This window comes from Variovorax sp. P4_B10 (genome assembly GCF_056402375.1).
Map to the genome: position 1 here is coordinate 1 of NZ_JBFUHN010000044.1, position 54,579 is coordinate 54,579.

Sequence of the window (54,579 nt, forward strand, 5' to 3'; positions counted from 1 at the left end):
GTGGGCTGCGCCTTCCCGCGCGAGACGGTGGCGCTGTACGACCTGATGAAGGCGGGCAAATTCGCCGAGGCGCTGAAGCTCTACCAGTGGATGACGCCGATGCTGCACCTGGACGTGTCGACCAAGCTGGTGCAGAACCTGAAGCTCATCGACGTGCTGGTCGGCGTGGGCTCCGAGCACATGCGCCGCCCGCGCCTGCCGCTGATCGGCGAAGAGCGCGCCTTCATCGAAGCGGTGGTCAGGAAGGCGCTCGCCACGCGGCCTGCGCAGTACCAGTCGGTCGCCTGACCCGCGCTTCTCCTCACTGCAGGGCCAACAACACCATGGAAGAAAACGCCTTGAAACGCGGGGGCCTGTCCCGCCGGATGCTCGATGTGTCGGACTTCGTCCTCCGCTGCGAGCGCCATCTGCTCTCCAGCCTGATGGGCCTGCTCATCGCGCTGGTCCTGCTGAACGTGGTCACCCGCTACGGGGGCTTTCCGCTCTACTGGGTGGACGAGGCCTCGGTGTACTGCGTGGTCTGGCTCACCTTCATCGGTGCGTCGGCCATGACGCGGCTGCGGCTCGACTTCGCGGTCACGCTGCTCACCGACAAGCTCGGCGCGAAAGCCGCGCGCATCGCCAAGGCCAGTGCCTCCGGCGGTGTGCTGCTGCTCGGCCTGGCCCTGCTGGCGATGTGCTGGCTGTGGATGGACCCGGTCGGCATCGTGCGCCACGGCTTCGATGCCAGGGAGTTCGCCGCGGAGACCTTCAACTTCCTCTACACCGAGAAAACGCAGACGCTCGACTGGCCGACCTGGCTCGTGCAGCTCATCCTGCCGATCTTCTCGCTCACCCTCAGCGTGCATGCGCTGTCCAACCTCATCGAAGACCTCGGCCTGCAGCCCAAGCGCGTGCACGACGAGTTCCACGTCGTCAACGCGGATGCAGTGAACTGAAATGAAACCTTGCTTTTCGAATCGTCGCGTTGTTTGTGAGGTGCTTGGTTCAGGACGCGATTCAGGGCGCGATCACGCCGACGGTGTGCGCAGCGAAGCGAATGTCCCCCGGCGCGGCCTAGGGCCGCATGCCTCCTCCTTTATTTCGCTGCGCAGAGCACACCGCCAGCGTGATCGTTCAGAGCAGTGGTTGATCGGCCGCAAACCGGCAGCGTGCCCCGTGCGCAGGGCACCGGGTGCTCCCCGCAGCGAAATAAAGGAGCGAAGCGGGGGACATTCGCGGAGGGGAGTACCCGGTGTCCTGTGCACACACCCCAAAGCCGATCCAGCAGCCTTCCCGAAACAACCTCTCCCGGACCAGACGACATGCTGACCTCCGCATTCTTTCTCCTGATCATGCTGGTCGGCGTGCCGATCGGCGCCTGCCTCTGCCTCTCGGGCATCGTCTACATCCTCAACGCCGGCGACACGGTGCTGTTCCAGTCGTTCCCGGTGCAGATGTTCGGCGGCGTCGACAGCTACAGCCTCATCGCGATTCCGCTCTTCATCCTGATCGGCGAGATCATGAACGGCGGCGGCATCACGAAGCGGCTGGTCGACCTCGCGCTGGCCTTCATCGGCTCGGTCAAGGGCGGCCTCGCCTACGTGAACATCCTGGCCAACATGCTGGTGTCGTCGATCATCGGCTCGGCCACCGCGCAAGTGGCGATCATGAGCCAGATCATGGTGCCGGAGATGGAGAAGCAGGGCTACGACAAGACCTTCGCCGCCGGCATCACCGTGTACGGCGGCATGCTCGGGCCGATCATTCCGCCGTCGGTGATGTTCGTGGTGTACAGCGTGCTGGCGCAGGTGGCGGTGGGCGACATGCTGATCGCCGGCATCATTCCCGGCGTCATCCTCACGGTGCTGTTCTTCATCGTGATCGCGTGCATGGGCCTGATCTACAACTACCCGCGCACCGAGAAACGCACGATCAAGCAGCGCCTGCACACGATGCTCACGGCCTGCCCGACGCTCTTGATTCCCATCGTCATCGTCGGCTCGATCCTCGGCGGCGTCGCCAACCCGACCGAATCGGCGGCGGTGGGCGCGGTGGCCGCGGTGCTGGTCGGGCGCTATGTCACGAAGGAATTTCGCTTCGCGATGATTCCGCAGATCCTGCTGAAGTCGGCGATCTACTCGGCGGTGGTGCTGTTCCTGGTCGCGGCTGCGGCGGTGTTCTCGTGGCTGCTGATCTACGGCAAGGTGCCGCAGGCCACCGCCGCATGGATCCAGACCATCGCGAAGGACCCGATCGCCTTCCTGCTGCTGGTCAACCTGATCCTGCTGGTGATCGGAACAGTCATCGACGGCATCCCGGGCCTGATCATGACCGTGCCGATCCTGCTGCCCATCGCGACCGAGATCTACGGCATCGACCCGCGCCATTTCGGCGTGGTGGTGGTGATCAACCTCGTGCTCGGGCTGATGACGCCGCCCGTGGGCCTGAGCTTCTTCGTGGCGTCGGCGGTGACCGGCGCGAAGCCCGGAAAGATGTTCATCGTCACGCTGCCGTTCTTCCTGATCTGCTGCGCGGCGCTGGTGCTGCTGTCGCTGTTCCCCAGCCTGTCGCTCGCGCTCATCAAGTAAGTCCCCTCTCCTCTCCCCTTCCCTCCTCACTCAACCGGAGCCTCGCATGTCCCTCTCCCGCCGCCAGTTCGTCCAGGCCGCAGCCGGCACCGCCGCCGCGTCGACCGCCTTCTTCGGCACCGTGTCGCGTGCCGCAACGACCAAGGAATTCCGCCTCGGCCTCATCACGCCCGCCGGCCATTCGTGGAACCGCGCCGCGGTGAGCTTCGGCGAATCGCTCAAGAAGGCCACCGACGGCCGCCTGAGCGTCACCGTGTTCCATTCGGGCCAGYTGGGCAACGAGTCGGCCATGATGCAGCAGCTGCAGTCCGGCGCGCTGGACATGGGCTGGATCCAGGCGGCCGAGCTGGGCTCGCGCGTCGCGAGCGTGGCAGCCATCAACGCGCCCTACCTCGTGCGCTCGACCACCAATGTCGCCTCCCTGGTGCGCACGCCCGCCGCGCTGAAGCTGCTCGAGGTGCTGCCGCGCGAGACGGGCACCATCGGCCTGGGCTGGGGCATCACCGGTATGCGCGTGGTGTTCGCGACCAAGGACATCTCGACGCCCACCGACCTGAAGGGCATGAAGCTGCGCATCAACCCCACGCCGGTGTACCGCGACTTCTACCAGCTGCTGGGCGCCGCGCCCACGCCCATCCCGACGCCGGGCGTGTTCGACGCCATGGCCAACGGCCAGGTCGACGGCCTCGAGGCGGACATCGAGTTCTCCTGGACCCAGCGCTTCGACCGCGTCGCCAAGACCATGCTGCCGATGAACGCGCTGTTCATGCCCTTCGCGCCGCTGGTGTCGGGCCGCATCTGGCAGACGCTCGACGCCAAGGACAAGGCGCTGATCACCGACCTAGTCAAGCAGCAGCTCGACGCGCAGATCAAGGACATCGTGACCACCGAGCTCGGCCTGATCGACAAGTTCAAGGCCAGCGGCCTCACGATCAAGAGCGGCGCCGGCTACAACCCCGCACCGGTCATTGCCGAGTTCGACAAGGTCTGGCTGCCCAAGGCGCCGCAGATCGCCGAGCTGCGCAAGATCGGCGCGGCGCTCTAGCCAGACGCCTCGGGCAGCCGGGAGGGTTCGCACCAATCGCGTGCGGGCACCGTTTTTGCTTGAATGCCGAAGCATTCACATTTACGGATCTCGCATGAACAAGCGCCAACTGCTCCAGTCCTTCCTCGCCGCCTCGGCCCTCAGCTTCGGCCTCACCTCGGCCGACGCCCAGACCCTGACGCCGATCAAGTTCCAGCTCGACTGGCGCTTCGAGGGACCGGCCGCGCTGTTCCTGCACCCCGCCGCCAAGGGCTACTTCAAGGCCGCGGGCCTCGACGTGACCATCGACGCGGGCAACGGCTCGGGCGGCACGGTCACGCGCGTGGCCTCGGGCGCCTACGACATGGGCTTTGCCGACCTCGCGGCGCTGATGGAATTCCACGCCAACAACCCCGACAGCCCGAACAAGCCGGTCGCGGTGATGATGGTCTACAACAACACGCCGGCCTCGGTCATGGCGCTCAAGAAGAGCGGCATCACCAAGCCGGCCGACCTGGCCGGCAAGAAGCTCGGCGCGCCGGTGTTCGACGCAGGCCGCCGCGCCTTCCCGATCTTCGCCAAGGCAAACAACATCGGCGCGGTCAACTGGACCGCGATGGACCCGACGCTGCGCGAAACCATGCTGATGCGCGGCGACATCGACGCCATCACCGGCTTCACCTTCACCTCGCTGCTGAACCTGGAGGCGCGCGGCGCCAAGGCGGCCGACATCGTCGTGCTGCCCTACCCCAACTACGGCGTGAAGCTCTACGGCAACGTGATCATCGCCTCGCCCAAGCTCATCAAGGAAAACCCGGCAGCCATCAAGAAATTCCTCTCGGCCTTTGCCAAGGGCGCGAAGGAAGTCATCGCCAACCCGGCGGTGGCCATCGAATCGGTCAAGGCGCGCGACGGCATCATCGACAGCAAGCTCGAAACCCGCCGCCTGCAGCTGGCCATCGACACCGTGATCAACAGCCCCGACGCGCGCACCGAAGGCTTCGGCGGCGTCAACGCGGGCCGCATGTCGCTGATGGCTTCGCAGGTGTCGGACGCGTTCAACACCAAGACCCGCGTGAGCCCCGACGCGGTGTGGACGGCCGCGCTGCTGCCGCCCGCGGCCGAACTCAACATCCTGAAGAAGTGATGGCGGACGCATCGCAAGCGGCCGCCCCTTTCGTCGACTTCCAGGACGTCTGGCTCGCCTACAACGAGGAGCTGCTGCGCGCCAACCACTTCGCGGTCGAGGCCATCGACCTGAAGGTCAAGCGCGGCGAATTCATCGCCATCGTCGGCCCCTCGGGCTGCGGCAAGTCGACCTTCATGAAGCTCACGACGGGCTTGAAGATGCCGTCGATGGGCAAGATCCGCATCGACGGTGCGCCGGTGACCGGCCCGCTGAAGATTTCCGGCATGGCCTTCCAGGCGCCGTCGCTGCTGCCCTGGCGCACCACGGTCGACAACGTGCTGCTGCCGCTCGAAATCGTCGAGCCCTACCGTTCGAACTTCAAGGCCAGGCGCAAGGAATACGTCGAGCGTGCGCGCAAGCTGCTGCAGAAGGTGGGCCTTGCGGGCTATGAGGACAAGTTTCCGTGGCAGCTGTCGGGCGGCATGCAGCAGCGCGCGAGCATCTGCCGCGCGCTGATCCACGAGCCCAAGATGCTGCTGCTCGACGAGCCCTTCGGTGCGCTCGACGCGTTCACGCGCGAGGAGTTGTGGTGCATCCTGCGCGACCTCTGGACCGAGCAGCAGTTCAACGTGATCCTGGTGACGCACGACCTGCGTGAATCGGTGTTCCTGGCCGACACGGTGTACGTGATGAGCAAGAGCCCGGGCCGCTTCGTGGTCAAGCGCGAGATCGAGCTGCCGCGTCCGCGCGAGCTCGAACTTACTTACACGAAGGAATTCACCGACATCGTGCTGGAGCTGCGCGGGCACATCGGCGCCATACGTGGGAATGCAGGCAACACGGGCATCAGCGCGGCGCAAACGGCCGCTGCTGCCGTCTCCCACTGAGCGGCGCGCCATGAAGAACACCAAGCAAATCGAACGCTGGTCGCCCTGGCTGCTGCTGGTCGCGGTGCTCCTGCTCTGGCAGATCGTCTGCGCGGGCTTCGAAGTCTCGGACTTCATCTTCCCGAGCCCGTGGCGCATCTGGACGCAGTTCTGGGAATACAAGGAAATCATCGCGGGCCATGCATGGCGCACCTTCTGGGTCACGATGGCGGGCTTCGGCCTGGCGATCGTGGTGGGGGTGCTGATGGGCTTCGTCATCGGCAGTTCGCGCATCGCGTATGCGGCGATCTATCCGCTGATGACGGCCTTCAACGCGCTGCCCAAGGCGGCCTTCGTGCCCATCCTCGTGGTGTGGTTCRGCATCGGCGTCGGGCCGGCGATCCTCACGGCCTTCCTGATCAGCTTCTTCCCGATCATGGTCAACATCGCGACCGGCCTCGCCACGCTCGAGCCCGAGCTCGAAGACGTGCTGCGTGTGCTCGGCGCCAAGCGCTGGGACGTGCTCATGAAGATCGGCCTGCCGCGTTCCATGCCCTACTTCTTCGGTTCGCTCAAGGTGGCGATCACACTGGCCTTCGTCGGAACCACGGTGAGCGAGATGACGGCCGCCAACGAGGGCATCGGCTACCTGCTGATTTCCGCCGGCTCGGCCATGCAGATGGGCCTGGCCTTCGCGGGCCTGATGGTGGTGGGCGCAATGGCCATGCTGATGTACGAACTCTTCAGCGTGATCGAGAAGCACACGACCGGCTGGGCGCACCGCGGCTCGCAGAACCAATAATGCGCGGATGACACGCGATCAAATCATTCGCGCGCTGCGGCGCGCCGACGAGGTGGCCCGCCGCGCCATGGCGATGGGCCGCCACCCCTTTGGCGCGGTGCTCGTCGCGCCCGATGGCGAGACCATCCTCGCCGAGCAGGGCAACATCGACACGGTGAATCACGCCGAGGCCACGCTGGCGCGCCATGCCGCGCAGAACTGGCCGGCCGACTACCTGTGGCAATGCACGCTGGTCACCACCTTCGAGCCCTGCGCCATGTGCGCCGGCACGAGCTACTGGGCGCACATCGGCCGCATCGTCTACGGCGCGGAAGAATCGGCGCTGCTCGCGCTCACGGGCGACCACCCCGAGAACCCGACCCTGAGCCTGCCCTGCCGCGAGGTGTTCGCGCGCGGGCAGAAGAAGATCGAGGTGATCGGGCCGGTGCCTGAAGTGGCCGAGGAAATGATCGCCACGCACCGCGGCTTCTGGGAATCGCGCTAGGCCAGCCGCAGCGAGGCCTCGTCGCACCAATAGACCACGGCGGCGAGCCAGCCCTCCCACACGCAGCCATTGCAGCCGCGCCCGCAGCAGGTGGTGGGCTCGGGCGGCGGTGCTCGCATGACGAGCCCCTGGGCATCGAGCACCGCCTGCACGCGCGCGATCAACGCTTGCGCGCTGGCAAGATTCGTGGGCTCGGGCAGCCGGTCGATGAGGTTCATGGCGAGCAGGTTCTCACGCGTCGAGGTTCAAATCGAGCCGCATCTTCGCGCCGCCCGATTCGCCCGCTCCGATGCTCAGTTGCCCGCGGTGCAGGCGCGCCACCTCGGCCACCAGATGCAGCCCGAGCCCGGCCCCGCGGCCGCGCGGCACGAGCCTGTGAAAAGGCGCCACCACGCGTTCGCGGTCCGCTTCCGGAATGCCGGGCCCCGAGTCCAGCACCTCGATGCATGACGGCTCGCACAGCCGCACCTGGATGTCGCAGCCCTGCCCGCCATGCTCGATGGCGTTCTGGATCAGGTTGGTGAGCGCGCGCTCGAGCGAAGGCGCATCGCCGCGCACCACCAGCGGCTGCGGCGCATCGACCGAGAGCGCGCAGCGGTTCTGGATCGCCAGCGGTGCGACGTCGGCCGCCACGCGTTCGCAGAGCGCCTTCAGGTCCACCTGCTGCTCCTGCAGCGCGATGTGGTCGAGCCGCTGCAGGTCGAGCAGCTGCTCGGCCAGCGTGGCGAGCCGCGCCGAGGCCTGCATCAGCTTCACCTTGAGCGGGTCGTTCGGCAGGCCTTCGAGGCGGATCTGCAGCGTGGTGATCGGCGTGCGCAGCTCGTGCGCCGCGTCGGCCAGGAAACGCTCCTGCCGGTCGTAGCCTTCGTTGAGCCGGTCGAAGGCGCGGTTGACGGCATTGACCAGCGGGCGGATCTCGCTCGCCACATGGGTGAGCGGCAGGCGCGTGGTGCGCTCGTGCACGTCGATGCTCTCCGCACGCTCCGCCGTGGCGACCACCCCGCGAAGGCCGCGCTTCACCACGAACGGCGTGGCCAGGATCACGCCGAGGCTGGTCAGGAGCGCCATCGGCGCCACCAGGAACAGGAACACGAAGCCGGTGCCCTTGAGCGTGTTCTTGACCGACAGCGGGCTGCCGGTCTGCGCGAGCACATTGACCGGGCCGGCGGAAGTTTCGACGCGCTCGAAGCGGGCCTTGGGCTGCGTGTTGTCCTCCTCGGGGTCGATGGCCATGCGCTCCATGCCGTCGAGCGCGGCCAGGAGCGCGGCGTACTTCGGCGGCACATCGCCATGGCGCAGCTCCGCACCCCTGGCATCGCGCGCAATGAACCAGAAGGAAGGGTCGCCCTTCTGCAGCCGCTGGAACTCGGGCGTCGGCACGGCCACCAGCTGGTCGTCCTCGTCGTGGGCCAGCGCACGCTGGATCACCCCGACAGTTTCCTGCCCGGTCTCGTCGACCACGCGCCCCAGCATCCAGGCCAGGCCAAGGAAGCCGCCCAGCACCAGCGAGCCGACCACCACCTGCAGCAGGATCAGGCTCCAGATCAAACGCCAGCGCAGCGAGAGCAGGCTCAGGCTCATGACGGCGATGCGGCGCAGATGAGGTAGCCCACGCCGCGGATCGCGTGGATCTCGACCTGCGCGCCGGCCTTGTCGAGCTTGGAGCGCAGCCGCGATACATGCGTGTCGAGCGCGTTGGACTGGATGTCGTCCTTGTGGCCGTACACGCGGTCCTGCAGGGCTTCGCGCAGCACGGTGCGGCCGCGATGCGCGAGCAGTGTCTCGAGCACCAGCAGCTCGCGCCGCGGCAGCGTGAGGCACAGCTCGCCCACATGGGCCTGCCGCATGTGATGGTCGAAGCGCAGCTGCGCCAGCGTCATGACGAGGGTGGCGCGCACCGCGGGGCGCCGTGCCAGGGCGCGCACGCGCGCCATGAGCTCGTCCATCGAGAAGGGCTTGGCGAGGTAATCGTCGGCGCCGCCGTCGAGGCTCAGCACGCGCTCGGCCACATCGGACATGGCGGTGAGCACCAGCACGGCGGCGGCGATGTCGTTCCGGCGCAGGAAAGCCACCAGCGAGAGGCCGTCGCCATCGGGCAGGCCGCGGTCGAGCACGATCACGTCGTGCTGCGCACCGAGCGCGGCTTCTTCGGCTTCACGCAGCGAGCCCGCCACATCGACCACCGCCTGGTTCTGACGGAGGGCCGATGCGAGCGCCTGCGCCAGATCGACGTCGTCTTCGACAAGCAGGATTCTCATGAGGGGTGATGCGGCGGGCCGGATGGGCGGGCCATTCTAGAAGGGGCTCCGCACGAAGCGGGCGCAATGTTCATGCAATGCAGGTGCATAAGCTGTGTCGCTTCATCCCTCCCGAAAGCAGCATCGGTGACATCCCGCCAGAGCTCTCCATCCCTATCTTGCGTGCCTTGGTACCTGGCATTGGGGCAGCGGATCGCGACGCTCTGGTTCGTCAAGATGATCGGCACCACGGCCGGCATCTCGGGCTTCTTCTTTCTCTATTTCTGGGTGATGCACAACCCGCCGTCGGCGCCGACGGTGATGCCGCTCACGCCGATCGACCACTGGGTGGGCGTGAGCGACGACGCCATGGTGCTGTACGGCTCGCTGTGGTTCTACATCTCGCTGGCCCCGGCCTTCGCGAAGGACAAGGCCGAGCTGTGGGCCTGCGCGCAGGGCGCCGCGGTCATGGCGGCCATCGGCCTCACGGTGTTCTGGTTCTTTCCGACCACGGTGCCGGTGTTCCCGGTCGACTGGTCGCAGTACCCGGCGCTGCAATTCCTCAAGGCCACCGACGTGGGCGGCAATGCCTTTCCGTCGCTGCACGTGGCTTTTGCCGTGTTCACGGCCGTGCTGCTGGGCCGCCAGTTGCGCAGCGTGGGTGCGCCCGCGTGGACGCAATGGGTGAACCTGCTGTGGGCCTTCGGCATCGTCTGCTCGACCCTCGCGACGCGGCAGCATGTGCTGCTCGATGTGCTCGGAGGCACCCTGCTCGCCGGCCTGGTCAGCTGGGCCGGCATGACGCGCAACCGGCTGGTGCTGGCGCAGGCCTGATGCCCACTGTCAGAGGGCTTGCACGCCCGCGGCCGCAACCTGCGCGTCCTGCGTCGACTGCATGCCCGAGACGCCGATGGCGCCGATCAGGCACCCCTCGTGCATCAGCGGCAGGCCGCCTTCGAGCGGGCATGCGCCTTCGGTGGCCAGCAGCCGCAGGTTCAGGCCGCCCGCGGCCAGCGCCTCTTCGAACACGCGCGTCGGCCGCTTGAAGCGCACGGTGCTGCGCGCCTTGGCCTGCGCGATCTCGACACTGCCGGTCTGCGCATGGTCCATCTTGTGCAGCACCACGAGGTTGGCGCCGCTGTCCATCACCGCGATGACCATGGGCCAGCCGTTGGCGCGCGCTTCGGCCTCGGCCGCGGCAACCACGCGCCGGGCGATGTCGAGGGACACGGGCGGGCCGTAGGAAATGAATGATTGTTGTGCGGTGCTCATGGCGAATCCTGTGAAGTGACGAACGATGCGCCGGACGATAGCGGCGGGCAGAATGAATGGCCATTCCCCAAAACTTCGCATCCGTTGTGCACGAATCGCCAGCTCACCACCCCGATGCCGCCGCGCTCGCATCCCTCGCCTGGGACGACATCCGCTTCTTCGTGGCCGTGGCGCGCGAGGGCAGCCTATCGGGCGCAGCGCGGCAATTGCGCGTCGAGCATTCGACGGTCGCGCGCCGGGTCGGAGCCCTGGAGTCGCACATCGGCGTGCGCCTCTTCGACCGCCTGCCGCGAAGCTGGGCGCTGACCGACGAGGGCGAAGCGCTGCTCGCGCCCGCCGAACGGCTCGAACAGGAAGTGCTGGCCTTCGCGCGTGCAGCCGCGGCGAACACGGCGGCGCAAGGCACGGTCCGGGTCTCGGCGCCGCCGGCCTTCGCCAGCCACTTCATCGTGCCGCTGTGGGCCGCGCAAGCCGACCGATGGCCGGGCGTCGCGCTGGACATCGCCGGCGAGCTTCGCAGCGCCAACCTGCAACGCCGCGATGCGGACATCGCGATCCGCTTCATGCGGCCGACCGAGCCCGGCCTGGCCGCGCGCAAGCTCGGCGAGCTGGCCTTTCGCCTCTACGCCTCGCCCGCGTGGCTCACGCGTTCGGAGACCGACTGGCGATTTCTCGGCTACAGCGATCCGCCCGGCAACGTGCCGCACCAGCAACTGCTGGCGGAGATTGCCGGCTCACGCCCTTTCGTCTTGCGCAGCAACGACCTCACGGCCCTGCACAACGCTTGCCGCGGTGGCCTTGGCCTGGCGATGCTGCCGGACTTCATGGCGCGCGACGACGACGCACTGGTCGAGGTGCCCGGCGAAGGCCGGCCTGTGATGCGGGAGGTGTGGAGCGTGGTGCACCCCGATGTGAGGCGCTCGCCGCGCGTCAGGGCCGTGGCCGACGCGCTGGCGGAAATGGTCGGTGCCCACGCCGGGCGCCTGGCCTGAGCCTTACCAGAAGATCCAGAGGGCCAGGCCGCCGAAGATGGCCCACTTCACGAGGTAGTACACACGTTTGTCCCAGGCCTTCAGCCGCTTGCCGACCACGCGGATCTGGTAGATGTACTTGAACGCGCGGTTGATGCCGCCCGTCTTGTCGCCCGCATCGTTGGGCGAGCTCGCCGCGGCCAGCAGGTTCTTCGCGAACCAGCGATTGACGGCGCTGGCCCAGCGGTACTTCAGCGGGCGCTCGATGTCGCAGAACAGGATCACACGGTCGTGGTCGGTCGTGTTCTCGGCGTAGTGGATGAAGGTTTCGTCGAACACCACCGCCTCGCCGTCGCGCCAGTGGTAGCGCTGGCCGTCCACGTCGATGTAGCAGCCCTCGACGCCGGGCGTCCACAGGCCCAGGTGGTAGCGCAGCGAGCCGGCGAAGGGGTCGCGGTGGCGCACGAGGCGGCTGCCCGGCGGCAGTTCGGCGAACATGGCCGCCTTGATGGTGCCGATGCCCTTGAGCAGTTCGGTCGTGCGCGGGCACAGCACGGCGGCAGAGGGATGCGCCTCGTCGTACCACTTGAGGTAGAAGCGCTTCCAGCCGCTCTTGAAGAAAGAGTTGAAGCCCACGTCGTTGAACTGGCTCGAGGCCTTGATGCTGCCGCCGTTGCGCATGGCCAGCGCTTCTTCGCGGATGACCTGCCAGTTCTCCTCGAGCACGCGCATTTCGGGAAACTGCGCAGGCGACAGGTACGGCGTACCCGGCACCTTCGAGAAGAGGTACATGAAGACGTTCAGCGGCGCAAGGAAGGTCGAGTGATCAGAGAGCTGTCTGAAGAAGCGATGCCGAACCTGCCCGCGGAAATGAACGTAGAGCGCGCTGAGCGCGAAGATAGCAAGAATGACCCACTTCATTGTTGAATGTGTCCTGTAGACGGCGCCGGGGGGTAGCCATGGATTGTAAATCTCCGCCCCCAAATGGACCTGACCATGCCCTTTGGCCGTGTCCCGAGGGAGGTTTCAGGTGCACAGCATGGGCTGGGGCGCCTCGGCCACCGCCAGCGGCAGCCGCACGGTGGCCATCAGGCCGCCGCCCCGGGCTTCGCCCAGTACCACCTCCCCGCCGTGCCTGTCGACCACCGACTTGACGATGGCCAGGCCCAGGCCGCTGCCGCTTTGCGTCTGGTCGGGGTTGCGGAAGAAGCGGTCGAACACCCGCTCGCGCAGCGCCGGCGGAATACCGGGCCCCTGGTCCGCCACGCTCAGCACCGCCTGCGTCCCCTCGCACGCCACCTGCACCACGACCGTTCCGTCCGGCGGGCTGTACTTGATCGCGTTGTTGATGAGGTTGTCGATCATCGAGACCAGGCTTTCGCGCTCGCCCAGCACCGGCACGCTGCCCTCGCAATCGAGTTCCAGCTCCACGCCCCGGGCGCTGGCCAGGCCCTCGATCATGGCCAGGCGGTCCTGTACCAGTGCATCGAGCGACAGCATGACCGGCAGGTCGTTGTTCGACACCGCATCGCTGCGCATCAACTGCAGCAGCTGCCCCACCAGCCGCGCCGCGCGATCGTTGCTGCGCAGCAGGTTGCCCATGAGTTCGCGCTGGCCTTCGTCGGTGCTCTGCTCTTTCAGCGCTTCCACATTCACGCGCATGGCCGCGAGCGGCGTGCGCAATTCGTGGGCTGCATCGGCAATCAGGCTGCGTTCGCGCGAGGTGCTGTCGCGCACGCGCTGCAAGAGGCTGTTGATGCTCTGCACCAGCGGCTTCAGCTCCTTGTGCGGCGGCGTGTAGGACAGCGGCGTCATGTCGGCGGGCCCGCGCTCGGAGGTTTCCCTGCTCACCTGCCGCCAAGGGCGCAACGCGACGCGCACCGAGAGCCAGGCGGGAAAAATCAGGAAGGGCAGGCTGATCACCAGCGGCAGCACGTAGAAGCCCCGGTACATGACGGTGACGGTCAGCCGCCAGACGCTGGGCTCGGCCAGCATCACGAGGGTGTCGGTGCCGGGTGACGCCAGCGTGCGCGCACGCCATTCGCGGCCGCCCGCCTTCACGGTCTCGATGCGGTTCGGCACGGTGTTGAGGATGACGGGTGCCGCGGCCGTGGAGCGGTAGATCAGCTTGCCCTGCTGCCAGACCTGCATGACGGGCGAGCTGTCCGACGCAGCATCGCCGTCGCCCACCGCTTCGAGCAGCGCCAGGTCGAAGGCGGCCAGGCTTTCCTGCTGAAGGTCGGGCCGATCGGCCAGGTTCTGCGCGATCGACAGGACGGACTGGAAGATCTTGTCGTACTTCAGCAGCTCGGGGTCTTCGTAGGAGTCGTACAGCAGCAGCGCGATGGCCATGGTCCACAGCAGGGCCACCACGGCCATCTGCGCCAGCAGAAGGCGCCGCATCAGGGAAGGCTGCTTCCAGTTCCTCCAGCGCCGCGCCAGCGCCTGCATCATTTGGCGCTGCTCCGCGCGAGCGACTGCACGTCGATCACATAGCCGATGCCGCGCACCGTGCGGATGTAGCCCTGTCCGATCTTGCGGCGCAGATTGGAGATGTGCACTTCGAGCGAGTTGCTGCCGTTGGCCTGGCCGCCGGGCAGCACCTGCTCTTCCATCACGCGGCGCGTGACCACGCGGCCGGTGCGCTTGAGCAGCAGCGCCAGCAGGTCGAACTCGCAGCGCGACAGCTCCACCGGCTCGCCGTCGATGATCACGCCGCGGGTCGGCTCGTGCAACGCGAGGCCGCGCATGCGGATGGTCTCGTCGTTGAAACCGTAGCTGCGGCGCGCCAGGGCACGCACGCGTGACAGCAGTTCGGCCAGCGCGAAGGGCTTGACGAGGTAGTCGTCCGCGCCGTCGTCGAGGCTGCGCAGGCGGTCGTTGAGCGCATCGCGCGCGCTCAGCACCAGCACCGGGAGGATCTGCCGGTCGCGGCGCAAGCGGAACAGCAGGTCCAGCCCGTCGCCGTCGGGCAGGCCGAGGTCGAGCAGCACCATGTCGAAGGTGCCGCCTTCGAGGGTGCGCAGGGCATCGTCGAGTCTGCGGACCCACACCACGTCCATGCCTTGATTGGCGAGTGCGATGCGCACGCCGTTGCCGAGATCCAGGTCGTCCTCAACAAGCAAAAGGTTCATGGGTCTGCAGGCGAACTCGCCCGATGGTCGGAATGAGGGCGAAGTATCTGCCAAGCCCTGTGCGGGGACTTCAGGAAATCTTCATGAAGGGCCAAGGGGCTCTTCAGGTGCGGAATCGACACTGGACCGATCGCATCCTGTGGAACACCGACGTGAATCGAACACCTCTCCGAATGATCCGCCCCCTGTGGTTTCAACCCCGGCGCAGACACGTCCTGCATGCCCTGGCGGCCCTCCCGCCAGCGCTGGCCCTGGCGGCTTGCGGCGGCGGTGGAGGTGCCCGCGGCGGGATCGGGACGGGCGCCGCTCCCGGTGCCGTCTCCGTCACCGATCGCCGCATCAAGGTGTCGACCGCGCCCGATGTGTCGCTCCAGGTGCGCGACTGGCAGAAGCCGGGCGCCGCCGGCCCCGCCATCGTGCTGCTCGCCGGCCTGGGCGCCAACGCACGCTGCTTCGACAGCCTCGCACCCGCGCTGGCAACCGGCTCGCGCGTGGTGGCGATCAGCCGGCGCGGCTACGGCCTGTCCGACAAGCCGCTGCCGGTCCGCAGCGCCACCCACGGCTACGAGGTGGACACGCTCACCTCCGACCTGAAAGCCGTGCTCGACGAACTGGGGCTGCTGCGCGTGGTGCTCGGCGGCCACTCGGTCGCGGGCAACGAACTCACCCGCTTCGCGGGCCGCTTTCCGGACCGGGTGCGGGGCCTCGTCTACCTGGACACCTCGTTCGACTACACCGTGGACGGCGACTCGGGGGGCGAGGAACTGCCGGACAACCGGGCGCTGGACGACCCCAGGCCGACACCCGACGACGGCAAGTCGCTGCAGGCCGCCACCGCGTTCACGCGACGCACGGTCAAGACCTGGTGGCCGCCGCTCGAAGCGAACCTGCGCGATTCGCTCGACGTGCAGCCCGACGGCAGCGTCCGCCCCAACACGCCGGAGGATGTCGAAGCGGCCATGGACACTGCAGCCCACCACTTCTCCCCCGACTACGCCGCGGTGCGCGCGCCCTCGCTGGTGATCACCGCCCTGCCCGCCGACAACCGGGACCTGTTCCCTTGGCTCGACATGCCGCTCGACGCAAAAACAGCGAAGGACGCCGCCGACTACCTGCGCATCCTTCGCCGTGCCCGCATCACCGACGCGAAGCGCCTCGTGGCTGCACTGGAGACGCCGCACCACGTGACGCTCGACAACTGCAGCCACGGCGACTTCTTCATCGAGCGCGAAGCCGATGTACTGCGCGCGATCCGTTTCATGACGTGGGCCTGAGCGTCGCCCGCCGTGTCAACGCAGCAGCTTGATCAGCGCCGCGATCTCCTCGCCGCCGAGCCCCGCCGCATCGGCGCGCTTGAACAGGCCCGCGGCGAAACCCGGGAACTCGGTGCTGATGCCCGCCTCCTGCGCCGTCTGCAGGATGCGCTGCGTCGCCTCGACCGAGATGCGCATCGGGCTCTGCGAGATCGTGAAGTCGCCGGACTGGATCACGGCGCCCTCGTGCTGAAGGAAGGCGGCGAAGGTCGGCATGATGCCGGCGACGATGCGGCCGTATTCGGCAACGTCGAAGCCTTCGTGCTCGGCGATGCGCGCGCCGTGCATGAAGCCCAGCAGCGTGCCGTAGATGGTGGAGAGCGTCGCCAGGTCCATCGCCGCCGCGGCGCCGGCCTTCTCGCCCAGGTACACGATGCCGCCGGCCAGCGCCTTCAGCAGCGGCTCGGCCGCGCGGAAAGCGGCTTGCGCGCCCGACACGAGGATCGGCGTGTCGGGCTGCCCCATCTGGTCCGGCGCCGCCTGGATCGCACCTTCGAGGTAGGCGGCGCCATGCCGGCGGGCCCAGGCCTCGGCCGCGAGCGCGTCGCGGGGGCTGCCGGTGGTCAGCTGGACCAGCAGGCGGCCATCCATCGCCGCCGCGACGCCGTCCATTGCGAGGATGGCCTCGGCGGCGCGGTAGTCGTAGACGCACATCACCGCGACCCTGGCGGCACGCACCGCTTCGGCCGCGCTGCGCGCCAGCACGGCACCCTTCGCGATCAGCGCGTCGGCCTTCTCCGCCGTGCGGTTCCACACCGTGACCTTCCAGCCCTGTTCGAGGTAAAGCCGTGCGATGGTGATGCCCATCGATCCCAGGCCCAGAACGGAAACTTCCTTGTTGCTCATGGCGATTCCAATGCAGATCCTGCAGGTTGTGATGACGCCTGCATCGTAGGAATTCCACTTGCCAATGGTCAAGTACCTACCATAAAGTGTGGTACTTACCAAAATGAATGTATTGGAACGGCGCATGAAGGCAAAGAAGCCCTACAACTGCGGCATCGGGCCCGCATTCGAAGTGATCGGCGGCAAGTGGAAGGCGGTCATCCTCTGGGAGCTGCACGCGCAACCGCGCCGCTTCGGCGAGCTGAAGCGGCTCTTGCCCGACATCAGCGAGAAGATGCTGATCCAGCAGCTGCGCGAGCTGGAGGCGGACGGCATCGTCAACCGCGAGGCGTTCCACGAAGTGCCGCCGCGGGTCGAATATTCCGAGACGAAACTGGGCGCCACGCTCAATGCGGCGCTGGGGCCGCTGGCCGATTGGGGCGACCGCTATGCGAAGCGCGTGGAGACAGCGCGAAAGCAGGCCGAAGCATCGAAGTAGCAAGGCAAAGAATCGAATGATGTTGCTGAAAATATCGGCGGCCGCCCTGTTCGCCGCATCGCTCTCCCTCGGCATCGCGCACGCCCAGTCGACCTGCTCGGCTTCGCCCGTCTATGCAGGTCCGCCGATGCGCTCGGCACCCGAGGCCGTGTGGCAGAAAGACTTCCGCCGCCCCATCGACGGCGAACTTCCCGCCGACCTGCAGGCCGCACTCGGCGGCGCGCTCGACAAGATGCTCCCGCACGTGCCCGCAGCGAGCGTCGCGATCGCCATTCCCGGCGAGGGCTTCTGGTCCGCCACGCGCGGGCTGGCGCGCAAGGAGCCGCCCGCTCGGGCCGTCGCCGACCAGCCCTTCCAGGTGGGCAGCACGACGAAGACCTTCATGGCCGCGGTGGTGCTTCAGCTCGTCGAAGAGAAACGATTGAAGCTGGAGGACACCGTCGACACCTGGTTTCCCGATGCGCCCAACGCGCGGCTCGTCACCATCGAGCAGTTGCTGCGACATACCAACGGACTGGTGAGCTTCAACGCATTGCCGTCGCTGGGGACGACATACCGACCGCCGGCCGAGGTCATCGCACTCGGCACGGCCCAGCCGCCGCAGTTCTGCCCCGGAACGAACTGGAGCTACTCCAACACCGGCTACGCCATGCTGGGCGTGATCGTCGAGAAGGTGGAACGCATGCCGCTGGCCGACGTGCTGGCCAGGCGCCTGCTGCGGCCCCTGTCGCTCACGCACACCACGATGCGCCAGCCCGGTGTCGAACTGCCGGTGGCGACGGGCCACGCGAGCGGCCGGCCGGTCGATGTGCAGGACCCGTACGCCACGCCCTACGCGGCCGGCGCACTGGCATCGACCGCGGGCGATCTCGTGCGCTTCTGGCATGCATTGCTCTCGGGCCAGGTGCTGCCCGACGGCACGGTGCACCGCATGTTCAGCCGCATGCCCGCGATGCTCGGCCCGTACACCGGCGGCAATTCGTCCTACGGCATGGGCGTGCAGCTCTACGACGTGCCCGATGGCCCGGGCCTGATTCTCGGGCACAGCGGCGGCATCGAGGGCTTCACCACCGTGGTCGCCTACGTGCCGGCCGACGATCTGTATGTCGCCGTGTCGTTCAACGAGAAGAACGTGCCCGCGGAAGCGGGACTGTGGGCGCTGGTTCGCGCCGTGCGCGCCTGGCGCGTCGTGCGCTGAAGCGGGCGCCTCAGGCCCAGCCCGTCTCGATCTCGGTCTTCACCTCGGTCATGAGCTTGTGGACCGGGCACCGGCCCGCCACGCGCAGCAGCTCGTCGCGCTGGGCTTCGGTGAGATCGCCGGTCAGGCGCAAGCCCGACTTGAGGCGGTACACGCCCTTGCGCTCCTCGCTGTCGTCGCGGTCGACGACGACCTCGATGTCCTCCACCGGGATGCCCTTGCGGCGCGCATAGATCAGCACCGTGAGCGCTTTGCAGGCCGCGAGCGAGGCGTCGTACAGGTCGTGCGGCGCGGGGCCGGCGTCGCTGCCGCCACTCGCCGGCGAGGCATCGACCGGGATCTCGTGGTTGCGGATCTTGAGGATGTGACGCGTGCCGGTGGTGCCGTCGCGGCGGATCGAAATGCTCATGCCGGGTTCCTTGTCCAGGGAATCGATGAAAGTCCGGAAGATGGTAGCCGCGGGCGCTCAGCGGTCCACCGCCAGCAGCAGCGTTTCCTTGATCTCCTCCATCACCACGTAGCTGTGCGATTCGGCCGCCACCGGCAGCTTCTTGAGGATGTCGCCCAGCAGATGGCGGTATTCGCTCATGCCGCTCAGGCGGGCCTTCACGAGGTAGTCGAAGCTGCCCGACACCAGGTGGCATTCGAGCACCTCGGGCATGTGCAGCAGCTCCTGGCGCACCTTGTCGAACACGTCGCCCGACTTGGCCGAGAGCTTGATTTCCACGAACACCAAGAGCGTCTTGCCCAGCGCCTCGGGCGACACGCGCGCGTGGTAGCCGGTGATGACGCCGTCGCGCTCCATGCGCTTCACGCGCTCGGCGCAGGGCGAAGCCGACAGGCCGATGTGCTCGGCCAGTTCGGTCATCGAGATGCGGCCCTGGCGCTGCAGCAGGTCGAGGATCCTGCGGTCGATTCGGTCGAGTTCGGGCATTTCACTTCGCAGGCTGCATTGGATAATTTTTTGCAGTGACTTTCACCGTCGATCTTCTAAAAACAGTGGAATCCACTGCATTGTGCCCTTTAGATTCCATGCATTCCACCTGAATCATCGAATACACCATGAAAGTCATCGTTCTCGGCGGCGGCGTGATCGGCACCACCACGGCCTACTACCTCGCGCGCTCGGGCGCCGATGTCACCCTGCTCGACCGGCAGTCCGGCCCCGCGGAGGAAACCAGCTTCGGCAACGCCGGGCAGGTGTCGCCGGGCTACTCGACGCCGTGGGCCGCGCCGGGCATTCCGTTGAAGGCGATCAAGTGGATGTTCAAGAAGCACGCGCCGCTCTCGATCCGCCCCGACGGCACGCTGTTCCAGCTGCGCTGGATGGCCGCGATGCTGCGCAACTGCTCGCCCGAACGCTATGCGGTCAACAAGGAACGCATGATGCGCGTGGCCGAATACAGCCGCGGCTGCCTGCAGCAGCTGCGCGCCGACACCGGCCTGCAGTACGAGCAGCGCACCGGCGGCACGCTGCAGCTGTTCCGCACGCAGGCGCAACTCGACGCGGTGCAGCGCGACATCGCGGTGCTCGAGGAATGCGGCGTGCCCTATGAGCTGCTCGACCGCGATGCGCTCGCCAGCGTCGAGCCGGCACTGGCCGGCGCACGCGACCGCCTCACGGGCGGCCTGCGCCTGCCCAACGACGAAACCGGCGACTGCCACCTGTTCACCCGCGGCCTCGCCGAGATCGCGCGCGGCCTGGGCGTGGACTTCCGCTTCGGCCAGACCATCGACGGCCTCGAAACCGATGGCGGCCGCATCACCGGCGTACGCACCACCACCGGCAAGGTGCTCACGGCCGACCGCTATGTGATGGCCTTCGGCAGCTACTCGCGCGCCGCCATCGCCTCGCTGGGCCTCGACATTCCGGTCTACCCGGTCAAGGGCTACTCGCTCACCGTGCCGCTGGTCGACGAATCGCTCGCACCGCAATCGACGGTGCTCGACGAAACCTACAAGGTCGCGGTCACGCGTTTCGACAACCGCATCCGCGTCGGCGGCATGGCCGAGCTCGGCGGCTTCGACCTGCGCCTGAACCCGTACCGCCGCGCCACGCTCGAGAAGGTGGTGAGCGACCTGTTCCCGGGCGGCGACCTGCCGCGCGCGACGTTCTGGACCGGCCTGCGCCCGATGACGCCCGACAGCACGCCCATCGTCGGCGCCACGCGCTATGCGAACCTGTTCCTCAACACAGGCCACGGCACGCTGGGCTGGACCATGGCCTGCGGCTCGGGCAAGCTGATCTCCGACATGGTGATGGGCCAGCGGCCCGAGATTCGCACCGATGGGCTGGGGATGGACCGCTACGAGCAGGGTTCTTCGCGCGCAACGGGTCCGAGCCCCACGACCGCGCCTGCCTGACGCTTGGGCCACCGATGTGCGCCGCCAATTCGGGGCGCGGCTCTCGTGCTGGCCGATCAACCCGTGCGCTGAGCGATCACGCCGATGGTGTGCTCTGCGCAGCGAAATAAAGGAGGAGGCCTGCGGCCCTAGGCCGCGCCGGGGGACATTCGCGGAGCAGAGCACACCGTCGGCGGGATCGTGCCCTGAACAACAAGCCTCAACATGGCCCCAAGCAGATCGTAGACAAGGCTCTCAGGCCGCATTGGCTATCGGAATCGTCCCGCTGTTCATGCCGCGATAAACCTCCGCCTCGCCGTGCTTCGCAAGCAGTTGCATCAGGTGCTTGCGAATCAGCATCCCCGGCCGGTCCGAGTCCATCGAATACTCCACGCCACGCCGACGCGTATCGACCAGCGCATCGGGGTCGGTCGATTCGAGAATGTCCTTGTCCTCGCGCGTGACCGCCTCGTCGAAGTCGATCAGCATCTGCGCCGTGCAGTCGGCCTCGGTGTCGTTGCGGAACAGCCATTGGCACAGCTGCATGCGCCCGTCGTCGATGGGCGTGAAGCAGTTGATGATGATGTGGCGCACGCCGCTCGGGTACTCGATGTCGAGCCGGCGCGAGAACGGCAGGAAGTAGGCGTTGCGCATGTGGCGCGTGGTGATCGGATCGGTCACCCCGCTGATCGCATGGAACTTGACCGGGTTGGTCGCCTCAATCACCGTCTCTGCATAAAAGCCCGATTCGTTCTCGACCAGCTCGTACTTGCTCGGCTTCGGGCTTGCTGCCACGCCGAAGGTGGCGCGGTGCACGAAGCTGAAGTGCGAGTTGTCGAAGGAATTCTCGAGCGCGCGCATGGGGCTGGTCTGCCACTCTTCATAGAACTGGAAGATGGTGCGGTAGCCCGGATCGTCGAACTCCGGAATCCCGGGAATGTCGGCAATCGGCTCCTCGAGCGCCACCCATGCATAGCCATAGCGGGCGGTGCAGCGGTAGGCCGTGGTGCGGTACTCGGGCGAGATCTTGCGGTCGGCCTCGTACTGGGGGATGCGGATCACCTGCCCGCTGCGGTCGTAGGTCCAGCCGTGGTAGCCGCACTGGATGGCGCCCTGCCCGCAGGCCTTGCCTTCGCCATCGACGCACCAGCCCTTCGAGAGCTTCGCGGTGCGGTGGCAGCAGCGGTCGCGCAGCGCGGCGGGCTGGCCGTCGGCATCGATGAAGAGAACGATGTCTTCGCCCAGCAGCCTGAAAGGCTTCGGGCCGTTGGCCAGTTCGGTGAGCGGCATGACGGCATGCCAGAACTTGCGAAAGACGGGTTGTTGGGTGACGAGCATGCGTGGACTCCTTCTGTTGCGTGGGGACGAACGTGAAAGAGCAATTTCCTGTCGCGGCGCGGGACGCCGGACTGAACGCTTCTACTCTGCGTAACCTGTCATGCAAATTGCGCGCCCGGATTGTGGCGCGGCGCGGCCGCGCTTCCAAGCCTGCATCGCAATGCCCGAGCAAAAGACCGTGGCATGCAGCCCTGGCATGCGACGTGCATGACCCCTCGCAAGAGTAGAAGCGTTCAGCAGCGCACGCACCACCGTTGTGCGCTCGCCCGGAAATTGCTCTTGAAGCGTCCTCTGTTTTGGCGGAGGGATTCAAGACCAGCGATTTCGAGGCCTCACATGCAACGTCGACTCTTCCTCGCGGCCAGCGCCGCCACCCTTGCCGCCCCTGCCGTGTTCGCTCAGGGCGGCAAGCTCACCCCGATCAAGTTCACGCTCGACTTCCGCATCAACGGCCAGACCGCGCCCTTCTTCCTCGCGCAGGCCAAGGGCTACTACAGGGACGAAGGTCTCGACGTGGCCATCGACACCGGCGCCGGCTCGGTCGCCTCGATCACCCGCATCGCCAGCGGCGTCTACCAGATGGGCCTGGGCGACATCAGCTCGCTGATCGAGTTCAATGCGCAGAACCCCGGCACGCCGATGGTGCAGGCCGTGTACCAGTACTACAACCGCGCACCGTTCGTGATCATCGGCCGCAAGGACCGCGGCGTGACCGGCGATTTCAGGAGTCTCGCGGGCAAGAAGGTGGCGGCCGCCGCCGTCGAGTCGACCCGCCGCGCCTGGCCGATGGTGGCGCGCAAGCAGGGCATGCGCAGCGACGCCTTCGTGTGGCAGACCACCGACTTCAGCGCGCGCGACAACGTGATGGTGCGCGGCGACGTCGATGCCGCCACTTACTTTCACGACTCGGCCATCTCGCTCTTCGCGCGCATGAAGCCCGAGGAGCTCTCGGTGCTCAAATACGCGGACGCGGGCGTCAACCTGTACGGCAACGCGATCCTCGCGGGCAGCAACCTCATCGCGCAGAACCCGAAGCTGGTCGCCGCCTTCCTGCGCGCCACCAACCGCGCCATCGTCGAGACCTTTGCCAACCCTGCGCCGAGCATCGCCGCCATGCGCCAGCGCGAACCCATCCTCGACGAGAAAATCGAGCTTGAACGCTGGGGCGTCACGGCGCAGTATGTGGGCGCGGCGGACGCGCGCAGCCACGGCCTCGGCGACATCAGGAAGCTCATGCTCGAGCAGCAGGTCGACGAGGTAGCCGACGTCTTCGGACTCAAGGCCAAGCCTGCGGCCGACGCCATTTTCAACACCTCGATGCTGCCTGCGCGCAGCGAACGCATGATTCTCAAGGCATGAACTTCAGCGATCTCCACGACACCGCATACCCCGAAGAAAACACGCTCGACGAACGCGACGGCCGCTACCTGCGCAAGGCCATCGGCTGGTCGCACCTGGCGCGCCGGCGCGGCAACCGGCCCTTCGGATCGATCATCGTCTCGGCCGCCGGCGAAGTGCTGGCCGAGGCCTACAACAACACCGGCGAAACTGGCGACTGCACGGGCCACGCGGAGACGAATGCGATCCGTGCGCTGGCCGGCCGCAACATCTCGCGCGAAGAGCTGGCGGGCGCCACCATCTACGCCTCGGGCGAGCCCTGTGTGATGTGCGCGGGCGCGATCTTCTGGTCGAACATCGGCCGCGTGGTCTTCGGCATCGACGCCGAGCGCCTGCGCCTGTTCCGCGGCGAGCGGCAGGACCAGCGCGATGCCGAGCTGTCGTGCCGCGATGTGTTCCGTGCATCGCCGCATCCCATCGAATGCATCGGCCCGGCGCTGGTGGATGAGTCGGCGGCGGCCCATGACGGAGCATGGAAGGTCTGAGCACTAGACTCGCTGCATGCCCTGGCACGCCCGTCTCCATCTCGACTACCGACAAGAAGCCGCTCGCACCGTCGCCCGCTTTCGCCACGACGGGCCGCTGCGCATCCTGCAGAGCCTGTACCCCGAAGGCGATGCGATCTGCCACAACGTGCTGGTGCATCCGCCGGGCGGTCTTGTCGGCGGCGACACGCTCGACATCGACATCGAGGCCGCCGATGGCAGCCACGGCCTGATCACCACGCCTGGCGCGTCGCGCTTCTACCGCTCCGAAGGCGAGCTGGCGCTGCAGCGCACGCGCATCCGGCTGGCCAAGGGCGCGCGGCTCGAATGGCTGCCGCTCGAGGCCATCTGCTACAGCGGCTGCCAGGCCGAGAACCGTCTGTCGATCGAAGTCGAACCTGGCGCCGAGATGATCGGATGGGACGTGACCGCACTCGGCCTGCCGAACGCCAACCAGCCGTTCGAGCGCGGAACCTATCTGCAGCACATCGAAGTGCCTGGTGTGTGGCTGGAGCGCGGGCGCATCGATGCGTCCGACCACAGGCTGCTGCAAAGCCCGCTGGGTTTTGGCGGCCATCGGTGTATCGCGTCGCTGTTCTTCGTGTCGGGCTCGCCGGCGACGCGGGCGCGGCGAGAGGCCCTGCTCGCGCATGCGCGCAGGCTGCTCGAAGCGCACGGCCTGTCCGACAGCGCCGGTGCGACCAGCCCGCATCCGGAGATCGTGGTGCTGCGCGTGCTGGCGCCTGTGGTGGAGCCTGCGATGCAGTTGCTGCGGCAGGTCTGGCAGGCCTGGCGTGCCGAGTTGTGGCAACTGCCTGCGAGCTCTCCGCGCATCTGGGCCACCTAGCGTTTCAAGCCGGCATGTCGGTGCGCGGCAATCGCAGGTGCTTCTTCAGCGTCTCGAACACCTGCCGCGTGACCGGATTCACCACATGGCTGCGCACATACAGGTAGTAAGCCAGATCGGGCAACCGCGGCATGCCGTCGCCCGCACCCAGCACGCGCAGGCCCGCATCCAGCTGCTCGACCCCACGCGCCGTCACTCCCAGCCCGGCCCGCAGCGCCGCCTTGATGCCGATCAGGCTCGACGAGGTGTAGCGGGGCGTCCAGGCCACGCCCGCCGCATCCAGCGCCTCGTGCCCGATGCGTCTGAAGATGCTGGGCCCGTCCGCCATGATCAGCGGCACCGGCTTCGTCGGGTCGTGCACGTAGCTGGCAGCACACAGCCACACGGTGGGCGAATTGCGCAGCACCACGCCTTCGAACTGCGGATCGGCGCGGTTGGAAATGATCATGTCGACCTCACCGCTCTTGAGCGAGGTCATCAGGTAGGGACTGCGGCCGATATGAATGTCGAGCTGCAGCAGCGGCGAGGTGCGCGCCACCTCGGTCAGCAACAGCGGCAGCATGGTCTCGGCCACGTCGTGCGGCGCGCCGATGCGCAGGTTGCCTTCGAGCTGGCCCTGACGCAGGCTGCGCAGCGCCTCGTCGTTGAGCGCCAGCATGTGGTGCGCATAGGTGAGCAGCCGTTCGCCGTGCTCGGTCAGCCGCTTCTGCCGGCCCTGCTTGACGAACAGCGGATGGCCGATCTGCTCTTCCAGCCGCTGCATCTGCTGCGTGACGGCCGACTGCGTGCGTCCCAGGTGAACGGCGGCCGCGGCAAAGCTGTGGTGGCTGACGACAGCCGCGAAGGAGCGCAGCAGTTCGAGATCGAGCGTTGGCATACATTAATTTTATTGATGTGTTTCGTGCGCCGCTTGGATTGTTGCGTCACGCGGCCGTCACTACAGTGAATGCACACGAAACAGGCAACCCCACTGGAGAACACCGCATGAGCACCCCATCCGAGCAACGCCGCCGGGCCGTCGAGTCGTCCATCGGCGCCATGAAGAAAGCCATCGGCGGCGCTGAACCAACCCGCGAAAAGCTCGACGCGGTGCTCGATTCGCTGCAAGGCCTGGCCGCCCACACCGAATACTGGGGCGCCGCCGACTATCCGCCGCCCGAGGCCGGCGAGCACCAGGCCCGCTACCTGATCGCCGAAGACCCGGACCAGAGCTATGCGCTCTACCTGAACGTGATGCGTCCGGGCAAGAAGATCGTGCCGCACAACCACACGACCTGGGCTTGCATTGCCGCCGTGGAAGGCACCGAGCACAACCGGGTGTACGAGCGCCGCGACGACGGCTCCGTGCCTGGCGTCGGCAAGCTCGAGGAGACGGCGCTGGTCGTCGTTGCGCCGGGCAAGGGCATCGCGCTGATGCCTGAAGACATTCATTCGGTCGAGATCCAGGGCGAGCAGGTCATTCGCCACCTGCACATGTACGGCCGCGCGCTCGAGACGCTGAACCAGCGCACCGCGTACGACCTCGAGGCCGGCACGCACCAGACGATGGGCATCGGCGTTCAGACACGCCGCTAGGCGCCCTCCTTCAACCTCCTCTTTTTTCATGCGGGCCGTGCCGAGCGCGGCCTCGCAGGACCTCGTTCGTCCCAACGGCTTGCTTCCAATGACCTCCTTCATCGACCCGAAGACCCTCAAATCCTGGCTGCACGACGGCGGCGAGATCGCGCTGCTCGATGTGCGCGAGCACGGCCAGTACGGCGAAGCGCACCTGTTCTACGGCATCCCCCTGCCCTTCAGCCGCCTCGAGATCGACGCGCCGCGCCTCGTGCCGCGCCGCAGCGTGCGGGTGGTGGCGTACGGCGATGGTGAATCCGACGTGGCCGAACGCGCGGCCGAGCGGCTCGCCGTGCTGGGCTACACCGACGTGCACGTGCTGCAGGGCGGCGCCCCCGCCTGGAAGGCCGCGGGCTACGTGCTCTTCGCGGGTGTCAACCTGCCTTCGAAAACCTTCGGCGAACTGGCCGAAGAGGTCTACCACACGCCCCGCGTCAGCGCCGACCAGCTGGCCGAGATGCTGGCGCGCAAGGACAAGGTCGTGGTGCTCGACGGCCGGCCGGTCGGCGAGTTCCACAAGATGAACATCCCGGGCGCCACCTGCTGTCCCAACGGTGAGCTGGCCTACCGCGTCCGCCAGCTGGTGCCCGACACCACCACGCCCATCGTCATCAACTGCGCAGGGCGCACGCGCAGCATCATCGGCGCGCAGACGCTCATCAACCTCGGCCTGCCCAACCCGGTCTATGCGCTGGAGAACGGCACGCAGGGCTGGTACCTGGGCGATCACGCGCTGGCGCACGGCGGCACGCAGCGCTATGCAGCCGACAGCGGCAACACCGACCTGCGCCCCGCGGCGAAGGCGTTGGCCGAACGCTTCGACGTGCCCACGGTGACGGCGCAGACGGTGCAGCAATGGGCGGCCGACACAAGCCGCAGCCTGTTCCTCTGCGACGTGCGCACCCCCGAAGAATTCGCGGCCGGCAGCCTGCCCGGCGCGCAGCACACGCCCGGCGGCCAGCTGATGCAGGCCGGCGACCAGTACGTCGGCGTGCGCGGTGCGCGGCTCGTGCTGCTCGACAACGACGGCGTGCGTGCGCCCACCATCGCGAGCTGGCTGCGGCAGATGGGGCATGACGCGAGCGTGCTCGAAGGCGGGCTCGCGAGCGGGCTGTCGCTGGCACCTGCTGCGATGCCGGCCGCACCTGCGCTGGCCACCATCGACGCACAAGCGCTGTCCGCCCGGCTCGCGCAAGGCGACGTGGCACTGGTCGACCTGCGTGCGAGCATGCAATTCCGCGCCGGCCACATTGCGCAGGCCGGCTGGTCGATCCGCCCTCGCCTCGCTGGCGACGTGAAGAATGAAACGCGCCAGCTCGTGCTGGTCGCCGACGACGCCGCGCTCGCCGCATGGGCCGCCGCCTCCGAACTCGCCGGCCATTCGCCCGCGCCGCTGCTGCTCGAAGGCGGCATGGCCGCCTGGCGCGCCGCCGGCCTGCCGGTCGAAGCCACGCCCGACCTGCCTGCCGACGCCGCCTGCATCGACTACCTGTTCTTCGTGCACGACCGGCACGACGGCAACAAGGAAGCCGCACGCCGCTACCTCGCCTGGGAAACCGGCCTGGTCGCGCAGCTCGACGCGCGGGAGCGCGCCGCCTTCCGGTTGCCCTCCGCTGCTTCGCACGCCTAGTTCTTTTTTCTTTCCGCCCGTCGTTGTCCGTTCCTATTCCAGGAGTCCTGCCATGTCGTCTGCCATCCGCATTCCGCACCTTGCCCGTCTCGCCGTCGCTGCCGCATGGCTCGCGGCGCTGGCCCTGCAGCCCGCCTCGGCCGACCCGCTGCCCGCGCGCAACGGCTTCCCGTCGCAGACGATCAAGTTCATCTCGCCCTTCCCGCCGGGCGGCGGCAACGACGCGACGGCGCGGCTCGTGACCACGCGCCTGCCGGAAATCATGGGACAGGCCGCGGTGGTCGACAACCGCGGCGGCGCGGGCGGCAACATCGGCGCCAAGACGGTGGCCGACGCCAAGCCCGACGGTTACACCGTGCTCACCTCGCAGGTGTCGATCATGGCGGTGAACCCCACGCTCTATGCCTCGGCCGGCTTCGATCCGGTCAAGAACTTCATCCCGATCACGCAGATCAACGCCGCACCGCTCGCGCTGGTGGTGGATGCCAATTCGTCGCTCAAGAGCTTCGCCGACCTCGCCGCGAAGGCCAAGGCCAGCCCCGGCAAGGTGACCTACGCCACGCCGGGCAATGGCACGCTCTCGCACCTCGTCGGCGTGGTGCTGTCGAAGGACAGCGGCGTCGACATGACGCACGTGCCCTACAAGGGCGCCGGCCCCGCGCTGACCGATCTGCTCGGCGGGCAGGTCGACGTGCTCGTGACCTCGACCGCCTCGGTCGCCGGCCTCGTGCAGAACGGCAAGCTGCGCGTGCTGGCGGTGACCAGCCCGCGCCGCATCGGCGTGTTCGCCAAGGTGCCGACGCTGGAAGAGCTGGGCTATGCCGGCGCCCGCTTCGAGGACTGGTACGGCTTCTTCGCACCGGCCGGCACGCCGCCCGAACGCGTGGCCTACCTGAACGAAGCCATCGTGCGCACGCTGCGCCTGCCCGAAGTGACCAAGCTCGTGAACGATGGCGGCAGCGAAGTGGTGGCCAACTCGTCGGAAGCCTTTGCCGCGCAGTTGCGCCAGGACATCGACCGCTGGTCGCGTATCGTCAAGCTTTCCGGCGCGAAGGCGGATTGACGCACCCTAGAGGCTCCCGGCCCACGCCCGATTGAACACCATGTCCGACCCGCACAAAGAAGACCCCGCTGCACAGGCCCTCGACACCCGGCTCACGCGCACCGGCAAGGCGCCGGCGTATTTCGGCGGCATACCTGTCAACACGCCGCTGGTGCGTGCCAGCACCGTGCTGTTCGACAGCGTGGCCGCGATGCGCGACACGCGCGCGCGCCGTGGCGAGGAACGGGCCTTCAGCTACGGCGCACGCGGCACACCGACCACCTTCGCGCTCGAAGACGCGGTGAGCGAACTCGAAGGCGCCTACCGCACGCGCCTCTTCCCCACGGGCCTCGCGGCCATCGGCATGGTGCTGCTGTCGTACCTGAAGCCCGGCGACCATGTGCTGATGTCCGACAGCGTGTACGAGCCGACGCGCAACCTCGTGCATTCCTTCCTCGAACCGTACGGCATCCGCAGCACCTTCTTCGCGGCGGACGGCGGTGGCATCGAAAAACTGTTCGAGCCCACCACGCGGCTGGTGTACGCCGAATGCCCCGGTTCGCTGGTCTACGAGATGTGCGACCTGCCGAAGCTGGCCGCGCTGGCCCACGCGCACGGCGCGCTGCTCGCGGCCGACAACACCTGGGGGTCGGGCGTGCAGTACCGGCCTCTTGAATTGGGCGCGGACATCTCCACGATGGCGGCCACCAAATACCTGTCGGGCCATTCGGACGTGATGATGGGCACCGTCGCCACCACGCGCGAAGCCTGGCAGCCGCTGAACGAGCGCTGCGATGCCTTCGGCATGACCGTGAGCCCCGACGATGCATGGCTGGTGCTGCGCGGCATGCGCACGCTGTCGGCACGGCTGCAGATGCACGAGCGGCATGCGCTCGAAGTGGCGCACTGGCTCCAGGCGCGGCCCGAGGTGGCGGCGGTGTTCTGTCCTGCGCTGCCGCAGCATCCGGGGCATGACATCTGGAAGCGCGACTGCCGCGGGACCAACGGGCTCGTCTCGTTCGAGTTCAAGCCGGGCATCGAGAACGCGGCCGTCGAGCGCTTCGTCGATGCGCTTTCGCTGTTCGGCCGGGGCTCGTCGTGGGGTGGCTACGAAAGCCTCGTGGCCTGGGCCAACATGCGCGCGGCGCGCAGCGTGACGGACTGGCGCCAGCGCGGCGCGGTCGTCCGGCTGCACGTCGGGCTCGAAGCACCTTCGGATTTGCTGGGTGACCTGGCGCACGGGTTTGCGGCCATGGGCGCGGCGCGATGAGGCGCTTTTTTTCAATGCCCGCCTGGGCCCTGGCGGTGCTCTTTGCCGGCAGCGCTTCTGCTCACGCGCAAGACTTGAAGGACCCTCTCAGGTTCAGCAGCTACCCCGTCGCTTTGCAGAGCGGTCCACCGCACGGCATCGCTGCCGAACCCATTCTCGGCAGCAAGAAGGCCAAGCAGTACCGCAGCGTCATTCGCGCGGAGTTTCATCAACCCGCCAATTTTGCAGGCCACTACCGCGTCGCCATCTGGGGATGCGGAACGGATTGCCGCGACTTCGCAATCCTCGACAAGAAGACCGGCAAGGTCTACACGATGCCCGGCGTCGACGAGATCGCCGGTGTGATGGGCAGCGATGACGAACGTGTCGACTTCAGGCTGGACAGCAGGCTGCTCGTGATTTCCGGCTGCTTCAACGACGACTGCATTCCGGACAACACACGCAACAACCCGAAGGCCGGCAAGTACCATTATTTGTGGAACGGCAAGAAGCTCCAGTTGATCCACACGTCGCCGCTGCCCGGCCAACCGTCGTGATGCGCTCCGTATTTCGTGCTGCGCTTGCCCTGACCGTCTTCACCGCCGCCTGGCTGATCACTCCACAGGCCTGCGCCAAGGAAGATGGCTCCGAGTTCATCGGCATCTTCGCTCCCAGCGACGAGATCGAGCCGATCTTCAAAATCACCAGGAGCGGCGGCCAGCTGGCGGTGCACATCCAGCAAGACGACGAGTCTTGTGGCTGGCTGCCGCTGACCGGTGCCGACGGCCAAGTCGAACAGGCGCGGCTGACCGGAAAAACCGAATTGGGCAAGCTCCTCAACCGCGCGGCGTCGGGCCAGGTTCAAGCGATCGCCATGGGCAGCTGGGGCGTTATCTACCGCGCGCCCAAAGGATGGCGACTGAACGAAGATTTCAGGACGCGGACCGGCTTCTTCGTCACGTTCGCGCCCGCCTCGGGGGACACCCCGACGCCTCACGATTTCCGGAAAGTGCATCTCAAGCCAGGCTGTCGATAGCCCATCCAAGCTCGCGGTCGGTGGTAGACGCTCTTGATCGAGGCCTGGTCCGCGGGAACGGGCAGGTTTGGGGCAAGAACGCGTTGCCACCCTCTGGCATCTTGCCCTAACATCTCGCCCGCGGTGCAAGCCGCGCCCGGGCCCGCGGGAAGGGTTGAACCCACTTGCTTTCGCACGCTGCTGCGCTGTCGCGCAGCGCCATCCACCAGCTCCTTTGTGCAGCCGGAATTGCGGGTCTTCGGCTCTTCATGCACGGAGGTTTTATGAAGCGCATTCCCGCACGGCCGGATCTCGGCCATCTCAAGAAGCAAGCCAAGGAGTTGCTTGCCGGCTACCGCAGCGGCGACCCCGCCGCCCTCGCCCGATTCCGCGACTCACTGCCCGCTGCCGCAAGCAAGGACGACTCCGTCATTGCCGCGCTCGGATTGCGCCTGCACGACGCGCAGTCGTGCCTGGCGCGCGAATACGGCTTTCTTTCGTGGACAGATCTGCAGAGCTTCGTTCTCGCCCGCATCGCGCAGGCGAACGACCCGACCCGCGCCGTGCTGCTCTGGCTGCGCGCCGCCTATGCAGGCGAAGTCTCGGGCGGCAACAACCTGGCCAGGCCTGCGCTGGCCACGCGCCTGCTCGAAGAAAGCCCAGGCCTCCTGGGCGACGACCCCTACCTCGCCTGCGCCACCGGCGACGCCGACGTGCTGCGCCAGGCGATCGCGCGCGATCCGGACTGGGTCCGGCGCGCGGGCGGGCCGCTCCTGCTGCCGCCGCTCAATGCGGTGGCGTGCTCCAGCCTGGTGCAGTTGCCGACCTTTCGCGACCGCCTGCGCGCCTGCGCCAAGCTGCTGCTCGACGCCGGTGCCGATCCGAACCAGGCCATCGGCAGCCGCTGGCCGCCCGCCTCGCTCGACGCGCCGTCGGAGGAATTCAAACTGTCCGCGCTGTACGGCGCAGCCGGACAGAACCGCGACGTGGAAATCACGCGGCTGCTGCTGGACGCCGGCGCCAACCCGAACGACGGCGAATCGCTCTACCACTCGCTCGAAGAACCCGCCTGCACGCGCCTGCTGTTGAAGGCCGGCGCGCGCGTCGGCGGCACGAATGCGCTCTATCGCGTGCTCGATCTCGAGCAGCTCGAATCGCTGCGACTGCTGCTCGCCCACGGCGGCGATCCGAACGAGGCCGCGCCCGGGGAGCCCACGAGCAGTTGGGGACGGCCGCTGCTGTGGGCCATCCGGCGGCGGCGCTCGGCCGCGCACATCGAGGCGCTTCTGGACGCGGGCGCCGATGCGTCGGCGCGCACGCCTGAGGGCATCGATGCGCACACGCTGGCACTGCGTTTCGGGCTGACGGAGGTGGCCCAACTGCTCGCACATCGGATCGGCGGGAATGCGCAGTTGCCGCTCGACGAGCAGTTCGTCGCGGCATGCGCGCGCGGCGATGGACCCACTGCACGACGCCTCCATGAAGAACATCCTCGGGTGCTTTCCATACTGTCTCCCGCGCAACTGCGCTTGCTCCCCGAACTGGCCGCGCAGCCGGGCTGCGGCGAGGCCGTGCAGCTGATGGTCGAGCTCGGCTGGCCGATCACCACGACCGGCGGCGACTGGGACGCCTCGGCGCTGAACCAGGCGGTGTTCCGCGGCGATGCGGCGCTCGCGCGCTTCCTGCTCGCGCACGGTGCGACGTGGACCGAGCAGCACGGCTTCGGCGACAACGTGTGCGGCTCGCTGTCGTGGGCTTCGCTCAACCAGCCCACCGACGACGGCGACTGGGTCGGCTGCGCCGAGGCGCTGGTCGCGCATGGCTTGCCCGGCGCGCAGCCCGACCCGGGCGGCTCGGACGGCGTGATCGTCGATGGGCGGCTCAAGTGGTTCTCCGACGAGGTGACCGACTTCCTTCTCGGCGCGTCCAGGGCGCCATGACCTGAATGGGCAGGCGCGCGGACCTTCGTGGCCGCGCGCCCTGCTTCATCGGATCGGGGCACCTCAGTCGCAAGCCGTCACGCCCGCGGGCGAATTGCGCAGCCGGTTGAGAAAGGTGAGCTGCACCTTCGCCGTATCGCTCCCTTGCATCGCGGCCTGACGCATCCACATCCGCGCCTCGCAGCGATCGGCCCTCACGGCCATGCCATAGAGCACCGGCCCGGTGAGCAGCACCATACCGAGCATCTCCTGCGCCTCGGCATCGCCCTGTGTGGCGGCCTGGCGGAGCAGTTCGAGCATCGAGCGGTAGTCGCGGGCGGTCTGGGCTTCCAGCGCGAGCTGGAACCGCTGCGCCGCGTGAAGATCGGCGCCCTCTTCCAAGGGTCCCGCCACGGAGAGTGCGGCCGTCAGGCACAGTACGCCCGACAGGAAGACGCGCCAGCGCAGCGACCAGCTTGCAATCTGGTTGAGTTCGGATGCCATCGATGTTCTCCATACGTCAGTGATATGGATGGCATCGTGGCTCTGTCGCCCCGAAAAAAGAACTCGGAATTCACGCAGGCCGCCTCAGTCGACGCCTGAGCCTTCCGCCCTCGGACGCTCTCAGAGCTTGTCTACGGCCTATGTGGGGCCACGTTGGGGCGCTGCCGTTCAGGGGGCAATCACGCCGACGGTGTGATCGCTCAGAGCACTGGTTGATCGGCCGCAAACCAGCAGCGTGCCCTCGTGCACAGGGCACCGGGTGCTCCCCGCAGCGAAATAAAGGAGGAGCGAAGCGGGGGACATTCGCGGAGGGGAGTACCCGGTGGCCTGTGCACGCGCCCCGAATGGCCCGCACACCACGCCGCGCAACTCCCCCCAACAGGCATCTGCATGGTCCCAAATAGAAATCGCAGACAGGCTCTCAGAACTTCGCGGTCAGCCCCACCTGCAGCTCGCGCCCCGGTCCCGGCATGATCAGGTTGTCCACGCTGCCGTGCGCGGAGACGTAGTACTTCCTGCCGGTGATGTTCTTCAGGTTCACGGACAGCTCGTAGCGCCCGGTCTTGTAGCTGGCCGCAAGGTCGGCCGTGACGTACGAAGGCAGCGTCACCAGGTTGCTGAGCGAGGCATAGCGCGCGGCCACGTAGTTCACGCCGCCGCCGGCGCTCAGGCCGTCGCCCAGGTCCTTCATGAGCCACACGAAAGCCGAGTGCCGCGGCGTGAGCGGCGCCACCTTGCCCTGCACCGGCATCGCAGCCCCGATGGGCAACTGCAGCGAACTCACCGTGGCCAGCGACTTGACCATGCGGCCGTCCAGGTAGGCGTAGCCCGCGCTGATGTCCCAGCGCCCCGGCAGCTTGCCGGCCAGCGCGAGCTCCATGCCGTTGGTGCGCTGCGTGCCCACGTTGATCTGCTGCGCCGGGTTGGCCGGATCGGTGTTCTTGATGCCCGAGCGCTCCAGGTTGAAAAGCGCCGCCGTGAGGTTGAGCGAGCCGTCCAGGAAGTCGAGCTTGGCGCCGATTTCCTTGTTCACCGTGATCTCGGGCTCGTTGGCGGCGTTGCCGGCCGACAGCGCGAAGGTCTCGGCCGAAGGCTGGAACGAGCGGCTGTACGACACGTAGTAGGACTGCGTGTCGGTCGGCTGCCAGACCACGCCCGCGCGCGGGCTGAACTTGCGGTCGGTGCGCGAAATCGGTGCCAGCGTGCGCTCGAAGGAAGTCTCCTGGCCGAACACGTCGTAGCGCCCGCCGATCAGCGCCTTCCACTGCGGCGCCAGCGTGATCTGGTCCTGCGCGTACAGCGCGGCTGTCTTGAAGGTGGAGTTGCTCGGAATGGCGCTGCTGGCCTGGTAGCTCGCGAACGGAATGGGCGCAGGCGCGGCCACCGGATTCAGGATGCTCACGCGCTCATAGCCGGTGGCCGAAGACACCGAGTACAGGCGCTTGTCCTGCTTGCCGAATTCCGCGCCGACCAGCCACTCCTGCTTGAAGCCGCCGAGGTCGTTGCGCCAGGTCAGGTCGGTCTGGTTGAACCAGCCGCTCTCGTCGCGGTCGACAAACCCGCGGGTGCGGCCCACGGTCATGCGCACCGGGTCGGTGGTGCCGCTGGGCAAGGTGTTGAAGCGGTCGAGCTTGTAGCTGTAGTAGCGGGTGGTGTTGCGCAGGCCCAGCGTGTCGCTGAAGCGGTGGTTGAGCGTTGCGGTGAAGGACTGCACCCGCGTCGTGGTGGTGTCGTCGCGCTTCGCGAAGGCGGAGCCGTAGTAGGTGCCGATGGGCACGTTGACCGGCCGGCCGTTGAGCGCCGGAATGCCGAAGTCCGTCAACCGCTGGTCGTAGGCGTTGGTGTACTGCAGCAGCAGGTCGGTCTGCGGGCTGAACTTCATCGCCAGCGAAGGCGCGATGTTGTAGCGATCGATGAACTGCTGGTCGCGGTAGCTGCCCGATTTTTCGCGYGCGACATTGAGGCGGAACGCCATGTTCTCGCCGATGGGCGTGTTGAGATCGGTGGTCAGCCGCTTGAAGTCGTGGCTGCCCAGGCCGAGCGAGACCTCGCCGAAGGGACGCTCGAAGATGGGCTTCTTCGTCACGCGGTTGACCAGGCCGCCCGACGAGCCCCGGCCGTACAGCACCGCGGCCGGCCCCTTCAGCACCTCGATGCGCTCCGTGTCCGACAGGTCGCGGAAATACAGCGCGTCATCGCGCACGCCGTCCACGAACCAGTCGGCGATGGCCGTGAAGCCGCGGATCACCACCTGGTCGCGCTGGCCATCCCCGGCGTTGAAGGAAACGCCGGGTGCATTGCGCAGCGCGTCCTGCATCGAGGTCGCCCCCTGGTCGCGCAGCAATTGCGCCGGCAGCACGTTGACGGCCTGCGGAATGTCGCGCAACGGCGCGGTGCCCTTGGTGGCGGTGCTGCCGGCGGCAGGGGCGTAGCCGGTGTCCTGTTCGGCGTTGACGATCACCTCCTGGAGCGCGGTGGTGCCCTGCGCCTGCGCGGCACAGTGCAGGAAGGCCAGGGCGGCGACGAACAGGGGCTGGTGGCGCAGGCGCGGCGCATGCGAACGGACGGACATGAGATTTCCTTCAGGGGGCGACAACGGAATCGCGAAGCGACATGCCGCCTCGCCATCGACCGGATGGCGAAACGCATGTGCCCTGCCTGGAAAAATCTGGGTTGGGTACCCTCTGGCCGACCCGCGCTGGCGCAGAGGCCAGGGAGCAGCAGCAAAGGGGATCGCATCGCGCGACCCCGGAATTCTATGCGGCGGTGCCGCTCGAAAAGCGCCCGGTCAGTTGGCGCTCAGGTCCATCAGCATGCGCGACAGCAGGTAGAGCCGCGGCACCACGCTTTCGACCTCCGCATATTCCTCCGGCGTGTGGATGCCGCCGCCCACGATGCCGAAGCCGTCGAGCACCGGCACGCCCACACCCGCCACCAGGCTGGCGTCGGCCGCGCCGCCGCTGCTCTCGATGGTGAGCTTCTTGCCGATCTCGGCGTAGATGCCCTCGGCCATGCGGACCAGCTTGTCCGACGCGGCGGAGCGCGGCATCGGCGGCAAGCCGCGGACGAGGCGCACGCGCACCTCGGTCTCGGGGATCAGCTTGTTCTGCGAGATGCGAACCAGGTCCTTCTCGACGCGGTCGAGCTCTTCCGGCGTGGCGGCGCGCACGTCGCCCTTGGCGCTTGCGGTGGCGGGAATCACGTTGGTCGGGCCGTTGGCCGTGAGCACCGTGAAGTTCACCGTGGTCTTCTTCGCGGCATCCGCCGTCTTCGAGAGCTGCAGCACCTGGTGCGCCACTTCCATCGCCGCGTTGCGGCCGGCTTCGGGCGCCACGCCGGCGTGCGCGGCCAGTCCCTTCACTTCGACGAGCGCCGTGGCCGAGCCCTTGCGTTCCACCACGAGGCCGTCGGCGGGACGGCCGGGCTCCAGGTTCAATGCCACGTCGTTCTGCTTGGCGATGCGCTCGATCAGCGCGCTGGTGCCGACCGACCCCACCTCTTCGTTCGTGTCGATCAGGAAGGTGATCTGCCCATAGTCCTTGAAGCCGATCTGCTGCAGGATCTTCAGCGCCTGGAGCCCGGCGACGACGCCGCCCTTGTTGTCCATCACGCCGGGGCCGTAGGCACGCCCGTCCTTGATGTAGAACGGCTTGGCCGCGGCCGTGCCTTCCTTGAACACGGTGTCGATGTGGGCGAGGATCAGGATCTTCTTCTTGCCCTGGCCGGTCAGCGTGGCGACCACGTTGGTGCCGGGATGCGGGTCCGCCGGAAAGGTCTCGATGCGCGCGCCGAGCTTGCGCAGTTCCTCGACGGCAATTTCACGAACCTTGTCGAGCCCCTCGGTGCTGGCCGACCCGGAGTCGATGTTGACCATGCGCTCCAGCAGCTTGAGCGCCTCGTCCTTCTGCTGCGTCGCCGCGTCCAGCGCACCCTGGTGCGGCTTCTGGGCCATGGCGTTGCCCGCCAGCAGTGCGCAGGCCAGCACCACGCCGTGACAGGCGGTGCGCAGCGGCGCGGATTTCGTGAAGGGGAGGCGCGTGTGCAGAGTCATAGGGTCCGTTCTGTTGTTCGTCCGGGTGTCCGGTGGAAAGACGCCCGCTCCTCGCGGGCGCCGCAGGCTATCACCCGCGTTCCGCGCGGGTCAAGCGAACAACGAACGGAACAGGCCTCGCCACCTAACAGCAGCGCCCCTTGCCCGCCCCATAGCGCGCCTCCAGCCGTTCGCGGAAGAAGGCCTCGTAGCTCATCGGCGGCTGGTCCGGATGCGTGGCCGCCATGTGGGTCAGGTAGGCGTCGTAGTCGGGCATGCCGACCATCAGCCGCAGCGACTGCTTGAGCGAGCGGGCGAAGTACCGCCCGGCTTCCGGCATGGCGAGGCCCATGGCTGCGCTGCTCAGCGCGCCGCCGATGCGGCGAGCGGCTCGAACGGCGTCTCTTTCGTGGTCGGCCGGTTGGCCACGCGCGCCGCGAGGCAGGCCTTGATGCTGTAGACCAGCACGCTCAGCACCACGAACATGAAGAGCGCGCACAGCGCCGCATCGAGACGGTCGTTGAAGACGATGCGCGACATGGCCTCGGGCGTCTTGGCCGGCGCCACCAGCACGCCGTTGGCCAGGCCGTCGACGTACTTCGCCGCGTGCGAGAGGAAACCGATCTTCGGATCGGGCGAGAAGATCTTCTGCCAGCCCGCCGTGAGCGTGCAGGCCAGCAGCCATGCGGCCGGCGCAATCGCCACCCATGCATAGCGCTCGCGCTTCATGCGGAACAGCACCACCACGCCGAGCAGCAGCGCCACCGCGGCCAGCATCTGGTTGGAGATACCGAACAGCGGCCACAGCGTGTTGATGCCGCCCAGCGGATCGACCACGCCCTGGTAGAGGAAGTAGCCCCAGGCCGCCACGCACAGCGCCGTGGCCACGAGATTGGCCGGCAGCGAATCGGTGCGCTTGAGCGCGGGCACGAAACTGCCCAGCAGGTCCTGCAGCATGAAGCGGCCGGCGCGGGTGCCGGCGTCCACGGCCGTGAGGATGAAGAGCGCCTCGAACAAGATCGCGAAGTGGTACCAGAAGGCCATCATGGCCTGCCCGCCGATCACCTGGTGGAGGATGTGGGCCATGCCCACCGCCAGCGTCGGTGCGCCGCCGGCGCGGCCGAGGATGGTGGTTTCGCCCACGTCCTTCGCGGTCTGCAGCAGCATCTCGGGCGTGATCACGAAGCCCCAGCTCGAGATGGTCTGCGCCGCCTGCTGCGCGGTGCTGCCCACCAGCGCGGCCGGGCTGTTCATCGCGAAGTAGATGCCGGGCTCGATGCACGAGGCCGCCACCAGCGCCATCACGGCGACGAAGGATTCGGCCAGCATGCCGCCGTAGCCGATGAAGCGCGCGTGGCGCTCGTTGTCGAGCATCTTGGGCGTGGTGCCCGAGGAGATCAGCGCATGGAAGCCCGACACCGCGCCGCAGGCGATGGTGATGAAGAGGAACGGGAACAGGCTGCCCGACCACACCGGCCCGCCGCCCTGCGCAAACTGCGTGATGGCCGGCATCTGCAGCGTCGGCATCACGAACACGATGCCGATGGCCAGCGCGATGATCGTGCCGATCTTCAGGAAGGTCGACAGGTAGTCGCGCGGTGCAAGCAGCAGCCACACCGGCAGGCTGGCGGCGACGAAGCCATAGCCCACGAGCATCCAGGTCAGCGCCTTGCCGTCGAAGGTGAAGAGCGGCGCCCATTCGGGGCTCTGGCTCACGGCCTGGCCGCCGAAGATGGCGAGCATCAGCAGCACGAAGCCGATCAGCGACACCTCGCCGATGCGCCCCGGACGGATGTAGCGCAGGTACACGCCCATGAACAGCGCCACCGGAATCGTGGCCGCCACCGTGAAGGTGCCCCACGGCGATTCGGCCAGGGCCTTCACCACGATCAGCGCCAGCACCGCGAGGATGATGATCATGATCATGAAGGTGCCGAACAGCGCGATCATGCCCGGCACCGCGCCCATCTCCTGCTTGACCAGGTCCCCGAGCGAGCGGCCGTCGCGCCGCGTGGAGATGAACAGGATGATGAAGTCCTGCACCGCCCCCGCGAACACCACGCCCGCCAGCACCCACAAGAGGCCAGGCAGGTAGCCCATCTGCGCGGCGAGCACCGGGCCCACCAGCGGACCGGCACCTGCGATGGCCGCGAAGTGATGGCCGAACAGCACGTTCTTGTCGGTGGGCACGTAGTCGAGGCCGTCGTTGTGGCGGTGCGCCGGCGTCTTGCGGTTCCCGTCCAGACCCAGTACCTTGTCGGCAATGAAGAGGCTGTAGTAACGGTAGGCGATCAGGTAGGTGCAGATCGCGGCGGCCACCACCCAGAGGGCGTTGACGCTTTCGCCTCGGGTGAGGGCCACCGTGCCGAGCGCGAACGCGCCGACGACGGCCACGACCAGCCACACCAGGTGGCGTCGGATGCTTTGCATGCGGATGTCTCCATTATTTCGAACCCGCAAAGTGTTCCCGGCCGGGGTCGTGCTGCCATCCGTCAGACCGCGTGGAAAGGGTGCGTGGCTTTGCTTAATGGAAAACCCTTGCGGCGTGAGACCGACAGGGCACCAGGGGCCCCACCGAAAAAGCTCGCACTTTTAACAAATGTGATAAATTCACATTTATAACAATATGACACATCTCCACCGGGATCCACGATGAACCAGCATGCGTGCGCGCGGAAACGCGGCGGCTTCACATTGATCGAATTGATGATCACGGTCGCAGTGATAGCCATTCTCGCGGCCATCGCATTGCCGAGCTATACGCAATACGTCATTCGCTCCAAGCGTTCCGCCGCGCAGGCGCAGATGATGGACATCGCCAACCGGCAGCAGCAGTTCCTCATCGCCAACCGGAACTACGCCGACAAGACCGCCCTGACCGCCAGCGGCTACGCGCTCCCTTCGGAAGTCGCCAGCAACTACAGCTACGACGTCACCCTGTCGACCACCGGCGTTCCCGGGTTCACGCTGACCCTCACCCCGCTCGGCACCCAGGCGAGCGACGGTGCGCTCACCCTCAACAGCGAAGGCGTGAAGACGCCTGCCGGCAAATGGTGAAGACAAAGCCTGCCCGCTCCCGGCCGCTGCGTGCCCAGCGCGGCACCACGCTGATCGAAGTGCTGGTCACGGTGATCGTCCTGGCGTTCGGGCTGTTCGGCCTCGTGGGCCTGCAGGCCCGCCTGCAGGCATCGGAAATGGAGTCCTACCAGCGTTCGCAGGCCCTGATCCTGCTGAACGACATGGCCAGCCGCATCGCGATCAATCGCCGGATGGCCTCGAGCTACGTCACGAGCGCGCCGCTGGGCGGCGCCGCCGTGTGCCCGACATCGACGGGCACGCGCCAGCAGACGGACGCCACCGAGTGGTGCAACGCCCTGCAGGGCGCGGCCGAAACCTCCGGCAACAGCAAGCTCGGCACGGTGGTCGGCGGGCGCGGCTGCGTGGAAGACCTGGGCAACAACGAATACCTCGTCACGGTCGCGTGGCAGGGCCTGGTGCCGATCGCCGCGCCGCCGGCCGGCGTGGCCTGCGGCAAGGACCTCTACGACAGCACCGCCGTCGGCGCGCGCTGCGTGAACGACCTGTGCCGCCGGACCGTGACCACGCTGGTGCGCATCGGGGCGCTCTCATGACGTCGCCGCGAATCCGCCAACGCGGGCTGACGCTGATCGAACTGATGGTGTCGATCACCATCATGCTGATCATCATCGCGGCCCTGCTCACGCTGTTCCTCAACGTGAGCAACACCCAGCGCGAGATGGAGCGCGTCAACCGCCAGATCGAAAGCGGCCGGCTCAGCATCTTCGTGCTCGAGAACGAGGTCGCGCACGCGGGCTTCTGGGAAAACTACATGCCCCAGTTCGACGACCTCACCATCAACGGCGCTCCCGAGAACGTGCCCACCGGCACCCCGCCCGACCCCTGCCTGGCCTACACGGTCGCGACCTGGACCGACGACTACAAGCGCCAGCTGCTCGACATCCCGGTGCAAAGCTACGAGAGCGTCCCCGCCAGCTGCACGGACCTGCTGAAGAACAAGAAGGCCAACACCGACATCCTGGTGGTGCGGCACGCCGAGACATGCCTGCCCGGCACACCCAACTGCGAGGCCGACACCGCCGGCAAGCTGTACTTCCAGTCGTCCCTCTGCGGCACGCAGAAGCCCTCTTCATTCGACCTCTCCACGGCGGGCTTCACCAACATGCTGGGCAAGGACTGCACGACACCGACGCCCAAGCGCAAGTTCATTGCGGACATCTACTACGTGCGCGACTACGCCGAGACGGTGGGCGACGGCGTCCCCACGCTGGCGCGCTCGCGTTTCGACCTCGCGGGCGGCACGCTGGCGCAGCAAGCCCCGGTGCCGCTGATCGAGGGCGTCGAGGGCTTCCGCGTCGAGCTGGGACTGGACACGCTGGGCAAGACCAGCGCCGCCGCCAACTACACCGTGCCGATCGCCTGGGCCGACGCGAGCAACAGATCCACGCYGTCCAACCGCGGCGACGGCAGCCCCGACGGCAACTTCGTGCATTGCAGCGCGGCCGCGCCCTGCACTGCCGACCAACTGATCAACGTGGCGGCGGTCAAGCTCCATGTGCTGGCGCGCAGCAACGAGATTTCGCCCGGCCACACCGACACGCGCACCTACAACCTGGGCGCGGCGACGCTGGGCCCGTTCAACGATCACTACAAGCGGCACGCGTTCGCCACCACGGTGCGCCTGACCAACGTGACCGGCCGGAGAGAAACGCCATGAAGCGCATGCCGTCCACCAATGCCTCCCAGCGGGGCGCGGCGCTGATCATCGGGATGATCATGCTGCTGCTGATCACGCTCACCGTTACCGCGGCCTTCAACCTCAGCGGCTCCAACCTCAGGGCCGTGGGCAACCTGCAAACCCGCAACGAAGCCGTCGCCGCGGCCAACCGCGCGATCGAGGAGGTCGCGAGCAGCCTGCTGGTGCCGGGCTCCGACGGCACCCCTTCGACCGTGGCGCCCCAGGGCACCGTGAGCATGGTCGACATCAACAACGACGGCAGCGCCGACTACATCGTGTCGGTCGCCGCGCCGGTCTGCGTGCGCGCCACCAAGGCCACCGACTCCGGCGGGGGCGGCGTGACCGGCCCGAGCGGCATCACCGGCGGCGCCTCCAGCAGCGGTTCGGGTCTTTCCGCCCTGCCCGATCAATACAACTCGGTCTGGGACATCAGCACCACCGTGACGGAGGCCGCCGGCAGCAACACCGGCGCCACCACGGCCGTGCGCCAGGGCGTTCGGGCGCTCCTGAACAAGGCGCAGTTCGAAGCCCTGTGCGCCACGCCCCCAGCACTCCCATGAACCATGACGACGAACGGGTCCGCACCATGACAAGGAAATTCTTCGCCCCCCTGTGGGCCGCCGCGCTGCTGGCCTTGCCGCTGTGCCCGGCACACGCGGAGGACATCGACCTCTTCGTGGGCTACAACCAGACCGCCACGCAGGCACCGAACGTGCTGTTCGTGCTGGACAACACGGCCAACTGGAACCAGCCCTTCACCGCCGAGCTCACCGCGCTCGCCAAGGCCTTCGAAAGCCTGCCGACCAACAAGTTCAAGGTCGGCCTGATGATGTTCAGCGAGACCGGGGGCGGCAATTCGAATGCCGACGGCGGCTACGTGCGCGCCGCGGTGCGCATGCTGGACGACGGCACCAAGGTGAAGTACGGCGCCATGATCCGCAACCTGGACAAGCTCAAAGACAAGTCCAACGGCGGCAAGGCCGGCAAGACCATGGCCGAGGTCTACCGCTACCTCGCCAGCGGCACGCCGATCGCGGGCAACAACAAGCTCAAGGCCGACTACAGCGGCAACGTCTACGTCTACAACGGCACGGACGCGTCGTCCAAGGACGTCTGGGCCCTGCCGCGCAACGCGCTCAATGCGATCAACAGCACCACCTACGTCGGCCCGAGCACCGAGAACTGCATCGGCACCTACGTCATCTACATCAGCAACGGCGCGGCACAGGACAACACCAACGACAGCCAGACCTCGGCCGAGGCCCTGCGCGCGGCCGGCGGCAGCACGGCGGCCATTCCCCTGAGCCCCAGCGGCTCGCAGGACAACACGGCCGACGAGTGGGCGCGCTTCCTGCAAACCAGCATGGGCGTGAAGATGTACACCATCGAGGCCGCCAAGGCCTCGGGCGGCCAGGGCCCCGGCTGGACCGCGCTGCTCAACAGCATGGCCACCCAGAGCAAGGGCGAGTACTACGACCTCTCGCTCAAGCCCGACCTCGGCGCCGCGCTGGGCGCGACGCTCGACGACATCTTCAGCAAGATCCAGTCGGTCAACAGCGTGTTCTCTTCCGTGAGCCTGCCCGTCAGCGTGAACACGCAGGGCACCTACCTGAACCAGGTGTTCGTCGGCATGTTCCGCCCCGACCAGGACGCGTTTCCGCGCTGGAACGGCAACCTCAAGCAGTACAAGCTGGGGCTCGACAGCAACAACCAGCTGATCCTGCAGGACGCCGCCGGCGCCAACGCGGTCAACAACCAGACGGGCTTCGTCGCCCCCTGCGCCCGGAGCTACTGGACGCCCGTGCCGAGCGATACCGACACCTACTGGAGCTTCCGCCCCTCCGGCGACTGCCTGGGCAAGGAAGCGGCCGACAGCCCCGACGGCAACGTCGTGGAAAAAGGCGCGCAAGGCTACATGCTGCGCCGCCTTGCCGTGGCCAACCGCAACATGAAGACCTGCGCACCCGGCAGCTGCACGGCACTGACCGCCTTTGCCGGCGGCAACGCGGCCATCAGCCAGGCGGCCCTGGGCGTGACCAGCGACACCGACCGGACCAACCTGATCGACTGGGTACGCGGCCTCGACAACAAGGGCGACGAAAGAACCGACGCCAGCGGCAACCCCCTGACCTCCACCGCCATGCGCCCCTCCGTGCACGGCGACGTGGTGCATTCGCGCCCCGTGGCCGTCAACTACGGCACCGACGCCGCGCCCCAGGTGGTGGTGTTCTATGGCGGCAACGACGGCGTGCTACGGGCCATCAACGGCAACCGCAGCACGGCCATCGGCTCGGCCGCGGCGGGCGACGAACTGTGGTCTTTCGTGCCGCCGGAGTTCTACGGCAGCCTCAAGCGGCTGTACGACAACAGCACCCGCATCAACTTTCCCGGCCTGCCGGTCAGCGTGGGCGCCGTCGCACCCAAGCCCTACGGCATGGACGGCGCGGTGTCGGCGTACCGCCGCGACACCAGCGCATGGCTGTTCGCCAGCATGCGCCGGGGCGGCCGGCTGATCTATGCCTTCGACGTCTCCAACCCGGCAGCGCCGTCGCTGAAGTGGCGCAAGGGTTGCCCGAACCAGGACAACGACACCGGCTGCGACAGCGGCTTCGACGGCATCGGCCAGACCTGGTCGGCGCCGAAAGTGGTGAAGTCGACCGGCTACGGCGCCGGCAACACCCCGCTGCTGATGTTCGGCGGCGGCTACGACAAGTGCGAAGACGTCGATGCCAACGCGGCCGTCCAGGCCTGCGGCACCAGCACCAAGGGCAACAGGATCTACGTGCTCGACGCCGACACCGGCACGCGCCTCAACATGTTCACGACCGACCGCGCGGTGGCCGGGGAAATCACCGTCATCACCGACAGCCTTGGCCTGGCAAGGATCGCCTACGCCGCCGACCTGGGCGGCAACGTCTACCGCATCGCCATCGGCGACGCGTCGCCGGGCAGCTGGACCATGACCAAGATCGCCTCGCTCGGCTGCGATACCGTGACCACCTGCACGCCCAACCGCAAGTTCATGTTCGGCCCCGACGTGGTGGAAGACAACGGCGTCTACGTGCTCCTGCTGGGCTCGGGCGACCGCGAAAAGCCGCTGCGCTACTACAGTGCCGCGCTCAGCGTGGCCAACCGCTTCTACATGCTGGTGGACAAGCCCTCCGACACCGCCTGGCTGAGCGCCGAATCGACGAATTGCGCAAGCGCCGTGCTGTGCCACGCCTCGCTGCAGGCCATCACCGGCACGGCCACCCCCACCGCCACCGACCTCGCGAACAAGAAGGGCTGGTACCTCGCGCTCGCCGCCGGCGAACAGGTGGTCACCGGCTCGGTGACGGCGTACGGCGTCACCACCTTCAACACCCACACCCCGACCGACCCGAGCGTGCGGCAATCGTGCCGGGCCGACCTGGGCACGGCCAACGTCTACAACGTGTCGTACGCCAACGCGGCGCCCCAGGGCACCAGCGGCCGCTTCCAGAATGTGGTGGGCGGCGGCCTCGCCCCTTCGCCCGTGGTGGGCCGGGTGCAGCTGGACGACGGCAGCATGCGCGACGTGGTGATCGGCGCCAACCCCGACTCCTTCCTCAGCCCGAAGGGCGCCACGCCCAAGGCGGCCTTCAAGCAGCCCAAGGGCCGGGTCTACTGGTTCATCCAGAAGTAGGCGGCGGTGACCAGGATGCGCACCACCCCCCTGATGGGCACGAGCAAGCCGGCCGCCGCACGCATGGGCATGCGCGAGCGCGGCTTCACGCTGATCGAACTGGTGGTCACCCTCGCCGTGCTGGTCGTGCTGGCCGCCATTGCCGTGCCCTCGTTCGAGAACATCCGCCTGTCGACTCGGCTCAGCGCCTACGCCACCGCGCTGGTCTCCGGCAGCCAGCTGGCCCGCAGCGAGGCGATCAAGCGCAACGCGCCCGTCACGCTGTGCACCTCGGCCAACGGCACCAGCTGCAGCACCTCGGGGCAATGGGAAACCGGCTGGATCGTCCTGAGCGGAACGCGGGTGCTGCAGTCCCAGCCCGCCGCCGCCGACGGCTACCTCCTGCGCGATGCCGGAGGCGCCAGCGCCATCACCTTCGAGGCCACCGGCGTGGGCACCAGCCAGGGCAAGATCACCATCTGCCGGGCCACCCCCAGTGCTTCCCAGAGCCGCATGGTCAGCATCAGCGCCACCGGCCGCACCTCTGTCATACGTTCGAACGACGCCACCTGCTCGAATTAGTACGAACGCCTTCATCCCATCCCGCTTTGCAAACGACAATGGAGGGCTTGCGCCGGCCTGACCACCACGGCCGCGCAAGCCCCTTGCAAACCAGGAACAACGCTTCGCTTTGATGGAACACCGGCTGGACTGGGCCCTTGGTGCCTGCGCTCGCATCCTTCGCCCCGTGGTGAGGCTCGCCCTCGCCATGGGCGTGAAGCATCCGCACCTGGAAGAGCTGCTGCGTGACCTGCTGATCGAGGAAGCCCAGCGGTCCTGGCGCCAGCAGGGCGTGCCCAAACCCAACCTCAGCCAGCTCTCGGTCACGACCGGGCTGAACCGCAAGGCCGTCACCGCCAAGGTCCGGGCGACGCTCGACCCCCTCCCCCACACCGAACTGTCGGCGGCGGCCAAGACCTTCACGCTCTGGCTGCAGATGCTGACCGATGACGCCTCCCTGCGGCGCCTGCCCGTTGCGGCCGGCAGCGCCGCCCCGTCCTTCGAGACCGTGGCCCGCCTGGGCAGCCGCGGCAACGTGCACCACCGCACCATCCTCGACGAGCTGATCCGCCTGAACATGGTGGCCGAGAGCGACGGCGTCGCCGAACTCATGGCCGACGGCTTCGTGCCGATCGAAGACCTTCAATCGATGCTCGCCTTCGTGGGCGACAACGGCCGCGACCACCTGCTCGCCGCGGTGTCCAACACCCTGGGCGAGCAGCCGCGGATGCTCGAACGCGCCGTCTATGCGCGCGGCCTTTCGCTGCAGGACTGCGAGCAGATCCACCGCCTGGTGCGGGAGCGCTGGTCGGCCCTGCATCACGAGCTGGCGCACGAAATGACAGAGGCCGTCGACCGGGCCCCGGCCGAGGCCAAGGGGCGCATCCGGGTCGGCATCTACACGTATTACGAAGACGAGGGCGCACCATCGCCCTCGCACCCACCGAAAAGCGAGCCTCTCCCATGACCACCACGAAGACACCCGGCAGATGGATGCGCGGTCTCCTTGTCGCGGGGACGATGGTGCTGTTGCTCTCGTGCGGCGGGGGCGGCGGCGGTGGTGGCAGCGCAACCGCCTTGCCGGTCGGCACCGGCTCGGGCACTGGCGCGTCCGGGACGGACGCGGGGGGCAGCGGGACCGGCACCGACGGCACCGGCACCGGAACGGGCACAGGCGCCGGTGGCACCTCGGGCACCTCGGGCACCGACGGCGGCACCAGCACGGCCGGCAACAGCACGGGCGACGGTTCCGGCGTGGGCTCGGGCGGCACCGGCGTGAGCGCGGACGCGGGCGGCATCGGCGGCGTGGACGGGCTGGGCAGCGTCATCCTCAACGGCCTGCGCTACAACACCGACAGCGCGACCTTCAGCCTCGAAGACACCACCGAGCTGCAGATCGGCATGAGCGCGCGGATCGCCGGCAAGGTCGACGCCGACTTCACCAGCGGCACGGCGACGCAGGTCGTGTCGGCAGCCGAACTGCGCGGCACGGTGTCCGGCATCGACACGGCCGCCGGCAGCTTCGTCGTGATGGGGAGCACCGTGACCACCGACACGGCCACCGTCTGGGCCGACGCGGCGAACGGCGTGGCAGACCTCGTGGCCGGCAGCGGCGTGGTGCAGGTGTGGGGTCTGCCCGCCGCACCGGGCACGCTGCGCGCCACGCGCATCCAGATACAGCCGGCATCGGTCGAGCCCCTGGTCACCGGCACTGTGCAGAACCTCAACCCACTGCAGAAGACTTTCGTGCTCGGCCTGCTGAAGGTCGACTACGGTGCGGCCACCCTGGAGTCGGGCATCGACGCCACGACCCTGGCCGACGGCGTGATCGTTCGCGTACGCGGCACCCAGGCGCCGACCGCGGGCGACTTCACGGCCACGAAGGTGCAAGGCTGGTACGCCATCCCGAGCAGCGATGGCGTCGCGGTCCAGCTGGCGGGCGTCATCACCAACTTTGCGTCGCAGAGCGATTTCAAGGTCCTTGGTACACAGGTCAATGCGCTGAATGCCCAGATCACCGGCGGCCCGGCCAATTCGCTCGGCAACGGCGTCAAGGTCGAGGTCGACGGCTTCATGACCGGCGGCGTGCTGGTGGTCAAGAAGCTGCGCATCCGCTACGTGCCCGGCACCGGCGGGCCGGCGTCCTTCACGGTGATCGGTCCCATCAGCGCCTACCAGCCGCCCGCCAGCTTCAGGGTCAAGGGCCAGCCGGTGGACGCCAGCGGGTCCGGATTCGAGAACGGCACCGTCGCGGATCTGGGCAACGGCAAGAGCGTGACCATCGTCGGCGACAGGATCGTCAACGGCGTGCTCATCGCGCAGCGGGTGACTTTTACCGTGCCCTGAGAACACGGGGCCCGTCTCTACGTTCCCCCCGCACGCAGCCCCTTCTTCGAACGGGAGCGAAACGCCAGCCACGCCGTGCCGCCGAACGCCAGGATGAAGACGCCCACCGGCAGCGCGTCTTTCCATCCGGTCCCCCCGGCCAGAAATTCCCTCAGCATGAGCCACGGGACCAGCGGGAAAGCGAGCAGCACCACAACGGCGGGCACATGGGCATGTGACGGATGAAGGGCCACCGACAGTGCCGTCATCACAAAGCTGGCCACCAGGTACGAGAGCAAGAGCTTGAACGCGGTTTTCATACGGCTACCTTTTCTGCGCGAAGCGGCCTGCTTCAGGGCCGGCGCGCCTGCATCGGCTGGCGCGACCAGTAGACGCCGTCGAGGCGATCGAGCCGCACCTCGCCGCCGGTCGACGGCGCATGCACGAACCGCCCTGCCCCCACATAGATGCCCGCATGCGTCGGCGCGGATGCGCCGAAGAGCACCAGGTCGCCCGTGCGGATCTCGGACGCCGCCACCGGCTGGCCGAAGGCGGCCATCCGCGCCACCGTGCGCGGCGGCACCTGCCCCACGCTTTCTCGGTACACGTAACCGATGAGCCCGCTGCAATCGAAGCCGCCATCCGGCGTGTTGCCGCCGTAGCGGTACGGCGTGCCGACCAGGCCCAATGCGTGGATCGCGATGCCGTTCGACTGTTCGGCCGTCAGCGGCGGGACGTTGGATGCGGAACCGGGCGACGGCGCGCGTGGGCTTGCGCAGCCCAGCACCAGAAGGCAGGCGCCTATCGAAAGCAGCCGAAGCAACGGCAGGCGCAAGCGCGACATGGGCATGGGTGTGTTGGGCATGTTGAATGGATGGGTCTTGTCGTGACGGGGAGCCCGCTCCGGTTGGCGATGCGCCATCCGGGCGTGGTGATCATTCTGGCGCTTGCGGTGCTGACGTTGCTGACGCGTTCAAACGAATGAATCTGCGAAGGAGATGCGCCCTGCCGGGAGAGACCATGTTGGCTGGCGAAGGCCAAATTCCCAAAGTACCATCGCAAAGTCGAACTGCCGCCTCGCGGCGGCCGCGGCCAATCAGAGGCGGTGCCGTGAAAGCGGTCCACCGTCGAACGTTGAGGGGCGATGCTATGACATACGACATGGTCAAGGTCGAAGAAGCGCTTCTGGCGCTGCTCGGCGTCTTTGAGTTCGAGAACGGACGCGTATGGAAGCGATATGACTTCGCAACCATGGACGGGCTCCACGAAAAAGGGCTCATCACGGAGGCCCACGGCAGGCAGGAGTCGGTCTACCTGACGGACGAGGGGATGCGTCGTGCCAAAGAGCTCGCGGCCAAACACTTCGGGACCCGTGGAGCGGCGCCGGCGCGCGAATAGCTGCGGCAGAGTGCGGCCACCGCCAGACCTTCACCGCGGTGGCGGCTCAACGCGGTTCAATTCTTGAGGAGGAGGTATGCAGATTCGCAGCGCTGCGGCTTCTGATGTCGATGCGGTTTATCGCCTTCTTTCGACCAACGGATGGGCTCACCGAATCGCCGACATCGAGCAGCTCCGCCAACTGATCTCGGCGTCGCAGCAGGCGGTGATTGCGGTGGCAGATGGCGAGGCAGTCGGCTTTGCACGCGCCATCAGCGATGGCATGTCCAACGGATACCTGTCCATGGTCGTGGTCGCCGAGCCCTTTCGTCGGCGAGGCATCGGGCAGGCGCTCGTCCAATACATCGTAGGGTCGGAAGCAGACATTACATGGGTGCTGCGAGCGGGAAGACCGGGCGCCGCCGAGTTCTTCGCCAAGCTGGGATTCAGCGCCTCTTCGGTTGCGATGGAGCGCCCGCGGGGGCGACGGTCTGCGGATTGAAGTTTGATGCAGAAGGCAGAGTGCGGCCATCAGCGGACATAGGAGGCCAGATGACAGTACCGGAAGAGCGCGTTGAATACTTCAAGGACGGTACGGTCCGCGCTCGTGGCCAGATGCTCGACGGCTTGTTGAGCGGCTACTGGGAATGGTTCCGAAAGGATGGCGTTCGAATGCGCTCGGGCTACTTCGAGCTTGGAGCCCAAGTAGGAACGTGGACGACCTACGATAAGCACGGTGCGGTGTACAAAGTCACAACGATGAAGCCAAAGGGCAAGTGACGGCCACAACCGGGCATTGACGAGGCCCGGCTGGGGATCCGGGCTACTGTCGGCTTTGATGACGATCAGTCGATCCGTTGCTGGAAGGAAAGCATGGCCACGCTCCACTTGTGGCACTGGCTAATAGTCTTGGTGGTAATCGCGATCATCTTCGCGATGCCAAAGAACTTGCCATAAGCGACGCTTGCGTAGCTGGATTCGACGGCGAAGCCGACGTTCAAGGTCGAAGCTCGAATGCATTCACGGCGCTCTTGTTTGCTCATTCAGCGGCCGGCAAACCTCCAGCACCACCCCACGCAGCCACCGATGCGCAGGATCCCGATCAAGACGCGGATGCCACATCTGCGACACGGTGATCTGCTCCGTAGGCAGCGGCAGAGGGAACGAGCGCAGCGTGCCCCGCGCCCTCAGGTGCTCAAAGTACGAGGACGGTATCAATGCAATTAACTCAGTCGCGGCCGCTATCGACAAGGCGGTGCTGAAGCTGGGCACCACGACTGCGGTATTGCGCACCAGGCCCATCGCTGCGAGCGCGTCGTCCACCGGTCCCACAGTCCGGCCATGGCGTGAAGTGACCACGTGGTCGCAGGCAGCGTAGCGCTCGGCAGTGATCTCGGGCTCGGCGAGCAGGGGATGGCCCTGGCGCACTACCGCGATGAATCGGTCGCGATAGAGCGCCTGAACGCGTACCTCCGGGCCCGACTCGCCAAGAACGCCGACATCCAGATCGAGCAATCCCTCACGCAGGGGGCGAACGTCCTTGTCGGGCTTGGGCGCGAAGCGCAGGCGAACGCCGGGTGCTTCGCGCGCGGCACGCGCCACCAGCTGATGCGCGAAGGCCTCGATGAAGCCGTCGTTGGCGCGTATCGTGAACAAGTGCTGGAGCGTGCGAGGGTCCATGCTCGCGCCGGTGGGCTGAAGTACCGCGCGTGACTCCTGCACCAGCTCCCTGACGCGGTCGCGCAGTGCCAGCGCATGCGGCGTGAGCACCATAGCGCGACCCGCGCGCACGAGGAGCTGGTCCCCGGTCGATTCCCGCAACCGCGCGAGCGCCCGGCTCATGGCCGACTCGCTCAGGCCCAGGCGCTCGGCGGCTTTCGCGACGCTGCCCTCGGAAAGAAGCGCGTTCAGCGCAAACAGCAGGTTCAGGTCGGCATCTGTTGGCATGCACCAAACCTAGCACGGCTGCGAGGATTTCGACAGGCGCCGCATGCAAGGACAAGCTGCGCGCCGCGCGCTGGGCAAGCCGTGTGCGCAGTCCTAAGCTGGCCTGGCGCGATAGAGCGTGCCTCTTCCAGTCGTCCAATCATGTTGTCATTTACGCTTCGATCGAACTCTTCTTCCGCCATTGCCCGCACCGTCGAAACCCAAGAGGTGAACGACGTGAACGCAGTGCATGACGCCGACGGCCTGCCTCTGCCGCGGCGCTTTGCGGCCGTCGCCGCGATCCTGGGCGCGGGCGTGCTGGTGGTGCTCGATGGCGCCATCGCCAACATCGCGCTGCCAGGCATTGCCCAGCAATTGCAGGCGCCACCCGCCGATGCCGTCTGGATCATCACCGCCTACCAGCTGGCCGTGGTCATGTTCCTGTTGCCGGCTTCTGCTGTCGGGGAGAGGTTCGGGTATCGGCGGGTCTTCGCTGGCGGCGTGGCGCTGTTCACCGCGGCGTCGGTGTTGTGCGCGTTGTCCCCATCGCTGCCATGGCTCGTGGCTGCGAGGTGCCTGCAGGGCCTGGGCAGCGCGGCCGTGATGCCCCTTGGGCTGGCATTGTTGCGCTTCACTTATCCGCGTCGATTGCTGGCGCGCTCTATCGCCTGGAACGCGCTCGCCGTCGCGGCCGCTTCAGCGTCGGGCCCCACCCTTGGCGCTTTCATACTCTCTGCCGCAAGCTGGCCGTGGCTCTTTGCGGTGAATCTGCCGATCGGCCTCCTCGTGCTCGCCGCCTGCACAGGGTTGCCGAGCCCTGCGCGCTCGGTGCGCCGCATCGACGTGTGGAGCATCGCGCTCAACGCGGTCATGTTCGCCTCCTTCGTGCTCGGGAGTGACCGGCTCGTGGTGCATCCGTTGCGCGGCGGTGCATTGCTCGCGTTGTCTGCCGTTTGCATGGTCCTGCTGGTACGGCGTGAGATGCCAAAGGCGGCGCCGTTGATCCCGCTCGACCTGCTGCGCGTGCATTCCTTTCGGGTCTCGATCGTTGCCTCCGTCTGCTGCTTCACCGGCCAGATGGCCAGCCTTGTGGCGCTGCCGTTCTACATCCAGCACGAACTCGGCCAGAGCGCCGTGACCGCCGGCCTCTTGATGACCCCCTGGCCTCTGGCGGTGATGCTGGCCGCGCCGCTGTCGGCACGCCTGGCCCAGCGCGTGCCGAGCGCGTGGCTGTGCGCGGGCGGAAGTGCGTGCTTCGCGAGCGGTCTGGCCCTGTGTGCCCTGTGGCCTCTGCACGGCAACCCGACCTTGCCGATCGCGGTGTTCACGAGCCTCGCCGGCCTGGGCTTCGGCTTCTTTCAGACGCCGAACAACCAGAACATGCTGCTCTCGGCACCCAAGGAACGCAGCGGCGCGGCCGGTGGCGCGCAAGGCACCGCCCGACTCACGGGGTTGACGCTCGGCAGCCTGTTGATGAGTTTGATGTTCGGGCTGCTGCCGTCCCACAGCGCAGTGCACTGGGGCCTGGCGATGGCGGCTTTGGCCGCGTTGGCCGGGAGTGTGGCGAGCTTGCTCAGAAGCCCCGCAAGGGCTCGCGCCGCGTGATCGGTATCGGGAAGCGAGCGCGCTCTTTTCGGCCCCAGCATTGCTGGTGCAACCGACCGCTTTGGAGGCGCACAGATGTCTGCAGTGGTTAAGGGTTGTCCGACACCTGCCCGTGCAACACCACGAGCCCGCGCACGACAACGGCCTGAGGGCAGGTGTTGGACAACCCTTAACCCAAGCTGACGCCACATTCCCTCAACATCCCCGGGTTGCTCTGCGCGGATCGTCGGAGGCATGCGCCTCACAGCAGCTCAGCTGTCGATGCGATGAGATTCCGCAGCCACGTCTGCGCCAGACTGGTGTCGTTGCGCCGATGCCATGTCAGGTGAAAAGTGATCTCGGGCAGGTCGAGCGGCGGCGGGAACAGGACGAGGTCGTCCGCCGCCTCCGATGAGATCGCGAATCTCCTCATCACCGTGGCCGCCATAAGGGTGTGCGCTACAACCACGGGCACGGCGAACATTTGCGGCATGGTCAGTCCCAGCTTGCGCGTCTTGCCCTGTTGCGCGAGTGCCTGGTCGACGACGCCGTGACGCTCACTCTCAGGTGACACGAGCACGTGCGACAGAGCCAGGAAGCTCTTCAGAGTCATCCCGCGGCGGGCGGCCGGGTTGTCGCGAGCAACGA

At 67.3% G+C, this 54,579-nt stretch carries 58 protein-coding genes (1 of these 58 only partly in view); 36 read left to right on the forward strand and 22 right to left on the reverse strand.

The window, feature by feature from the left end; genetic code table 11:
* From AC1DXX_RS20095 to AC1DXX_RS20130, 8 genes are all read left to right on the forward strand, one after another.
* Positions 1-288 (forward strand): dihydrodipicolinate synthase family protein (locus AC1DXX_RS20095; RefSeq protein ID WP_478135970.1); only part of this gene is annotated, 288 nt, incomplete at its 5' end.
* A gap of 35 nt (positions 289-323) precedes the next feature.
* Entirely contained in the window at positions 324-938 is a 615-nt protein-coding gene (locus AC1DXX_RS20100) for a TRAP transporter small permease (RefSeq protein ID WP_478135971.1), read from the forward strand.
* A gap of 366 nt (positions 939-1,304) precedes the next feature.
* Positions 1,305-2,570 carry a TRAP transporter large permease gene (locus tag AC1DXX_RS20105; protein ID WP_478135972.1) on the forward strand — a complete coding sequence of 422 codons (1,266 nt, stop codon included), beginning with the start codon at positions 1,305-1,307 and terminating at the stop codon, positions 2,568-2,570.
* A gap of 46 nt (positions 2,571-2,616) precedes the next feature.
* Entirely contained in the window at positions 2,617-3,615 is a 999-nt protein-coding gene (locus AC1DXX_RS20110) for a TRAP transporter substrate-binding protein (RefSeq protein ID WP_478135973.1), read from the forward strand.
* 94 nt (positions 3,616-3,709) lie between these two features.
* The gene (locus tag AC1DXX_RS20115; protein ID WP_478135974.1) at positions 3,710-4,741 is read left to right on the forward strand and encodes an ABC transporter substrate-binding protein; all 1,032 of its coding nucleotides are present in this window, start codon (positions 3,710-3,712) and stop codon (positions 4,739-4,741) included.
* Positions 4,741-5,610, forward strand: coding sequence for an ABC transporter ATP-binding protein (locus AC1DXX_RS20120; protein ID WP_478135975.1), 870 nt, complete (start codon positions 4,741-4,743; stop codon positions 5,608-5,610). The genes AC1DXX_RS20115 and AC1DXX_RS20120 overlap by 1 nt, the downstream gene beginning before the upstream one ends.
* Before the next feature lie 10 nt (positions 5,611-5,620).
* On the forward strand, positions 5,621-6,391 hold the full coding sequence (locus AC1DXX_RS20125) for an ABC transporter permease (protein ID WP_478135976.1): 771 nt from the start codon (positions 5,621-5,623) through the stop codon (positions 6,389-6,391).
* A 7-nt stretch (positions 6,392-6,398) separates the two neighbouring features.
* Positions 6,399-6,875 carry a nucleoside deaminase gene (locus tag AC1DXX_RS20130; RefSeq protein ID WP_478135977.1) on the forward strand — a complete coding sequence of 159 codons (477 nt, stop codon included), beginning with the start codon at positions 6,399-6,401 and terminating at the stop codon, positions 6,873-6,875.
* Here the strand turns inward: AC1DXX_RS20130 and AC1DXX_RS20135 are convergent.
* Genes AC1DXX_RS20135 through AC1DXX_RS20145 form a run of 3 tightly spaced genes read right to left on the reverse strand, consistent with a single transcriptional unit; the run spans position 6,872 to position 9,133 of the window.
* Complete coding sequence (locus AC1DXX_RS20135; RefSeq protein WP_478135978.1) at positions 6,872-7,093, reverse strand: oxidoreductase-like domain-containing protein; 222 nt, start codon at positions 7,091-7,093, stop codon at positions 6,872-6,874. The two genes, AC1DXX_RS20130 and AC1DXX_RS20135, sit on opposite strands and share 4 nt — an antisense overlap.
* 13 nt (positions 7,094-7,106) lie before the next feature.
* Entirely contained in the window at positions 7,107-8,456 is a 1,350-nt protein-coding gene (locus tag AC1DXX_RS20140; RefSeq protein WP_478135979.1) for a sensor histidine kinase, read from the reverse strand.
* Positions 8,453-9,133, reverse strand: coding sequence for a response regulator (locus AC1DXX_RS20145; RefSeq protein ID WP_478135980.1), 681 nt, complete (start codon positions 9,131-9,133; stop codon positions 8,453-8,455). The genes AC1DXX_RS20140 and AC1DXX_RS20145 overlap by 4 nt, the downstream gene beginning before the upstream one ends.
* Positions 9,134-9,295: 162 nt before the next feature.
* On the opposite strand from AC1DXX_RS20145, the gene AC1DXX_RS20150 reads away from it, so the two are divergent.
* Positions 9,296-9,946, forward strand: a complete 651-nt coding sequence (locus AC1DXX_RS20150; protein ID WP_478135981.1) for a phosphatase PAP2 family protein — start codon at positions 9,296-9,298, stop codon at positions 9,944-9,946.
* Positions 9,947-9,955: 9 nt separating this feature from the next.
* Here AC1DXX_RS20150 and AC1DXX_RS20155 read toward each other — a convergent pair whose 3' ends face one another.
* Positions 9,956-10,384: a GlcG/HbpS family heme-binding protein gene (locus AC1DXX_RS20155; RefSeq protein WP_478135982.1), complete on the reverse strand. Its 429-nt coding sequence runs from the start codon at positions 10,382-10,384 to the stop codon at positions 9,956-9,958.
* A gap of 56 nt (positions 10,385-10,440) precedes the next feature.
* Here AC1DXX_RS20155 and AC1DXX_RS20160 point away from each other — a divergent pair, with 56 nt between their 5' ends.
* On the forward strand, positions 10,441-11,376 hold the full coding sequence (locus AC1DXX_RS20160) for a LysR family transcriptional regulator (protein ID WP_478135983.1): 936 nt from the start codon (positions 10,441-10,443) through the stop codon (positions 11,374-11,376).
* Positions 11,377-11,379: 3 nt separating this feature from the next.
* On the opposite strand, the gene lpxO is transcribed toward AC1DXX_RS20160, so the two are convergent.
* From lpxO to AC1DXX_RS20175, 3 genes are all read right to left on the reverse strand, one after another.
* Positions 11,380-12,276 carry a lipid A hydroxylase LpxO gene (lpxO, locus tag AC1DXX_RS20165; RefSeq protein ID WP_478135984.1) on the reverse strand — a complete coding sequence of 299 codons (897 nt, stop codon included), beginning with the start codon at positions 12,274-12,276 and terminating at the stop codon, positions 11,380-11,382.
* A 105-nt stretch (positions 12,277-12,381) separates the two neighbouring features.
* Complete coding sequence (locus tag AC1DXX_RS20170; protein WP_478135985.1) at positions 12,382-13,758, reverse strand: sensor histidine kinase; 1,377 nt, start codon at positions 13,756-13,758, stop codon at positions 12,382-12,384.
* A 47-nt stretch (positions 13,759-13,805) separates the two neighbouring features.
* Positions 13,806-14,489 (reverse strand): response regulator, encoded by a 684-nt coding sequence (locus tag AC1DXX_RS20175; RefSeq protein ID WP_478135986.1) that lies wholly within the window; start codon positions 14,487-14,489, stop codon positions 13,806-13,808.
* 173 nt (positions 14,490-14,662) lie between these two features.
* Between AC1DXX_RS20175 and AC1DXX_RS20180 the strand changes: the two genes are divergently transcribed.
* Complete coding sequence (locus tag AC1DXX_RS20180; RefSeq protein ID WP_478135987.1) at positions 14,663-15,763, forward strand: alpha/beta hydrolase; 1,101 nt, start codon at positions 14,663-14,665, stop codon at positions 15,761-15,763.
* Between the two features lie 15 nt (positions 15,764-15,778).
* Here the strand turns inward: AC1DXX_RS20180 and AC1DXX_RS20185 are convergent, their stop codons facing one another.
* Entirely contained in the window at positions 15,779-16,648 is an 870-nt protein-coding gene (locus AC1DXX_RS20185; protein ID WP_478135988.1) for an NAD(P)-dependent oxidoreductase, read from the reverse strand.
* 124 nt (positions 16,649-16,772) lie between these two features.
* Between AC1DXX_RS20185 and AC1DXX_RS20190 the strand changes: the two genes are divergently transcribed.
* Positions 16,773-17,126 (forward strand): winged helix-turn-helix transcriptional regulator, encoded by a 354-nt coding sequence (locus AC1DXX_RS20190; RefSeq protein WP_478135989.1) that lies wholly within the window; start codon positions 16,773-16,775, stop codon positions 17,124-17,126.
* 16 nt (positions 17,127-17,142) lie between these two features.
* Positions 17,143-18,324 (forward strand): serine hydrolase domain-containing protein, encoded by a 1,182-nt coding sequence (locus AC1DXX_RS20195; RefSeq protein WP_478135990.1) that lies wholly within the window; start codon positions 17,143-17,145, stop codon positions 18,322-18,324.
* 10 nt (positions 18,325-18,334) lie between these two features.
* On the opposite strand, the gene AC1DXX_RS20200 is transcribed toward AC1DXX_RS20195, so the two are convergent.
* Both AC1DXX_RS20200 and AC1DXX_RS20205 read right to left on the reverse strand, forming a co-directional pair.
* Positions 18,335-18,733 (reverse strand): OsmC family protein, encoded by a 399-nt coding sequence (locus AC1DXX_RS20200; RefSeq protein WP_478135991.1) that lies wholly within the window; start codon positions 18,731-18,733, stop codon positions 18,335-18,337.
* A 57-nt stretch (positions 18,734-18,790) separates the two neighbouring features.
* A complete protein-coding gene (locus AC1DXX_RS20205) occupies positions 18,791-19,258 on the reverse strand; it encodes a winged helix-turn-helix transcriptional regulator (protein WP_478135992.1) in 468 nt (155 codons plus the stop codon).
* Between the two features lie 128 nt (positions 19,259-19,386).
* Between AC1DXX_RS20205 and AC1DXX_RS20210 the strand changes: the two genes are divergently transcribed.
* Entirely contained in the window at positions 19,387-20,688 is a 1,302-nt protein-coding gene (locus tag AC1DXX_RS20210; RefSeq protein WP_478135993.1) for a D-amino acid dehydrogenase, read from the forward strand.
* A 234-nt stretch (positions 20,689-20,922) separates the two neighbouring features.
* Here the strand turns inward: AC1DXX_RS20210 and AC1DXX_RS20215 are convergent, their stop codons facing one another.
* A complete protein-coding gene (locus AC1DXX_RS20215; protein WP_478135994.1) occupies positions 20,923-22,005 on the reverse strand; it encodes an aromatic ring-hydroxylating dioxygenase subunit alpha in 1,083 nt (360 codons plus the stop codon).
* Between the two features lie 336 nt (positions 22,006-22,341).
* Here AC1DXX_RS20215 and AC1DXX_RS20220 point away from each other — a divergent pair, with 336 nt between their 5' ends.
* Genes AC1DXX_RS20220 through AC1DXX_RS20230 form a run of 3 tightly spaced genes read left to right on the forward strand, consistent with a single transcriptional unit; the run spans position 22,342 to position 24,735 of the window.
* On the forward strand, positions 22,342-23,364 hold the full coding sequence (locus tag AC1DXX_RS20220; RefSeq protein WP_478135995.1) for an ABC transporter substrate-binding protein: 1,023 nt from the start codon (positions 22,342-22,344) through the stop codon (positions 23,362-23,364).
* On the forward strand, positions 23,361-23,888 hold the full coding sequence (locus AC1DXX_RS20225) for a nucleoside deaminase (protein ID WP_478135996.1): 528 nt from the start codon (positions 23,361-23,363) through the stop codon (positions 23,886-23,888). The genes AC1DXX_RS20220 and AC1DXX_RS20225 overlap by 4 nt, the downstream gene beginning before the upstream one ends.
* A gap of 16 nt (positions 23,889-23,904) precedes the next feature.
* A complete protein-coding gene (locus tag AC1DXX_RS20230) occupies positions 23,905-24,735 on the forward strand; it encodes an urease accessory protein UreD (RefSeq protein ID WP_478135997.1) in 831 nt (276 codons plus the stop codon).
* Positions 24,736-24,739: 4 nt separating this feature from the next.
* Here AC1DXX_RS20230 and AC1DXX_RS20235 read toward each other — a convergent pair whose 3' ends face one another.
* Positions 24,740-25,612 carry a LysR substrate-binding domain-containing protein gene (locus AC1DXX_RS20235; protein ID WP_478135998.1) on the reverse strand — a complete coding sequence of 291 codons (873 nt, stop codon included), beginning with the start codon at positions 25,610-25,612 and terminating at the stop codon, positions 24,740-24,742.
* Between the two features lie 107 nt (positions 25,613-25,719).
* On the opposite strand from AC1DXX_RS20235, the gene AC1DXX_RS20240 reads away from it, so the two are divergent.
* From AC1DXX_RS20240 to AC1DXX_RS20270, 7 genes are all read left to right on the forward strand, one after another.
* Positions 25,720-26,310: a cysteine dioxygenase family protein gene (locus AC1DXX_RS20240; protein ID WP_478135999.1), complete on the forward strand. Its 591-nt coding sequence runs from the start codon at positions 25,720-25,722 to the stop codon at positions 26,308-26,310.
* An 88-nt stretch (positions 26,311-26,398) separates the two neighbouring features.
* Positions 26,399-27,979, forward strand: a complete 1,581-nt coding sequence (locus tag AC1DXX_RS20245) for a rhodanese-like domain-containing protein (RefSeq protein WP_478136000.1) — start codon at positions 26,399-26,401, stop codon at positions 27,977-27,979.
* Between the two features lie 52 nt (positions 27,980-28,031).
* Entirely contained in the window at positions 28,032-29,042 is a 1,011-nt protein-coding gene (locus AC1DXX_RS20250; RefSeq protein ID WP_478136001.1) for a Bug family tripartite tricarboxylate transporter substrate binding protein, read from the forward strand.
* A 40-nt stretch (positions 29,043-29,082) separates the two neighbouring features.
* On the forward strand, positions 29,083-30,291 hold the full coding sequence (gene metC / locus AC1DXX_RS20255; protein WP_478136002.1) for a cystathionine beta-lyase: 1,209 nt from the start codon (positions 29,083-29,085) through the stop codon (positions 30,289-30,291).
* Between the two features lie 14 nt (positions 30,292-30,305).
* Positions 30,306-30,827: a hypothetical protein gene (locus tag AC1DXX_RS20260; RefSeq protein WP_478136003.1), complete on the forward strand. Its 522-nt coding sequence runs from the start codon at positions 30,306-30,308 to the stop codon at positions 30,825-30,827.
* On the forward strand, positions 30,824-31,306 hold the full coding sequence (locus AC1DXX_RS20265) for a hypothetical protein (protein ID WP_478136004.1): 483 nt from the start codon (positions 30,824-30,826) through the stop codon (positions 31,304-31,306). Before AC1DXX_RS20260 ends, AC1DXX_RS20265 begins: the two co-directional genes overlap by 4 nt.
* 263 nt (positions 31,307-31,569) lie before the next feature.
* Complete coding sequence (locus AC1DXX_RS20270; RefSeq protein WP_478136005.1) at positions 31,570-33,225, forward strand: ankyrin repeat domain-containing protein; 1,656 nt, start codon at positions 31,570-31,572, stop codon at positions 33,223-33,225.
* A gap of 63 nt (positions 33,226-33,288) precedes the next feature.
* Here the strand turns inward: AC1DXX_RS20270 and AC1DXX_RS20275 are convergent, their stop codons facing one another.
* From AC1DXX_RS20275 to AC1DXX_RS20295, 5 genes are all read right to left on the reverse strand, one after another.
* Entirely contained in the window at positions 33,289-33,708 is a 420-nt protein-coding gene (locus tag AC1DXX_RS20275; RefSeq protein WP_478136006.1) for a sel1 repeat family protein, read from the reverse strand.
* A 421-nt stretch (positions 33,709-34,129) separates the two neighbouring features.
* A complete protein-coding gene (locus AC1DXX_RS20280; protein ID WP_478136007.1) occupies positions 34,130-36,280 on the reverse strand; it encodes a TonB-dependent receptor in 2,151 nt (716 codons plus the stop codon).
* Between the two features lie 216 nt (positions 36,281-36,496).
* Positions 36,497-37,759: a glutamate carboxypeptidase gene (locus AC1DXX_RS20285; RefSeq protein ID WP_478136008.1), complete on the reverse strand. Its 1,263-nt coding sequence runs from the start codon at positions 37,757-37,759 to the stop codon at positions 36,497-36,499.
* A gap of 124 nt (positions 37,760-37,883) precedes the next feature.
* Positions 37,884-38,090 carry a YbdD/YjiX family protein gene (locus AC1DXX_RS20290; protein ID WP_478136009.1) on the reverse strand — a complete coding sequence of 69 codons (207 nt, stop codon included), beginning with the start codon at positions 38,088-38,090 and terminating at the stop codon, positions 37,884-37,886.
* Positions 38,091-38,101: 11 nt separating this feature from the next.
* The gene (locus AC1DXX_RS20295; RefSeq protein ID WP_478136010.1) at positions 38,102-40,168 is read right to left on the reverse strand and encodes a carbon starvation CstA family protein; all 2,067 of its coding nucleotides are present in this window, start codon (positions 40,166-40,168) and stop codon (positions 38,102-38,104) included.
* A gap of 222 nt (positions 40,169-40,390) precedes the next feature.
* On the opposite strand from AC1DXX_RS20295, the gene AC1DXX_RS20300 reads away from it, so the two are divergent.
* The 8 genes from AC1DXX_RS20300 to AC1DXX_RS20335 all read left to right on the forward strand — a co-directional run bounded on the left by AC1DXX_RS20300 (position 40,391) and on the right by AC1DXX_RS20335 (position 49,065).
* Positions 40,391-40,795 (forward strand): type IV pilin protein, encoded by a 405-nt coding sequence (locus AC1DXX_RS20300; protein WP_478136011.1) that lies wholly within the window; start codon positions 40,391-40,393, stop codon positions 40,793-40,795.
* Entirely contained in the window at positions 40,789-41,370 is a 582-nt protein-coding gene (locus tag AC1DXX_RS20305; RefSeq protein ID WP_478136012.1) for a pilus assembly protein, read from the forward strand. Before AC1DXX_RS20300 ends, AC1DXX_RS20305 begins: the two co-directional genes overlap by 7 nt.
* On the forward strand, positions 41,367-42,494 hold the full coding sequence (locus AC1DXX_RS20310; RefSeq protein WP_478136013.1) for a PilW family protein: 1,128 nt from the start codon (positions 41,367-41,369) through the stop codon (positions 42,492-42,494). The genes AC1DXX_RS20305 and AC1DXX_RS20310 overlap by 4 nt, the downstream gene beginning before the upstream one ends.
* Positions 42,491-43,075: a pilus assembly PilX family protein gene (locus AC1DXX_RS20315; RefSeq protein WP_478136014.1), complete on the forward strand. Its 585-nt coding sequence runs from the start codon at positions 42,491-42,493 to the stop codon at positions 43,073-43,075. Before AC1DXX_RS20310 ends, AC1DXX_RS20315 begins: the two co-directional genes overlap by 4 nt.
* The gene (locus AC1DXX_RS20320) at positions 43,072-46,179 is read left to right on the forward strand and encodes a pilus assembly protein (RefSeq protein WP_478136015.1); all 3,108 of its coding nucleotides are present in this window, start codon (positions 43,072-43,074) and stop codon (positions 46,177-46,179) included. Before AC1DXX_RS20315 ends, AC1DXX_RS20320 begins: the two co-directional genes overlap by 4 nt.
* Positions 46,180-46,194: 15 nt before the next feature.
* The gene (locus AC1DXX_RS20325) at positions 46,195-46,740 is read left to right on the forward strand and encodes a GspH/FimT family pseudopilin (protein ID WP_478136016.1); all 546 of its coding nucleotides are present in this window, start codon (positions 46,195-46,197) and stop codon (positions 46,738-46,740) included.
* A 112-nt stretch (positions 46,741-46,852) separates the two neighbouring features.
* Positions 46,853-47,686, forward strand: a complete 834-nt coding sequence (locus AC1DXX_RS20330; RefSeq protein WP_478136017.1) for a DUF6502 family protein — start codon at positions 46,853-46,855, stop codon at positions 47,684-47,686.
* Positions 47,683-49,065: a DUF5666 domain-containing protein gene (locus AC1DXX_RS20335; RefSeq protein WP_478136018.1), complete on the forward strand. Its 1,383-nt coding sequence runs from the start codon at positions 47,683-47,685 to the stop codon at positions 49,063-49,065. The genes AC1DXX_RS20330 and AC1DXX_RS20335 overlap by 4 nt, the downstream gene beginning before the upstream one ends.
* A 17-nt stretch (positions 49,066-49,082) precedes the next feature.
* Here the strand turns inward: AC1DXX_RS20335 and AC1DXX_RS20340 are convergent, their stop codons facing one another.
* Both AC1DXX_RS20340 and AC1DXX_RS20345 read right to left on the reverse strand, forming a co-directional pair.
* Positions 49,083-49,364, reverse strand: coding sequence for a hypothetical protein (locus AC1DXX_RS20340; protein WP_478136019.1), 282 nt, complete (start codon positions 49,362-49,364; stop codon positions 49,083-49,085).
* A 32-nt stretch (positions 49,365-49,396) separates the two neighbouring features.
* On the reverse strand, positions 49,397-49,909 hold the full coding sequence (locus AC1DXX_RS20345; RefSeq protein WP_478136020.1) for a C40 family peptidase: 513 nt from the start codon (positions 49,907-49,909) through the stop codon (positions 49,397-49,399).
* Between the two features lie 296 nt (positions 49,910-50,205).
* Between AC1DXX_RS20345 and AC1DXX_RS20350 the strand changes: the two genes are divergently transcribed.
* The 3 genes from AC1DXX_RS20350 to AC1DXX_RS20360 all read left to right on the forward strand — a co-directional run bounded on the left by AC1DXX_RS20350 (position 50,206) and on the right by AC1DXX_RS20360 (position 51,201).
* Positions 50,206-50,442: a DUF6429 family protein gene (locus AC1DXX_RS20350; RefSeq protein ID WP_478136021.1), complete on the forward strand. Its 237-nt coding sequence runs from the start codon at positions 50,206-50,208 to the stop codon at positions 50,440-50,442.
* A 76-nt stretch (positions 50,443-50,518) separates the two neighbouring features.
* On the forward strand, positions 50,519-50,923 hold the full coding sequence (locus AC1DXX_RS20355) for a GNAT family N-acetyltransferase (RefSeq protein ID WP_478136022.1): 405 nt from the start codon (positions 50,519-50,521) through the stop codon (positions 50,921-50,923).
* Positions 50,924-50,973: 50 nt separating this feature from the next.
* Positions 50,974-51,201: a toxin-antitoxin system YwqK family antitoxin gene (locus AC1DXX_RS20360; protein WP_478136023.1), complete on the forward strand. Its 228-nt coding sequence runs from the start codon at positions 50,974-50,976 to the stop codon at positions 51,199-51,201.
* A gap of 65 nt (positions 51,202-51,266) precedes the next feature.
* Here AC1DXX_RS20360 and AC1DXX_RS20365 read toward each other — a convergent pair whose 3' ends face one another.
* Positions 51,267-51,422, reverse strand: a complete 156-nt coding sequence (locus AC1DXX_RS20365; protein ID WP_478136024.1) for a hypothetical protein — start codon at positions 51,420-51,422, stop codon at positions 51,267-51,269.
* A 19-nt stretch (positions 51,423-51,441) separates the two neighbouring features.
* Positions 51,442-52,368, reverse strand: coding sequence for a LysR family transcriptional regulator (locus AC1DXX_RS20370; RefSeq protein ID WP_478136025.1), 927 nt, complete (start codon positions 52,366-52,368; stop codon positions 51,442-51,444).
* Positions 52,369-52,575: 207 nt separating this feature from the next.
* Here AC1DXX_RS20370 and AC1DXX_RS20375 point away from each other — a divergent pair, with 207 nt between their 5' ends.
* Positions 52,576-53,952 carry an MFS transporter gene (locus tag AC1DXX_RS20375; RefSeq protein ID WP_478136026.1) on the forward strand — a complete coding sequence of 459 codons (1,377 nt, stop codon included), beginning with the start codon at positions 52,576-52,578 and terminating at the stop codon, positions 53,950-53,952.
* Between the two features lie 241 nt (positions 53,953-54,193).
* Here the strand turns inward: AC1DXX_RS20375 and AC1DXX_RS20380 are convergent, their stop codons facing one another.
* A protein-coding gene (locus tag AC1DXX_RS20380; RefSeq protein ID WP_478136027.1) for a LysR family transcriptional regulator crosses the window boundary here: on the reverse strand, positions 54,194-54,579 show its 3' end. Its footprint extends 526 nt past the window's final position; only the last 386 of its 912 coding nucleotides appear in the window; its start codon lies beyond the right edge, outside the window; the stop codon is at positions 54,194-54,196.

Bases quoted from the DNA above. Each gene is read 5' to 3' on its own strand.
- AC1DXX_RS20175 (WP_478135986.1), bottom strand. From the start codon at position 14,489: ATGAACCTTTTGCTTGTTGAGGACGACCTGGATCTCGGCAACGGCGTG.
- AC1DXX_RS20140 (WP_478135979.1), bottom strand. From the start codon at position 8,456: ATGAGCCTGAGCCTGCTCTCGCTGCGCTGGCGTTTGATCTGGAGCCTG.
- AC1DXX_RS20305 (WP_478136012.1), top strand. From the start codon at position 40,789: ATGGTGAAGACAAAGCCTGCCCGCTCCCGGCCGCTGCGTGCCCAGCGC.
- AC1DXX_RS20320 (WP_478136015.1), top strand. From the start codon at position 43,072: ATGAACCATGACGACGAACGGGTCCGCACCATGACAAGGAAATTCTTC.
- AC1DXX_RS20210 (WP_478135993.1), top strand. From the start codon at position 19,387: ATGAAAGTCATCGTTCTCGGCGGCGGCGTGATCGGCACCACCACGGCC.
- AC1DXX_RS20330 (WP_478136017.1), top strand. From the start codon at position 46,853: ATGGAACACCGGCTGGACTGGGCCCTTGGTGCCTGCGCTCGCATCCTT.
- AC1DXX_RS20315 (WP_478136014.1), top strand. From the start codon at position 42,491: ATGAAGCGCATGCCGTCCACCAATGCCTCCCAGCGGGGCGCGGCGCTG.
- AC1DXX_RS20300 (WP_478136011.1), top strand. From the start codon at position 40,391: ATGAACCAGCATGCGTGCGCGCGGAAACGCGGCGGCTTCACATTGATC.
- AC1DXX_RS20135 (WP_478135978.1), bottom strand. From the start codon at position 7,093: ATGAACCTCATCGACCGGCTGCCCGAGCCCACGAATCTTGCCAGCGCG.
- AC1DXX_RS20155 (WP_478135982.1), bottom strand. From the start codon at position 10,384: ATGAGCACCGCACAACAATCATTCATTTCCTACGGCCCGCCCGTGTCC.
- AC1DXX_RS20100 (WP_478135971.1), top strand. From the start codon at position 324: ATGGAAGAAAACGCCTTGAAACGCGGGGGCCTGTCCCGCCGGATGCTC.
- AC1DXX_RS20145 (WP_478135980.1), bottom strand. From the start codon at position 9,133: ATGAGAATCCTGCTTGTCGAAGACGACGTCGATCTGGCGCAGGCGCTC.
- AC1DXX_RS20220 (WP_478135995.1), top strand. From the start codon at position 22,342: ATGCAACGTCGACTCTTCCTCGCGGCCAGCGCCGCCACCCTTGCCGCC.
- AC1DXX_RS20370 (WP_478136025.1), bottom strand. From the start codon at position 52,368: ATGCCAACAGATGCCGACCTGAACCTGCTGTTTGCGCTGAACGCGCTT.
- AC1DXX_RS20340 (WP_478136019.1), bottom strand. From the start codon at position 49,364: ATGAAAACCGCGTTCAAGCTCTTGCTCTCGTACCTGGTGGCCAGCTTT.
- AC1DXX_RS20245 (WP_478136000.1), top strand. From the start codon at position 26,399: ATGACCTCCTTCATCGACCCGAAGACCCTCAAATCCTGGCTGCACGAC.
- AC1DXX_RS20205 (WP_478135992.1), bottom strand. From the start codon at position 19,258: ATGCCCGAACTCGACCGAATCGACCGCAGGATCCTCGACCTGCTGCAG.
- AC1DXX_RS20240 (WP_478135999.1), top strand. From the start codon at position 25,720: ATGAGCACCCCATCCGAGCAACGCCGCCGGGCCGTCGAGTCGTCCATC.
- lpxO (WP_478135984.1), bottom strand. From the start codon at position 12,276: ATGAAGTGGGTCATTCTTGCTATCTTCGCGCTCAGCGCGCTCTACGTT.
- AC1DXX_RS20230 (WP_478135997.1), top strand. From the start codon at position 23,905: ATGCCCTGGCACGCCCGTCTCCATCTCGACTACCGACAAGAAGCCGCT.
- AC1DXX_RS20120 (WP_478135975.1), top strand. From the start codon at position 4,741: ATGGCGGACGCATCGCAAGCGGCCGCCCCTTTCGTCGACTTCCAGGAC.
- AC1DXX_RS20250 (WP_478136001.1), top strand. From the start codon at position 28,032: ATGTCGTCTGCCATCCGCATTCCGCACCTTGCCCGTCTCGCCGTCGCT.
- AC1DXX_RS20345 (WP_478136020.1), bottom strand. From the start codon at position 49,909: ATGCCCAACACACCCATGCCCATGTCGCGCTTGCGCCTGCCGTTGCTT.
- AC1DXX_RS20105 (WP_478135972.1), top strand. From the start codon at position 1,305: ATGCTGACCTCCGCATTCTTTCTCCTGATCATGCTGGTCGGCGTGCCG.
- AC1DXX_RS20290 (WP_478136009.1), bottom strand. From the start codon at position 38,090: ATGGGCCTCGCCATGCCGGAAGCCGGGCGGTACTTCGCCCGCTCGCTC.
- AC1DXX_RS20270 (WP_478136005.1), top strand. From the start codon at position 31,570: ATGAAGCGCATTCCCGCACGGCCGGATCTCGGCCATCTCAAGAAGCAA.
- AC1DXX_RS20235 (WP_478135998.1), bottom strand. From the start codon at position 25,612: ATGCCAACGCTCGATCTCGAACTGCTGCGCTCCTTCGCGGCTGTCGTC.
- AC1DXX_RS20130 (WP_478135977.1), top strand. From the start codon at position 6,399: ATGACACGCGATCAAATCATTCGCGCGCTGCGGCGCGCCGACGAGGTG.
- AC1DXX_RS20225 (WP_478135996.1), top strand. From the start codon at position 23,361: ATGAACTTCAGCGATCTCCACGACACCGCATACCCCGAAGAAAACACG.
- AC1DXX_RS20355 (WP_478136022.1), top strand. From the start codon at position 50,519: ATGCAGATTCGCAGCGCTGCGGCTTCTGATGTCGATGCGGTTTATCGC.
- AC1DXX_RS20285 (WP_478136008.1), bottom strand. From the start codon at position 37,759: ATGACTCTGCACACGCGCCTCCCCTTCACGAAATCCGCGCCGCTGCGC.
- metC (WP_478136002.1), top strand. From the start codon at position 29,083: ATGTCCGACCCGCACAAAGAAGACCCCGCTGCACAGGCCCTCGACACC.
- AC1DXX_RS20200 (WP_478135991.1), bottom strand. From the start codon at position 18,733: ATGAGCATTTCGATCCGCCGCGACGGCACCACCGGCACGCGTCACATC.
- AC1DXX_RS20160 (WP_478135983.1), top strand. From the start codon at position 10,441: ATGGCCATTCCCCAAAACTTCGCATCCGTTGTGCACGAATCGCCAGCT.
- AC1DXX_RS20115 (WP_478135974.1), top strand. From the start codon at position 3,710: ATGAACAAGCGCCAACTGCTCCAGTCCTTCCTCGCCGCCTCGGCCCTC.
- AC1DXX_RS20325 (WP_478136016.1), top strand. From the start codon at position 46,195: ATGCGCACCACCCCCCTGATGGGCACGAGCAAGCCGGCCGCCGCACGC.
- AC1DXX_RS20260 (WP_478136003.1), top strand. From the start codon at position 30,306: ATGCCCGCCTGGGCCCTGGCGGTGCTCTTTGCCGGCAGCGCTTCTGCT.
- AC1DXX_RS20335 (WP_478136018.1), top strand. From the start codon at position 47,683: ATGACCACCACGAAGACACCCGGCAGATGGATGCGCGGTCTCCTTGTC.
- AC1DXX_RS20215 (WP_478135994.1), bottom strand. From the start codon at position 22,005: ATGCTCGTCACCCAACAACCCGTCTTTCGCAAGTTCTGGCATGCCGTC.
- AC1DXX_RS20350 (WP_478136021.1), top strand. From the start codon at position 50,206: ATGGTCAAGGTCGAAGAAGCGCTTCTGGCGCTGCTCGGCGTCTTTGAG.
- AC1DXX_RS20275 (WP_478136006.1), bottom strand. From the start codon at position 33,708: ATGGCATCCGAACTCAACCAGATTGCAAGCTGGTCGCTGCGCTGGCGC.
- AC1DXX_RS20195 (WP_478135990.1), top strand. From the start codon at position 17,143: ATGATGTTGCTGAAAATATCGGCGGCCGCCCTGTTCGCCGCATCGCTC.
- AC1DXX_RS20190 (WP_478135989.1), top strand. From the start codon at position 16,773: ATGAAGGCAAAGAAGCCCTACAACTGCGGCATCGGGCCCGCATTCGAA.
- AC1DXX_RS20295 (WP_478136010.1), bottom strand. From the start codon at position 40,168: ATGCAAAGCATCCGACGCCACCTGGTGTGGCTGGTCGTGGCCGTCGTC.
- AC1DXX_RS20185 (WP_478135988.1), bottom strand. From the start codon at position 16,648: ATGAGCAACAAGGAAGTTTCCGTTCTGGGCCTGGGATCGATGGGCATC.
- AC1DXX_RS20360 (WP_478136023.1), top strand. From the start codon at position 50,974: ATGACAGTACCGGAAGAGCGCGTTGAATACTTCAAGGACGGTACGGTC.
- AC1DXX_RS20170 (WP_478135985.1), bottom strand. From the start codon at position 13,758: ATGCGGCGCCTTCTGCTGGCGCAGATGGCCGTGGTGGCCCTGCTGTGG.
- AC1DXX_RS20180 (WP_478135987.1), top strand. From the start codon at position 14,663: ATGATCCGCCCCCTGTGGTTTCAACCCCGGCGCAGACACGTCCTGCAT.